48 protein-coding genes are annotated in these 57,671 nt (G+C 72.2%); 12 read left to right on the top strand and 36 right to left on the bottom strand.

What is annotated here, in order from left to right; genetic code table 11:
• The first annotated feature begins 54 nt into the window (after positions 1–54).
• A complete protein-coding gene (locus tag ABEB12_RS07765; RefSeq protein WP_185064241.1) occupies positions 55–1,281 on the top strand; it encodes a primosomal protein in 1,227 nt (408 codons plus the stop codon).
• Between the two features lie 92 nt (positions 1,282–1,373).
• On the opposite strand, the gene ABEB12_RS07760 is transcribed toward ABEB12_RS07765, so the two are convergent.
• Entirely contained in the window at positions 1,374–2,471 is a 1,098-nt protein-coding gene (locus ABEB12_RS07760) for an adenosine deaminase (protein WP_345702651.1), read from the bottom strand.
• A gap of 187 nt (positions 2,472–2,658) precedes the next feature.
• On the opposite strand from ABEB12_RS07760, the gene ABEB12_RS07755 reads away from it, so the two are divergent.
• The gene (locus ABEB12_RS07755) at positions 2,659–3,687 is read left to right on the top strand and encodes a PA containing protein (protein ID WP_345702649.1); all 1,029 of its coding nucleotides are present in this window, start codon (positions 2,659–2,661) and stop codon (positions 3,685–3,687) included.
• Positions 3,688–4,298: 611 nt separating this feature from the next.
• On the opposite strand, the gene ABEB12_RS07750 is transcribed toward ABEB12_RS07755, so the two are convergent.
• Genes ABEB12_RS07750 through ABEB12_RS07725 form a run of 6 tightly spaced genes read right to left on the bottom strand, consistent with a single transcriptional unit; the run spans position 4,299 to position 11,012 of the window.
• Complete coding sequence (locus tag ABEB12_RS07750) at positions 4,299–5,585, bottom strand: thymidine phosphorylase (RefSeq protein ID WP_185064696.1); 1,287 nt, start codon at positions 5,583–5,585, stop codon at positions 4,299–4,301.
• Positions 5,586–5,614: 29 nt separating this feature from the next.
• Entirely contained in the window at positions 5,615–6,007 is a 393-nt protein-coding gene (locus tag ABEB12_RS07745; protein WP_185064239.1) for a cytidine deaminase, read from the bottom strand.
• Entirely contained in the window at positions 6,000–7,259 is a 1,260-nt protein-coding gene (locus tag ABEB12_RS07740; RefSeq protein ID WP_185064238.1) for an ABC transporter permease subunit, read from the bottom strand. The genes ABEB12_RS07745 and ABEB12_RS07740 overlap by 8 nt, the downstream gene beginning before the upstream one ends.
• A complete protein-coding gene (locus ABEB12_RS07735) occupies positions 7,256–8,353 on the bottom strand; it encodes an ABC transporter permease (protein WP_345702648.1) in 1,098 nt (365 codons plus the stop codon). Before ABEB12_RS07735 ends, ABEB12_RS07740 begins: the two co-directional genes overlap by 4 nt.
• An 8-nt stretch (positions 8,354–8,361) precedes the next feature.
• On the bottom strand, positions 8,362–9,843 hold the full coding sequence (locus ABEB12_RS07730; RefSeq protein ID WP_345702647.1) for an ABC transporter ATP-binding protein: 1,482 nt from the start codon (positions 9,841–9,843) through the stop codon (positions 8,362–8,364).
• Positions 9,844–9,866: 23 nt separating this feature from the next.
• Complete coding sequence (locus tag ABEB12_RS07725; protein ID WP_185064235.1) at positions 9,867–11,012, bottom strand: BMP family ABC transporter substrate-binding protein; 1,146 nt, start codon at positions 11,010–11,012, stop codon at positions 9,867–9,869.
• Between the two features lie 201 nt (positions 11,013–11,213).
• Here ABEB12_RS07725 and ABEB12_RS07720 point away from each other — a divergent pair, with 201 nt between their 5' ends.
• Both ABEB12_RS07720 and ABEB12_RS07715 read left to right on the top strand, forming a co-directional pair.
• Positions 11,214–11,681, top strand: a complete 468-nt coding sequence (locus ABEB12_RS07720) for an SRPBCC family protein (protein ID WP_185064234.1) — start codon at positions 11,214–11,216, stop codon at positions 11,679–11,681.
• Positions 11,682–11,733: 52 nt separating this feature from the next.
• Positions 11,734–13,119 (top strand): D-alanyl-D-alanine carboxypeptidase family protein, encoded by a 1,386-nt coding sequence (locus ABEB12_RS07715; RefSeq protein ID WP_345702646.1) that lies wholly within the window; start codon positions 11,734–11,736, stop codon positions 13,117–13,119.
• A gap of 392 nt (positions 13,120–13,511) precedes the next feature.
• Here the strand turns inward: ABEB12_RS07715 and yhjD are convergent, their stop codons facing one another.
• The 3 genes from yhjD to hppD form a co-directional block, all read right to left on the bottom strand.
• Positions 13,512–14,528, bottom strand: coding sequence for an inner membrane protein YhjD (yhjD, locus tag ABEB12_RS07710; RefSeq protein ID WP_185064233.1), 1,017 nt, complete (start codon positions 14,526–14,528; stop codon positions 13,512–13,514).
• Between the two features lie 36 nt (positions 14,529–14,564).
• Positions 14,565–15,587, bottom strand: coding sequence for a tryptophan--tRNA ligase (trpS, locus tag ABEB12_RS07705; protein WP_185064232.1), 1,023 nt, complete (start codon positions 15,585–15,587; stop codon positions 14,565–14,567).
• A gap of 98 nt (positions 15,588–15,685) precedes the next feature.
• Positions 15,686–16,855, bottom strand: coding sequence for a 4-hydroxyphenylpyruvate dioxygenase (gene hppD / locus ABEB12_RS07700; RefSeq protein ID WP_185064231.1), 1,170 nt, complete (start codon positions 16,853–16,855; stop codon positions 15,686–15,688).
• 96 nt (positions 16,856–16,951) lie between these two features.
• Between hppD and ABEB12_RS07695 the strand changes: the two genes are divergently transcribed.
• Positions 16,952–17,446 carry an Lrp/AsnC ligand binding domain-containing protein gene (locus ABEB12_RS07695; protein WP_185064230.1) on the top strand — a complete coding sequence of 165 codons (495 nt, stop codon included), beginning with the start codon at positions 16,952–16,954 and terminating at the stop codon, positions 17,444–17,446.
• Between the two features lie 130 nt (positions 17,447–17,576).
• Here ABEB12_RS07695 and ABEB12_RS07690 read toward each other — a convergent pair whose 3' ends face one another.
• The 6 genes from ABEB12_RS07690 to ABEB12_RS07665 all read right to left on the bottom strand — a co-directional run bounded on the left by ABEB12_RS07690 (position 17,577) and on the right by ABEB12_RS07665 (position 23,185).
• On the bottom strand, positions 17,577–17,774 hold the full coding sequence (locus ABEB12_RS07690; protein ID WP_185064229.1) for a hypothetical protein: 198 nt from the start codon (positions 17,772–17,774) through the stop codon (positions 17,577–17,579).
• A gap of 164 nt (positions 17,775–17,938) precedes the next feature.
• On the bottom strand, positions 17,939–20,506 hold the full coding sequence (locus ABEB12_RS07685; protein WP_221498678.1) for a bifunctional FO biosynthesis protein CofGH: 2,568 nt from the start codon (positions 20,504–20,506) through the stop codon (positions 17,939–17,941).
• Positions 20,507–20,584: 78 nt separating this feature from the next.
• On the bottom strand, positions 20,585–21,553 hold the full coding sequence (locus ABEB12_RS07680; RefSeq protein ID WP_185064227.1) for a pyridoxal-phosphate dependent enzyme: 969 nt from the start codon (positions 21,551–21,553) through the stop codon (positions 20,585–20,587).
• Positions 21,554–21,574: 21 nt separating this feature from the next.
• Entirely contained in the window at positions 21,575–21,979 is a 405-nt protein-coding gene (locus tag ABEB12_RS07675) for a DoxX family membrane protein (protein ID WP_185064226.1), read from the bottom strand.
• Between the two features lie 79 nt (positions 21,980–22,058).
• On the bottom strand, positions 22,059–22,856 hold the full coding sequence (locus tag ABEB12_RS07670) for an exodeoxyribonuclease III (RefSeq protein WP_185064225.1): 798 nt from the start codon (positions 22,854–22,856) through the stop codon (positions 22,059–22,061).
• On the bottom strand, positions 22,853–23,185 hold the full coding sequence (locus tag ABEB12_RS07665; RefSeq protein ID WP_345702645.1) for an SH3 domain-containing protein: 333 nt from the start codon (positions 23,183–23,185) through the stop codon (positions 22,853–22,855). The genes ABEB12_RS07670 and ABEB12_RS07665 overlap by 4 nt, the downstream gene beginning before the upstream one ends.
• Before the next feature lie 163 nt (positions 23,186–23,348).
• On the opposite strand from ABEB12_RS07665, the gene ABEB12_RS07660 reads away from it, so the two are divergent.
• From ABEB12_RS07660 to ABEB12_RS07650, 3 genes are all read left to right on the top strand, one after another.
• Positions 23,349–25,562 (top strand): NADP-dependent isocitrate dehydrogenase, encoded by a 2,214-nt coding sequence (locus tag ABEB12_RS07660; RefSeq protein WP_185064224.1) that lies wholly within the window; start codon positions 23,349–23,351, stop codon positions 25,560–25,562.
• Between the two features lie 235 nt (positions 25,563–25,797).
• Complete coding sequence (locus ABEB12_RS07655; RefSeq protein ID WP_221498504.1) at positions 25,798–26,919, top strand: DUF3500 domain-containing protein; 1,122 nt, start codon at positions 25,798–25,800, stop codon at positions 26,917–26,919.
• Entirely contained in the window at positions 26,912–27,556 is a 645-nt protein-coding gene (locus ABEB12_RS07650) for a DsbA family protein (protein ID WP_185064223.1), read from the top strand. Before ABEB12_RS07655 ends, ABEB12_RS07650 begins: the two co-directional genes overlap by 8 nt.
• Here the strand turns inward: ABEB12_RS07650 and ABEB12_RS07645 are convergent.
• Positions 27,549–27,869, bottom strand: a complete 321-nt coding sequence (locus ABEB12_RS07645) for a DUF3017 domain-containing protein (protein ID WP_185064222.1) — start codon at positions 27,867–27,869, stop codon at positions 27,549–27,551. The genes ABEB12_RS07650 and ABEB12_RS07645 overlap by 8 nt on opposite strands.
• A complete protein-coding gene (locus tag ABEB12_RS07640) occupies positions 27,866–28,855 on the bottom strand; it encodes a DMT family transporter (RefSeq protein WP_345702644.1) in 990 nt (329 codons plus the stop codon). The genes ABEB12_RS07645 and ABEB12_RS07640 overlap by 4 nt, the downstream gene beginning before the upstream one ends.
• A 57-nt stretch (positions 28,856–28,912) precedes the next feature.
• On the opposite strand from ABEB12_RS07640, the gene ABEB12_RS07635 reads away from it, so the two are divergent.
• Complete coding sequence (locus ABEB12_RS07635) at positions 28,913–29,833, top strand: nucleoside phosphorylase-I family protein (RefSeq protein ID WP_185064220.1); 921 nt, start codon at positions 28,913–28,915, stop codon at positions 29,831–29,833.
• A gap of 1 nt (position 29,834) precedes the next feature.
• Here ABEB12_RS07635 and ABEB12_RS07630 read toward each other — a convergent pair whose 3' ends face one another.
• From ABEB12_RS07630 to ABEB12_RS07610, 5 genes are all read right to left on the bottom strand, one after another.
• Positions 29,835–31,571 (bottom strand): EAL domain-containing protein, encoded by a 1,737-nt coding sequence (locus tag ABEB12_RS07630; protein ID WP_185064219.1) that lies wholly within the window; start codon positions 31,569–31,571, stop codon positions 29,835–29,837.
• 76 nt (positions 31,572–31,647) lie between these two features.
• Positions 31,648–32,337 carry a pentapeptide repeat-containing protein gene (locus tag ABEB12_RS07625; RefSeq protein ID WP_185064218.1) on the bottom strand — a complete coding sequence of 230 codons (690 nt, stop codon included), beginning with the start codon at positions 32,335–32,337 and terminating at the stop codon, positions 31,648–31,650.
• Positions 32,338–32,363: 26 nt separating this feature from the next.
• Positions 32,364–35,801 carry an error-prone DNA polymerase gene (locus tag ABEB12_RS07620; protein ID WP_185064217.1) on the bottom strand — a complete coding sequence of 1,146 codons (3,438 nt, stop codon included), beginning with the start codon at positions 35,799–35,801 and terminating at the stop codon, positions 32,364–32,366.
• A 56-nt stretch (positions 35,802–35,857) separates the two neighbouring features.
• Positions 35,858–37,495 (bottom strand): DNA polymerase Y family protein, encoded by a 1,638-nt coding sequence (locus ABEB12_RS07615; protein ID WP_345702643.1) that lies wholly within the window; start codon positions 37,493–37,495, stop codon positions 35,858–35,860.
• Positions 37,492–38,202, bottom strand: coding sequence for a hypothetical protein (locus tag ABEB12_RS07610; RefSeq protein ID WP_345702642.1), 711 nt, complete (start codon positions 38,200–38,202; stop codon positions 37,492–37,494). Before ABEB12_RS07610 ends, ABEB12_RS07615 begins: the two co-directional genes overlap by 4 nt.
• Positions 38,203–38,317: 115 nt before the next feature.
• Between ABEB12_RS07610 and ABEB12_RS07605 the strand changes: the two genes are divergently transcribed.
• Complete coding sequence (locus ABEB12_RS07605) at positions 38,318–39,931, top strand: BACON domain-containing protein (protein WP_185064216.1); 1,614 nt, start codon at positions 38,318–38,320, stop codon at positions 39,929–39,931.
• A gap of 312 nt (positions 39,932–40,243) precedes the next feature.
• Here the strand turns inward: ABEB12_RS07605 and ABEB12_RS07600 are convergent, their stop codons facing one another.
• The 11 genes from ABEB12_RS07600 to ABEB12_RS07550 form a co-directional block, all read right to left on the bottom strand.
• Positions 40,244–40,549 (bottom strand): antibiotic biosynthesis monooxygenase, encoded by a 306-nt coding sequence (locus ABEB12_RS07600; protein WP_185064215.1) that lies wholly within the window; start codon positions 40,547–40,549, stop codon positions 40,244–40,246.
• Positions 40,550–40,625: 76 nt separating this feature from the next.
• Positions 40,626–41,417, bottom strand: coding sequence for a helix-turn-helix domain-containing protein (locus ABEB12_RS07595; RefSeq protein WP_185064214.1), 792 nt, complete (start codon positions 41,415–41,417; stop codon positions 40,626–40,628).
• A gap of 1 nt (position 41,418) precedes the next feature.
• Positions 41,419–42,984, bottom strand: coding sequence for a bifunctional phosphoribosylaminoimidazolecarboxamide formyltransferase/IMP cyclohydrolase (gene purH / locus ABEB12_RS07590; protein ID WP_185064213.1), 1,566 nt, complete (start codon positions 42,982–42,984; stop codon positions 41,419–41,421).
• Complete coding sequence (gene purN, locus ABEB12_RS07585) at positions 42,981–43,616, bottom strand: phosphoribosylglycinamide formyltransferase (RefSeq protein WP_425572224.1); 636 nt, start codon at positions 43,614–43,616, stop codon at positions 42,981–42,983. The genes purH and purN overlap by 4 nt, the downstream gene beginning before the upstream one ends.
• A 328-nt stretch (positions 43,617–43,944) precedes the next feature.
• Complete coding sequence (locus ABEB12_RS07580) at positions 43,945–45,750, bottom strand: cell division protein PerM (protein ID WP_185064212.1); 1,806 nt, start codon at positions 45,748–45,750, stop codon at positions 43,945–43,947.
• 2 nt (positions 45,751–45,752) lie between these two features.
• Entirely contained in the window at positions 45,753–46,712 is a 960-nt protein-coding gene (locus ABEB12_RS07575; RefSeq protein ID WP_185064211.1) for a DUF5336 domain-containing protein, read from the bottom strand.
• Positions 46,713–46,904: 192 nt separating this feature from the next.
• Positions 46,905–47,786 carry a succinate--CoA ligase subunit alpha gene (gene sucD / locus ABEB12_RS07570; RefSeq protein ID WP_185064210.1) on the bottom strand — a complete coding sequence of 294 codons (882 nt, stop codon included), beginning with the start codon at positions 47,784–47,786 and terminating at the stop codon, positions 46,905–46,907.
• A gap of 5 nt (positions 47,787–47,791) precedes the next feature.
• Complete coding sequence (gene sucC / locus ABEB12_RS07565; RefSeq protein ID WP_185064209.1) at positions 47,792–48,961, bottom strand: ADP-forming succinate--CoA ligase subunit beta; 1,170 nt, start codon at positions 48,959–48,961, stop codon at positions 47,792–47,794.
• A 302-nt stretch (positions 48,962–49,263) separates the two neighbouring features.
• The gene (locus ABEB12_RS07560; protein ID WP_185064208.1) at positions 49,264–50,019 is read right to left on the bottom strand and encodes an SCO6745 family protein; all 756 of its coding nucleotides are present in this window, start codon (positions 50,017–50,019) and stop codon (positions 49,264–49,266) included.
• 97 nt (positions 50,020–50,116) lie between these two features.
• Entirely contained in the window at positions 50,117–51,004 is an 888-nt protein-coding gene (locus ABEB12_RS07555) for a GDSL-type esterase/lipase family protein (RefSeq protein WP_185064207.1), read from the bottom strand.
• A gap of 71 nt (positions 51,005–51,075) precedes the next feature.
• Positions 51,076–53,001 (bottom strand): protein kinase domain-containing protein, encoded by a 1,926-nt coding sequence (locus tag ABEB12_RS07550; RefSeq protein ID WP_221498501.1) that lies wholly within the window; start codon positions 52,999–53,001, stop codon positions 51,076–51,078.
• A 318-nt stretch (positions 53,002–53,319) separates the two neighbouring features.
• Between ABEB12_RS07550 and ABEB12_RS07545 the strand changes: the two genes are divergently transcribed.
• Positions 53,320–53,589, top strand: coding sequence for a hypothetical protein (locus tag ABEB12_RS07545; RefSeq protein ID WP_185064206.1), 270 nt, complete (start codon positions 53,320–53,322; stop codon positions 53,587–53,589).
• A gap of 101 nt (positions 53,590–53,690) precedes the next feature.
• On the opposite strand, the gene ABEB12_RS07540 is transcribed toward ABEB12_RS07545, so the two are convergent.
• Entirely contained in the window at positions 53,691–54,416 is a 726-nt protein-coding gene (locus ABEB12_RS07540; RefSeq protein ID WP_221498500.1) for an acyl-CoA synthetase family protein, read from the bottom strand.
• A 79-nt stretch (positions 54,417–54,495) separates the two neighbouring features.
• Positions 54,496–55,959, bottom strand: a complete 1,464-nt coding sequence (locus tag ABEB12_RS07535) for an FAD-dependent monooxygenase (RefSeq protein WP_185064205.1) — start codon at positions 55,957–55,959, stop codon at positions 54,496–54,498.
• Between the two features lie 152 nt (positions 55,960–56,111).
• Between ABEB12_RS07535 and ABEB12_RS07530 the strand changes: the two genes are divergently transcribed.
• Positions 56,112–57,548: a S41 family peptidase gene (locus ABEB12_RS07530; protein WP_185064204.1), complete on the top strand. Its 1,437-nt coding sequence runs from the start codon at positions 56,112–56,114 to the stop codon at positions 57,546–57,548.
• Positions 57,549–57,671: the final 123 nt, after the last annotated feature.

Genomic DNA, 57,671 nt, shown 5'->3' with positions numbered 1-57,671 from the left:
CCCACCCCTTCGGGCCGGCCCGGTGTCATGTCCACGGCCCGATACGCTGCCCTCGTGGCGATGGACATCGTGCCGATCCAGCTGTCGTTGACCGCCGGCGACCTGATCACCCTGTGGGCGCCCCGGTGGCGCGCGGAGGGCGAGGAGTGGGAGGGCTTCCTCGGCAACGAGGAGTCCCTGCACGCATTCCCCGACGCGGCAACCCTGGCCGCCTATGTGCGCACCGTCCCGTCGCACGACCTGGCCGACCACCCGGCATGGCCGCTGATGGCCCAGCTGGGGCCGGCCGAGCTGGTGCCCGAGGAGAACCAGTGTTACGACCTGGTCGGCGTGCCGGAGATCGTCGCCCAGGAGCCGGACACCTGGACCATCGGCGAGCTGTCCGCGATCACCACCGTGGTCCGCTCGCTGGCCGACACCTGCGGCCTGGACAAGGTGCACGACGTGCTCAACTCGGCCGAGGCGTTCGCCCTGCTGGAACGGGACTCCTGGGTGTTCAGCAGCCGCGACTCCAAGCGGCTGTGGACCGAGCTGGCCGACGCCGTGGTCAACCGGTGGGACGAGGTGATCGACGAGCTGGACGGCATCGTCACCGTCCCCGAGGTGGACAAGGTGGCGCTGGCCGCCGCCCAGCGGGAGGTCGACGAGGCCGACGAGGCCGGCGAGGCCGAGACCGAGGAGGAGCCCGGCAAGGCCGTGGCCCCGGCCGGCGACGCCACCGAGGCGATCGCGTTCTGGGAGCGGGTGGGCATCGACCCCATCCTGATCAGCACCGACGACACCGACCACTACACGCTGCGCTGCTACGTGGACGACAAGCCGGTGTTCCTGGGTTCCGGCGGCCGGATCGACACCTGCGGCTCGGCCCGCGCGCTGGTGCGCTTCCTGGCCGACGACGGCGCCACCGGGCACGACCTGACCAAGGCCTCCACGTGGTCGGAGGTGGCCGAGAAGGCCACCGCCGGGGAGCTGGCCGTGGTGGTCGACCCGCAGAACACCTACCAGCTGATCGGGCTCACCGACGACCTGCTGGACGGCCCCACCGAGGTCGACCCCAACCAGCTGGACCTGGCCGTCGAACTGCTCCTGGACGTCGGCCGGTGGGGCGGCGACGAAGGCCCTGAGATCGCGCTGGCGCCGTCGGCGAGCCTCGGCTGGCTCACCTCCTTCGTACTGCGCCCCGATCCCAGCAGGCTCGCTCCCAGCCCCCCTTTCGACGCCGAAGCCGCAAGGTGGAGCGCACTGGTGGACGACCTGAACAAACGCCTCCGCCCCCGCTAGCGGTAGTCGCCGGGGGACTGCCGCGGAACAGGCGGGCGGCACCAGAGCCCCGGCAGATCAACCCGAACCGCGCCGTCCGGGGGACGGCGTGCCTATCCGATCAACTGGGCGTACGCCGGCTTGATCACGTCGTTGATCAGCGCCAGCCGCTCGTCGAAGCCGATGAACGCGCTCTTCATCGCGTTGACCGTGAACCACCGCAGGTCGGCCCAGCCGTAGCCGAAGGTGTGCGCCAGGTCGGTGAGCTCGCTGGTCAGCGAGCAGCCGGACATCAGGCGGTTGTCCGTGTTCACGGTGACCCGGAAGCGCAGCCGGGTGAGCAGCCCCACCGGGTGCTCGGCCAGTGACTTGGCCGCACCGGTCTGGATGTTGGAGGACGGGCACATCTCCAGCGGGATGCGCTTGTCCCGCACGTACGCGGCCAGCCGGCCCATCCTCACCTGACCGTCGTCGCCCACCTCCAGGTCGTCGACGATGCGCACGCCGTGGCCCAGCCGGTCGGTGCCGCACCACTGCAGCGCCTCCCAGATGGACGGCAGGCCGAACGCCTCGCCGGCGTGGATGGTGAAGTGCGCGTTCTGCTGGCGCAGGTACTCGAAGGCGTCCAGGTGCCGGGTGGGCGGGAACCCGGCCTCGGCGCCGGCGATGTCGAACCCGACCACGCCCTCGTCCCGGTAGCGCACCGCCAGCTCGGCGATCTCCCGGGACCGCGCGGCGTGCCGCATCGCGGTGAGCAGGCAGTAGACCTGGACCCGCCGGCCGTCCCCGGCGGCCCGCCGGGCGCCCACCCGGAAGCCCTCCAGCACCGCCTCCACCACGTCCTCCAGCGCAAGCCCCCGGGTCACGTGCTGCTCCGGGGCGAACCGCACCTCGGCGTAGACCACCCCGTCGGCGGCGAGGTCCTCGGCGCACTCGGCGGCCACCCGCACCAGCGCCGCCCGGTCCTGCATCACGCCGACGGTGTGCGAGAAGGTCTCCAGGTACCGCTCCAGCGAGCCGGAGTCGGCCGCCGAGGCGAACCACTCGCCGAGTTCCTCGGCATCCGTGCTGGGTAGGGAGGGGTATCCGAACTCCTCGGCGAGCTCGATGATCGTGCCCGGGCGCAAGCCGCCGTCCAGGTGGTCGTGCAGTAGCACCTTTGGGGCGTTCCGGACGTGTTCGACACTCAGGGGCACAGGAAGTTGATGCACGGCTGTGACTCTAATCCCTCATATTGTTAACCCACATGGCTGACAGGACTTGATAGGTGCACCCATGCGGGTGACGCTGTGCGACTCGATAAGCTCCAGACGCTCCGCTCCCTAACCGTTCGACGAAAGCGTCAGCGCCTTGAGTGATCAACAGAGTATGTCGTTCGACCGGATGCGCAGCATGCTCATGCGTGCTGCGGAAATCCGCGAGAGCGAACAGCAGCAAATCTTCGACTCACTTGACGAGATCCACGCGCGCCTGGCCACCCTCGACGCCCTGGGTTCCATGCGCAAGCGCCTCGCCGAGCTCCCCGACCGGACCGAGGTCAGCGTGCTGGCCGAGCGGCTGGACGAGACCGTGGCCAAGCTGGACGCCCAGGACGCTTCCGTCGCCTCGGTCGGCCGAGCGGTGGATGCCCTGGTCGACCGCCTGGCCAAACCGTTCGCCCAGCTGGACGGCCGGCTGGACGGGGTGGCGGGCCGGATGGAGGGCGTCGTCGGCCGGATGGACGGCCTGGACGACAAGCTCGGCGGCCTGCACAAGCGGTTCGACGACCTGGACAACCGGCTGGACCGGCACGAGCTGCGCCTGGACGGCATGCCCGGCGCGATCACCGGACCGGTCAAGGAGCGGGTCGGCACCGCCGAGACCGCGCTGCGCGGCCGGCTGGACGAGATCGACGAGAGCGTCCGCCAGCAGCTGGACGGCGCCCGCGACCACCTGCGCAAGTCGGTCGAGGAGACCGGCGCCGGTGTCCGGGACCGGCTGGACCGCACCGACGAGGGCGTGCGCCAGCTAGTGAGCGAGACCGGCACCGGCCTGACCGGCAAGCTGGACGCGCTCGCCGAGCGGCCCGCCGTCGACCCGACCGACCAGCTCAACACGCTGGCCACCCGCCTGGACAACCTGGCCAACCAGCTGGAAGCCGTCACCAAGCGGCTGGACGGCCTGGACAGCTCGGTCGGCAACCGTCCGGACAAGGACTCCCTGGTCACGCTGGTTCAGCAGGCCAACCAGGAGTCCGAGCGGCGCAACGCCGGCCAGCTGGACGAGGCAATGGCCACCTTCGCGGAGCTCATCCTGGGCCGCGGGCCCGGTGGCCACCCCGGCCAGATGCCCATGCCGGCCCCCCGCCCCGCCCAGCGCCGCTCCCGCGCCAAGACCTCCGTCAAGGCGCGCAACGGCACCACCCCCGACACCGACGACGAAGACTAACCCCCACGCCACCCACCCCCGCTGATTCAGTCACTTCAGCACGGTGATTCAGTCACTTCAGCAGGTATGACCGAGAGCCCCGATTCGCCGGAGCCCCCGAACTCCCGCGAGCCGGGGCTTTCGCGCCCGTTGGGTGGCGGGTTCAAGAACGGCCTGGACGGGATGGGTTTGGGGCGACCCTGGGCCTGCGAGCCCGGCCGGCGGTTGGGTGCCTGCGCCCCGCGCGGCTGGTCGCCGGCGGTAGCCGTGCGCGGAGGTTGGGAGGGGTCCGCTCGCCGAGCGCAAGCTGAGTCCGCCGTCCGGCGCGACGAAACCGGACTCATCTTGCTCTCGACGAAACCGGTCCGCGCACACCCCCAAACTTCGCGACGCACCGTAGCCACTGACGGCGGGCGAAGTCGCGCCGGCTCACCGAGTGGCAGCGGAGTCGCCCGCACATCGAGATCAACAGCCACTGAGCTGCCACTCGGCGAAGCAGGGCCGCGCCGCGCCCGGATCGGTAACTACGCACGGTGAAGCTGGCACCCGAACCCAACGCAACGGCCGCCCCCAACCCACGGGCGGCCGTCCAGGCAATCTTGAAAACCCAACCCCACCGCGAAACGGATAGGTCAGCGCAGCACTTCCAGCACCAGCGGCCCCCCACGCGGCGCCTCGTCCGCGATCGGCAGCGCACCGGTCAACGCCGCGCGCGCGGACTCCAAAGTGTCCGGACGATCGGTGTGCAGCTCCAGCAACGGCTGGCCGGCGGCCACCGCGTCCCCGGGCCGGGCCAGCAGGCGGACGCCGGCGGCGGCGTCCACCGGGTCCTCCTTGCGCGCCCGGCCGGCGCCCAGCCGCCAGGCGGCCACGCCGACCGCGAACGCGTCGCAACCGGCCAGCACACCGTCCCGCGAAGCCAGCACCGGCTCCACCCGGCGGGCCACCGGCAGCGGCGCGTCCGGGTCGCCGCCCTGCGCGGCGATCATCGCCCGCCACACGTCGTAGGCCTTGCCGGAGGCCAGAACGGAGGCCGGGTCGGGGCCGCCGTTCACACCCCCCAGCGCGAGCATCTCCCGGGCCAGGCGGACGGTCAGCTCGACCACATCCGGCGGCCCACCACCCTGGAGCACCGAGACCGACTCCGCGACCTCCAGCGCGTTCCCCGCCGTGAGCCCCAGCGGCACCGACATGTCGGTGATCAGTGCGCTCGCCCGCAACCCGTGCGCCCCGGCGATCTCGATCATCGTGCGGGCCAGCTCACGGGCCCGTTCCGGCGTCTTCATGAACGCCCCGCTGCCCGCCTTCACGTCCAGCACCAGCGCGTCCGTGCCTTCGGCGATCTTCTTGCTCATGATCGAGCTGGCGATCAGCGGCACCGACTCCACCGTGCCGGTGACGTCGCGCAATGCGTACAGCTTGCGGTCGGCCGGCGCGAGGGTCGGCGTGGTCGCGCAGATCACCGCGCCGACCTCGGCCAGCTGCGCGCGGATCTCCTCCTCGGTGAGCGCCGCCCGCCAGCCGGGGATCGACTCCAGCTTGTCCAGCGTGCCGCCGGTGTGGCCCAGCCCGCGCCCGGACAGCTGCGGCACCGCCGCGCCGCAGGCCGCGACCAGCGGCGCCAGCGGCAACGTGATCTTGTCGCCGACCCCGCCGGTGGAGTGCTTGTCCACCAGCGGCCGCCCCGGCTCGCCGCGCAGGTCCAGGCGGTCCCCCGAGTCGATCATCGCCCGGGTCCAGCGGGCGGTCTCGGCGGCGGTCATGCCGCGCAGCAGGATCGCCATGGCCAGCGCCGCCATCTGCTCCTCGGCCACGACACCCGCCGTATACGCGCCCACCACCCAGTCGATCTGCTCGCCGCTGAGCACCCCCCCATCCCGCTTCACGGCGATCACCTCAACCGCACTGGTCACGCCAATCCCTCCCCCTCCGATCGCTCACAGACTTCTCATCCCAAGCGCGGTAGGTCGGCGGGGCCGAAGGCGTCGGGGAGAAGGTCGGCCAATGCCCGGGGACCGGTGGCGGTGTCGACCAGGCACGTGCCGCCGCCCAGTTCGTAGAGCACCTGGCGGCAGCGGCCGCACGGCGTCAGCAGCTCACCGGACGACGACCGGCAGGCCACCGCGACGAACCGGCCGCCCCCGGTGAGGCGCAGCTGCCCGGCCATGGTCACCTCGGCGCACACGCCGAGCCCGTAGGACGCGTTCTCCACGTTGCACCCGGTGACCGTCCGGCCGTCGGAACACTCCGCCGCCGCGCCGACGCACAGCCCGGAGTACGGCGCGTAGGCCTGCGAAGCCGCCTGCACGGCGGCCGCCCGCAGAACGGCCCAGTCAGTCACCCGACCCCCGCCGGTACTCCAGGCCGTCGGCCGCCGGCGGCCGCAGTCGTTGCGCGGCCACCGCCAGCACCACCAGCGTGACCAGCTGCGGCGCGTAGGTGGCGAACTCGCGCGGCACGGTGTCGCTCAGGTAGTAGACCGCGTACGCCACCGCGCCGGCCGCCGCGGCCAGCCCGGCGGCCAACCAGTGCCGCCGGTACAGCCACCACACCGCCACCGCGACGGCCAGCAGCGAGGCGCCGTAGAGCAGCGCGTGCACCGCCGCGCCGCCGGCCCGCAGCTGCAGACCGTCCACGTAGCCGAACAGCGCCGAGCCGGCCAGCAGACCGGCCGGCCGCCAGTTGCCGAAGATCATCGCGGCCAGGCCGATGTAGCCCCGCCCGCCGGTCTGGTTCTCCAGGTAGCCGAGCTGGCCGGGGTTCAGCACCAGCGCGGCACCGCCCAGGCCGGCCAGCGCGCCGGAGATGACCACGGCCGCGTACTTGTGCGCGTACACCGAGACACCGAGCGACTCGGCGGCGTACGGGTTCTCCCCGCAGGAACGCAGCCGCAGCCCGAACCGGGTCCGCCACAGGATCCAGTAGCTCAGCGGCACCAGCGCGAACCCGAGCAGCACCAGCGGCGTGAACCCGGTGAGTACTCCGCGCAGCAGCCCGGCCAGGTCGGCCAGCACGGGCAGCCGGGCGTCCTCGACCGCGCCCAGCCAGTCCCCCAGCGGCTGCACCGAGTACGTGTCCACTCCGGGCAGCTGCGGCGACTGCCTCGGGTTCCGGGACACCGGCTCGAAGATCAGCGTGGACAGGTACTTGGTCAGCCCGGCGCCGAGCAGGGTGATCGCCACCCCGGACACGATGTGGTTCACCCCGAAGGTCACCGTGGCCAGCGCGTGCAGCAGCCCGCCGAGCGCGCCGAACACCGCGCCGCCCAGGATCGCCGCCCACAGCCCCCAGTGCAGCCCGCAGAACGCGGCCCCCCAAGTACCCATGATCATCATGCCCTCGAGGCCGAGGTTGATCACGCCCGCGCGCTCCGCCCACAGCCCGCCCAGGCCGGCCAGCAGGATCGGCATGAGCAGCCGGACCGCCGACTGGATGGTGCCGGACGAGGTCAGCTGGTGCTCGCCGGTCAGCTCCGAGGTGACCACCAGTACGGCCACCGCCGCGGCCGCCGCCAGCGCCCCGCGCGCCCAGCCGGGCATCCGCCGGCGCGGCGGCGCGGCCGGTACCTCGACCGACTCGCTCAGCGCGGTCATGACGCCGCCCCGGCCGGAGCCGCCGCCGGTGACGCGCCGGTCACCCGGCGGCGTTGCGCGGTCAGCTCGTACCGGCGGACGATCTCGTAGGCGATCACCACCGCGATCACCGAAACCCCCTGCATGATCACCGCGATCTCCCGGGGCACCCCGACGTTGTCCAGCGCCAGCGCCGCCTTGTCCAGGAACGCCCAGAGCAGCGACCCCAGCGCGACGCCGACCGGGTGGTTGCGGCCGAGCAGCGCGATGGCGATGCCGGTGAAGCCGTAGCCCTGCGGGGCGTTGAGCGTGTAGGCGAAGTCCCGGCCGAGCAGCTCGGGCAGCCCGACCAGGCCGGCCATCGCGCCGGAGAGCAGCAGCGCAACCAGCGTCATCCGGCGCGCGTTCACCCCGCCGGCGGCGGCCGCCGTCGGCGATTCCCCGGACGCCCGCAGCTCGAAGCCGAACCGGGTCCGGCCCAGCAGGAACCAGTACCCGAAGCCCAGCGCGGCGGCCACGAACACCATGCCCAGCACGGTGCCCGACTCGCCGAACGAGATGCCCGGGAACCGGCCGCTGGGCGTGATCGGCTGGGTGGAGATGTTGTTGCCCTGCAGCACGCCGAAGGTGTCCGGCCGGATCAGGTAGGCGATCAGGCCGGTGGCGATGGCGTTCAGCATGATCGTGGAGATGACCTCGCTGACCCCCCGGTAGGCCCGCAGCACCGCGGCGATCCCGGCCCACGCCGCGCCCACCAGCACGGCCACCAGGATGATCACCAGCGTGTGCAGCACCGGGGGCAGCACCAGCGCGCCGCCCACGATCGCGGCCACGCAGGCGGCCAGCCGGAACTGGCCCTCCACGCCGATGTTGAACAGCTTCATCTGGAAGCCCAGCGCGACGGCCAGCCCGGACACGTAGTACACGGCGGCGCTGTTCAGGATGTCCACCGCCGTGGTGCCCTGGGTGACCTGGCCGACCATGGTGGACAGGGCCAGCCACGGCGAGTCGCCGCTGATCAGCAGCGCGATCCCGCACAGCAGCGCGGCGAACAGCAGGGCCAGCGCCGGCGCCAGGAACCGGCCTTTCACCCCTCCGGTCAGCGCTGTGGCCACCGCCGCCGTCATGCCGCGGCCCCGGTCATAGCCGCGCCGAGCTGCTCCGGGGTGACCGTGGCCGGGTCCGCGTCGGCGACCAGCCGGCCGCGCAGCATGACCTTGATCGAGTCGGACAGGCCGATCAGCTCGTCCAGGTCGGCGGACACCAGCAGCACCGCCAGCCCGTCGTGCCGGGCCTTGCGGATCTCCTCCCAGATCAGCGCCTGCGCGCCCACGTCCACGCCGCGCGTCGGGTGCGAAGCGATCAACAACAGCGGCGAGCCGGAAAGCTCCCGCCCCACGACGAGTTTTTGCTGGTTGCCGCCGGACAGCGCGGCGGCGGCCACCTCCACGCCCGGGGTGCGCACGTCGAAGTCGCGGACGATCCGCTCGGTGTCCGTTCTCGTGGCCGGCAGGTCCAGCAGTGCGCCCCGGGCCACCGGCGGGCGGCTCTGGTGGCCGAGGATGCGGTTGGCCCACAGCGGCTGGCTGGGCAGCAGCCCGTGACGGGTGCGGTCCTCCGGTACGTAACCGATGCCGGCCTCGCGCCGGGCCAGCGTGCCGGCGGTACTGAGGTCTTGCTCCCCCAGGTGTACCCGGCCCGTTTGAGCGCCCCGCATACCCATGATCGTTTCGACCAGCTCGGTCTGCCCGTTGCCCTCGACCCCGGCAATGCCCAGTACCTCGCCGGCGTGCACGGTGAGGTCGATGCCGTCCAGGACCCGGCGCGCGCCGTCGGCGGCCAGCAGGGTGAGGCCTTCGACCCGCAGCACCGCGCGGTCGGTGACGGTGGCCTCCCGGGTCTCCGGGGTCGGCAGCTCGCTGCCGACCATCATCTCGGCCAGCCGGCGGCTGGTCACCGCCTTCGGGTCGGCCGTGCCGACGCTGCGCCCCCTGCGGATCACCGTGATCGTGTCGGCGATGGCCCGCACCTCGTCCAGCTTGTGCGAGATGAACAGGAAGGTGTAGCCGTCCGCGCGCATGCCGCGCACGGTGGCGAACAGCTCGTCCACCTCCTGCGGGACCAGCACCGCCGTCGGCTCGTCCAGGATCACCACCCGGGCGCCCCGGTAGAGCACCTTCAGGATCTCCACCCGCTGCCGGTCGGCCACGCCCAGCTGGGCCAGCTCGGTCTCCGGGTCCACCCGCAGGCCGGTGGTGCCGGCCAGCTCCGCGATCTTCTTCCGGGCTCGCGCCCCGATCCCGTGCAGCGACTCGGCGCCGAGCAGCACGTTCTCCGCCACGGTAAGGTTGTCGGCCAGCATGAAGTGCTGGTGCACCATGCCGATGCCGGCCCGGATCGCCTCGGACGGCGACCGGAAGCGCACGGGTGAACCGTTCACCTCGATCCGCCCCTCGTCCGGCTGCTGCATGCCGTAGAGGATCTTCATCAGGGTGGACTTGCCGGCGCCGTTCTCCCCGCACAGCGCGTGCACCTCGCCGGTGGCGACGTCCAGGTTGATGTCGCTGTTCGCCACCACCCCGGGAAAGCGCTTGGTGATGCCCACCAGCCTTACCGCGAGATCTGGGCTCACGGTTTCGGCGAGACGGTGATGGCGCCGCCGATGATCTGCGACTTGTACGCATCCAGCTGCGGCTTGATGTCGTCCACGTTGCCGCCGGAGGTGGCGTAGCCGACGCCGTCCACCTTCAGGTCGAACACCTTGGGCAGGTTGTCCAGCCGGTTGGTGGCCACCGCGCCGATGTAGCTGTACACCGCCACGTCCACCCGCTTGAGCATGGAGGTGAGGATGATGTCCCGCACGTCGGCCAGGTTCTTGTCCTGGTACTGGTCGGAGTCAACGCCGATGCCCCACTTCGGGCTCTGCGGGGTGCTCGCCGCCTTGATCGCGCGGAACGCGCCGCTGCCCGAGGCGCCGGCCGCCGCGTAGATCACGTCGGCCCCGGAGTCCAGCTGCCCCTTGGCCGCCTCGCCGCCCTTGGCCGGGTCGTTGAACCCGCTCAGGTCGCCGGCCGGGGAGATGTACTTTGTGTCGATCTTGATGTTCGGCGCGACCGCCTTGGCGCCCTGCTTGAAGCCGGCCTCGAACTTCTGGATCAGCGGGGTCTCCACGCCGCCGACGAAGCCGACGTGGCAGGTCTTGGTCTTCAGTGCGGCCGCCACGCCGACCAGGAAGGAGCCCTGCTCCTCGGCGAACAACAGCGGCGTCACGTTGGGCACGCCCTCGGCGGTGCTGTCGACCAGCCCGAACTTGGTGTTCGGCGCGGCCGGGGCCACCTTCACCACGGCGGGCTCGTACTTGAAGCCGACCGCGATCACCGGGCTGTACCCGCCGTCCACCAGCTGGCGCAGCCGGGTCGCGCTGGCGTCCTCGCTCTCCCCGACGGCGGCGGTCAGCTCCTTGATGTCGGTCACCCCGAGGCGGGACTTGGCCCGGTCCAGCCCGGCCGCCGCCGCGTCGTTGAACGAGGCGTCGCCCCGGCCACCGACGTCGTAGGAAAGACCCACCTTCAGGTTGGACGCGTTCAGGTCCGGCGGCACCTCGGGCGGCTCGGCCACGGCGGCGGGCCCGGCCGGCGCGGGATTGCGCTGACAGCCGGCGGCCGATGAACCCGATCCACCCCCGCCACCGGTGTCCTTGGCGCAACCGGCCACGCTCAGCGCGGCCACCAGCAGCGCCGCGACCACCGCTGTTCTCCGGACTCGTCCACCCATGCCGCTGCCCCCTCGGCGTGCCTCATCTGTGGGAAATCGATGCCCCGCACAACCCGATCGGGTGCGACGGCGCATCCGGGCACGCTACAAGCGCGGGCCAGGGGATGACCAGGGCTTCCCGCGGTAAGTTACCGCCCAGTTGCACGGAGTTGATCAGGACTTGAGCTAGCAGGGCACTGCTGGCGGATCGGGGAGGCGGCCATGGACGAGGCGAGCGTGACCATCGCGGCGGCACCGGACAAGGTGTGGGCGACGGTGACCGACATCACCAACATGGGCAAGTGGAGTCCCAGCAACACCGGCGGAAAGTGGACCAAGGGCGCCAGCGGGCCGGCCCCGGGCGCGCACTTCGCCGCGTGGAACAAGAAGGGCGTGGCGCGCTGGGTGACGCACTGCGAGGTCATCGAGTGCGAGGAGCCGAGCAAGTTCGCCTTCCAGGTCGCGGAGAACCACATGCAGTGGGGCTGGAAGATCGCGGCCACCGACGACGGCGGCACCGAGCTGACCCAGTGGCGCCACCGCACCGCCATGCCCGCGCTGCCCATCCGGATGTTCGTCAAAATGCTGTGGGGGGGCATCGACCAGTTGGACGCCAACATGGTCGACGGCATGCGCGACACCCTCAACGCCATCAAACGCGACCTGGAAGCCACCCCCGCCTCCGCCTGAGGACCTCCGGGTAGGTGGTGGGCGCCCGGTTGCCGATGGCTAGGGTGCCGGTGTGGTTGGCGCACGGGTCGGCGGGTTGTTGTGTGCGGTATTTGTGCTGGTGACCGGGCCGGTGATGACCGGCGTGGCACTGGCTCAGCCGCCCGTGACGCCGACCCCGAACCCCTCTCCCAACGGGCACGCGACGCCGGCTCACCCGGGGCACGGGCAACCCAAACCGGGACAGCCGCTGGCCGGGCAACCGGCGGCCGGGCAACCCAAACCGGGACAGCCGGCGCCGAAGTGCACCGTGCCGGTGGCCCCGCCGCCGCCGGTGGACGCCTCGGAACGCCCGCACCCCGGTGAGCCGCCCCCCACCCCGCTGCCGGTGCCGGCCCGGCCGGTCGGCGGCGCCCGGATGGGCGAGTGCGGGTTCGTCATGCCGGCCGGCGTGCCGCTGCTGCCGCCCGGGATCGGCGCCGCGTCCTGGGTGCTGGCCGACCTGGACAGCGGGGCGGTACTGGCCGCCCGCAACCCGCACGCCCGGGAGCGGCCGGCGTCCACGTTGAAGGTCCTGACCGCACTGGTCGTGATGCGCAAGCTGGACCTGAGCACCGTGGTGGAGGGCACCGCCCAGGACGCGAACATCGACGGCAGCCGGGTCGGGGTCGGCCCCGGCGGCCGCTACACGGTGCGCCAACTGCTCACCGGCCTGATCATGAACTCCGGCAACGACGCGGCGAACGCCCTGGCCAGAGAGCTGGGCGGCGTTCCGACCACGCTACGCCTGATGTCCGAAACCGCCGGCGACCTCGGCGCACTGGACACCCGGCCGGCCACCCCGTCCGGCCTGGACGGCCCCGGCATGTCCACCTCCGCCTACGACCTGGCGCTGATCTACCGGCTGGCCATGCGCGAGCGGGTCTTCCAGGAGATCAGCCGCACCCGGCTCACCGACTGGCCCGGCCGGGGCGACCTGCCCGGCTTCAAGATCAGCAACGACAACCCCCTGCTGATCGGCTACAAGGGCACGATCGGCGGCAAGACCGGGTTCACCGACGACGCCCGGCACACGCTGATCGTGGCCGCCGAGCGCGGTGGCCGGCGCCTGGCCGTGGTGATGATGCGCGCGGAGAACCGCCCGGTCCTGGTGGCCCAGCAGGCCGCGCGGCTGCTCGACTACGGCTTTGCCCTGCCCCGAGGGGTGAAACCCGTGGGCACCCTGGTCGAGTCGCGGCCCGCCGAGCCGGAGGCCGCCGCCGCCTACGAGGCGCCCGCTTCCGCGCCGCCCCCGGCCCCGGTGGAGTCGCACGAGGACCGCATCAAGTCGCTCGGCGTGATCGGCGGCGGCGCCCTGCTCGGCGCCCTGCTCTCCTACCTGATCGCCCGCCGCCGCCCCGACGAGCCGGGCGACCCCGACCTCCCCGACCCTTCCCCGACCCCGCACGCCGAGAACTAGGACGTTCGGTACTGGCGTCCGGCCTCCGGTCGGCGGTGTAAAGATCGGCTTGGACGGCCCGCCGTGGGTTGTCTCCCGCGGCTTGGCTCCCGGCCGTTGCGTTCGCCCACCCGGAAACGCCGCCTCCCGGAGCGCTGCCGCCCGGATTCGCCACCTCCCGAAGCGCTGCCGCCGATTTGGTGGTCATCAGGACATGAGGGCCGCTTTGAGCGCCCAGAAGCGACCACCATGCCCTGATGATCATGTGACAGAGCCTGGCGGGGAGTCGCCCCGGTCGCCAAACCCAACGGCCCGCGGCCGAGCCACGGGAGGTCGCCCAACTCAGGCCGTCCAAACCGATCTTTAAACCGCCGCCCAAGTACCGAACGCCGGCGAACTCCAACCCCAGAACGCTAGCGGCGGCGGGCGAGAAGCGCGCCGAGCAGGCCGGCGACGGCGCCTACGCCGAGCAGGTCGGCCGCGCCCGCCCCGTTGCGCACGGTGACCTCGGGCCGGATCACCACCGGCGGCGGCGGGGGTGGCGGCGGCAGGACCTCGTTCTCCCGGCTGGTGGCCGCCCACGCGGTGAGGAACAGGATGAACCGGGACACGGTGAAGATGAAGACCATGAGACCGAGGATCGGGCCGAACAGCGCCCCGGTCGGCGAGTTCGTCACGCCGGCCAGGTAGTACACCATCACCTGCTTGATCACCTCGAAGCCGATGGCCCCGGCCAGCGCCGCCTTGGCCGCGCTCCGCCAGGTCACCGGCTCGCGCGGCAACCGCGCGAGCACCCACAGGAACACCAGCGCATTCGCCAGCAGACCCACGACCACGGCGCTGAGCTTGATCAGCGGCGCCAGCCAGGAGATGCCGCCCAGCCCCAGCCAGTCGACGATCTGGCCGGCCAACCCGCCGGTGGCGGTCACCGCCGCCGCGATCACCAACGCCAGGCCCAGGCCAACCAGGGCGAGCAGGTCGGAGATCGTCTTGCGGATCACCGTCGGCGGCGGGATGCGCTGGCCCCACTGCTCGGACAGCGCCTCCCGCAGGTTGGTCATCCAGCCGAGACCGGAGTACAGCGCGACCAGCAGACCGATCACCCCGACCGTGCCGGCGGACTGCAGCGCCGAGTCGATCACCTGGGCCAGGGTGTCCCCGATCCCCGGGGCGTTGGCCTTGATCGCGTCCTTGATCTGTTCCACCAGCTCCGGGTTGCGCCGCAGGAACAGCGCCCCGGCCGCGAACGCCACCATCAGCAGCGGGAACAGCGCGAGCACGCTGAAGTAGGTGATCGCGGCCGCGTAGTGGTCGCCGTGGCTGTCGGTGTATCGGGCGCCGGCCCGGACCAGGTGGTCCAGCCACTCGTACCGCGTGCGCGGCTGGGCGAACTTGGACGGCTTCTCCGGCTTGTCGGCCCCGGTCGCCAAGGCGGTCCCCCTTCCGCTTTCGGCGCCGGCGCGTCGTCAGCTCGCCGGCGGCAGGAACCCGATCCTGTCGTACACCCGGCGCAATGTCGCGCCGGCAACGCCGCGCGCCCGCTCCGCGCCCTGCGCCAGTACCCGGTCGAGTTCCGCCCGGTCGGCGAGGTAACCGTCCACCTTCTCCTTCAAGGGGGTCACGAATTCGGCCACCACCTCGGCCAGGTCCTTCTTCAGGTCGCCGTAGCCCTTGCCCGCGTAGTCCGCCTCCAACTCGGCGATCTTCCGGTTGGCCAGCGCCGAGTAGATGGTGAGCAGGTTGGAGACGCCGGGCTTGTGCTCCGGGTCGTAGCGGATGTCCCGGTCCGCGTCGGTGACCGCCGAACGGATCTTCTTCGCGGACACCTTCGGGTCGTCCAGCAGCTCGATGATGCCGCCCGGGCTGGACGACGACTTGCTCATCTTGGCCGTCGGGTCCTGCAGGTCGTAGATCTTCGCCACGTCTTCCGGGATGAACGGCTCGGGCACGGTCAGCGCCTTGCCGAACTGGGTGTTGAACCGCTGCGCCAGGTCCCGGGTCAGCTCCAGGTGCTGCCGCTGGTCCTCGCCGACCGGCACCGCGTCGGCCTGGTAGAGCAGGATGTCGGCGGCCATCAGCACCGGGTAGGTGAACAGGCCGACCGTGGTCCGGTCGTTGCCCTGCTTGGCCGACTTGTCCTTGAACTGGGTCATCCGGCTGGCCTCGCCGAACCCGGTCAGGCAGCCGAGCACCCAGGTCAGCTCGGCGTGCTGGGGCACGTGGGACTGCACGAACAGCGTGCACCTGGCCGGGTCCAGGCCGAGCGCGAGCAGCTGGGCCGCCGCGCGCCGAGTCCGCTCGCGCAGCACCTTCGGGTCGTGCGCGACGGTGATGGCGTGCAGGTCGGGGATGAAGTAGAACGCGTCGCTCTCGTCCTGCAGCGCCACCCACTGCCGCAGCGCACCGAGGTAGTTGCCCAGGTGGAAGGAGTCGGCGGTCGGCTGGATCCCGGACAGGATCCGGGGCCGGCGTTGGGACGAGTCGCTCATGCTCTCATTGTTCCAGCGCCGTCGACCGCGTTCTCCAGTGCCTAGCGCCGCCGCGCGCCAAACTGGGCCCGCGGCTCGGTGAGCGCGCCGAGGCGCGCTCAGAGGTTCCCGCGCGCCGCCTGCTCCCGCTCGATCGCCTCGAACAGCGCCCGGAAGTTGCCCTTCCCGAAGCCGGCCGAGCCGTGCCGTTCGATCAGCTCGAAGAACACCGTCGGCCGGTCCCCGAACGGCTTGGTGAAGATCTGCAACAGGTAGCCGTCCTCGTCCCGGTCGACCAGGATGCCGCGCTTCTTCAGCTCCTCCACCGGCACCCGCACCCGCCCGATCCGCGCGCGCAGCTCCGGGTCGTCGTAGTACGAGTCCGGGGTGGCCAGGAACTCCACGCCGGCGGCACGCAGCCGATCAACGGCGGCGAGGATGTCCGTCGTGGCCAGCGCCAGGTGTTGCGCCCCCGGCCCCTGGTAGAAGCGCAGGAACTCGTCGATCTGGGACTTGCGCTTGCCGGCGGCCGGCTCGTTCAGCGGGAACTTGACCATGTGGTTGCCGCTGGCCACCACCTTGCTCATCAGCGCGGAGTAGTCGGTGGCGATGTCCGCGCCGATGAACTCCGCCATGTTGGTGAACCCCATGACCCGGTGGTAGAAGTCCACCCACCGGTCCATCGCGCCCAGCTCCACGTTGCCGACCACGTGGTCCAGCGCCTGGAAGACCTGCTCACCGCTCCCCGGCTGGTGGCGCGCCTGATAGCCGGGCAGGTACGGGCCGTGGTAGCGGGACCGGTCGACCAGGGTGTGCCGGGTGTCCCCGTAGGCGGCGATCGCGGCGATGCGCACCGTGCCGTGCTCGTCGCTGACGTCGTGGGGCTCGTCCAGGATGCGCGCGCCGGCCCGGCGGGCGTGTTCGATGCAGCGGTCCACGTCCGGCACCCGCAGGGCGATGTCACCGACCCCGTCGCCGTGCCGGCGGTGGTGCTCGGCCAGCGGGCTGTCCGGATCCACCGCGCCGGTGACCACGAACCGCACCGCCGCGTCGCCCTCGCCACTGGTGAGCAGGTAACCGTGGTGATCACGGTTGCCGGTCTCCGGGCCGGAGTAGGCGACCAGGTCCATGCCGTAGACGGTGCGGAAGTAGTGCGCGGTCAGCGTGGCGTTGCCCACCACCCAGACCACCGCGTCCCATCCGGTCACCGGGAATTCGTCCGCGCTGGGGTCGTGCGCGACCAGTCCGACCAGCTCGCGGAGATCGTCCTTCGAAAACGACACAGTCATGCCAGATATTGGACTCTCAGGTCCTCGAGATGTGCAATCGGTATATTTGAAACTGGCCAGAGTGGCTAGTCTGCCGGCGCCTGACGGGAAAGAGCTATGCAACTTGACGAGCTCGATCTGGGCCTGATCCGGACCCTGCACGAGCGGCCCCGGGCCGGTGCGCTGGAGTTGTCGCGGCTGCTGCGGGTGGCGCGGGCGACCGTGTCCGCCCGGTTGCGCCGGCTGGAGGAGTCCGGAGTGATCACGGGTTACGGGCCGGACGTGGACCTCGCGGCGGCCGGCTACCCGGTGCGCGCGTTCGTCACCCTGGAGATCGCGCAGGGCGCGCTGGAGCAGATCGCACACGAGCTGGAGGCGATTCCCGGCGTGATCGAGGCGCACGCCACGACCGGCTCCGGCGACGTGCTGTGCCTGATCGCGGCGGCGTCACACCAGGACCTGCAGGACACCCTGGTGCGGCTCAACCACTCGTCGGCGATCGACCGGTCCACCAGCGTGATCACCCTGAGCACCGTGGTTGCGCACCGAGTACTGCCGCTCCTCGCACAGCGCCCCTCAACCCGCGCCCCCCGCTCCCCCGAGTACCGCTAACCCCTCCCCGTCCGCGAGTCGGGATTCTGGGTACGGCGAGTCGGGATTCTGGGCACACCGAGTCGGCGGTTTCGGCACACCGAGTTGACAGTCCCAGCACACCGAGTTGGCGTTTGACGGGCGCGGCGACCTAGTCCGTGGAGCCGTCTTCCACCTGATCGGTGTCCTGGCCGGCCGGTTCGGCGGCCGCCGACGGCCGCGGGCCCAGCCGGACGACACCGCCGTCCAGGTCGATGTCGAACCGAGGCTGGTGCTGCTTGCCGTCCGAGTTGCCACCGGCCTCGTCGTTGATCTTCTGACCCTCGAAGAGCTTGCCCAGTTGACCCATACCGCCACGGTAGCCCCACCACGACCCCCCGCGGCACGGCCCTCCACCGACGGTGACCCGCCGTACCCAGATCCCCGACTCGCCGTACCCAGAATCCCGACTCGCCGTACCCAGAATCCCGACTCGCCGTACCCAGAATCCCGACTCGCCGACGGACGGGGAGGTTACGCGGGGGCTAGGGGGAGGGGGCGGGGACGGGTGGGAGTGAGGGGGGCGGGGGTGCCGGTGTAGGTGGTGGTCCGTTGGAGGACGGGGCGGCCGGCGGCCTGCGCGATGGCGGTCAGTTCGGCCACGGAGCGGGCGGAGCCGTTTTCCGAGCCGGCCATACGGCTGATGGTCTCCTCCATCAGGGTGCCGCCCATGTCGTCCGCGCCGCCGCGCAGGATGTCCGCCGCCAGCTCGTCGCCCAGCTTCACCCAGGAGCACTGGATGTGCGGGATGCGGCCGTGCAGGGCCAGCCGGGCGAACGCGTGCACCGCCCGGTTGTCCCGCTCGGTGGGTCCCGGCCGGGCCAGCCCGGCCAGGTAGATCGGCGCGTTGTGGTGCACGAACGGCAGCGGCACGAACTCGGTGAACCCGCCGGTGCGGTCCTGGATGGACGCCAGCGTGCGCAGGTGGCCCAGCCAGTGCCGGGGCTCGTCCACGTGGCCGTACATCATGGTCGACGAGGAACGGATGCCCAGCTCGTGCGCGGTGCTCACCACCTCGATCCACTGCGCGGCCGGCAGCTTGCCCTTGGTCAGGATCCACCGGATCTCGTCGTCCAGGATCTCCGCCGCCGTACCGGGAATGGAGCCGAGGCCGGCGTCGCGCAGCTCGGTCAGCCACTCCCGGATCGAGACGCCGGCCTTGGCCGACGCCGACACGATCTCCATCGGGGAGAACGCGTGCACGTGCATTCCGGGCACCGCCTTGTGCACCGCGCGCACCAGGTCGGCGTAGAAGGTCACCGGTAGGGCGGGGTCGATCCCGCCCTGCATGCACACCTCACTCGCGCCGTCCCAGGCCGCCTCGGCGGCCCGGTCCCCGACCTCGTCCAGGGACAGCCGGAACGCGTCGGCGTCCCGCTCGCGCTGCGCGAACGCGCAGAACCGGCAGCCCACGTAGCACACGTTGGAGAAGTTGATGTTCCGGTTGACCACGTAGCTGACCGGCTCGCCGACCACGTCGGCCCGCACCGCATCGGCCAGCCGGCACAGTTCGGCCAGGGCGACGCCGTCGCTGGTGAGCACGGCCATCGCGGCCGCCTCGTGGGCCGGGTCGAGCAGTGCGGCCGGGTCGGAGGCGGCCAGGGTCAGGCCGGCCCGCACGTCCGCGTCCAGCCGCTCGGGTGCTGAAAGCGCCGACTCGGTGTGCTCAGAACGCCGACTCGCGGGAGAGCGGACCGCGGCTAGCTCTTCGCGCAGGGCGTCCCAGTCGCCGTAGACCGAGTCGAAGTCGGTGCGGCGGTCGTCGGTGCGGCCCTCGGTGTCGATTTCCGTGTGCAGGTCGACGCGGCCGGTGGAGGCGAAGCCGCCGTCGGGCTCCTGCCAGGGGCGGCCGACAACGGCAGCCTCCGGGTTCGCCAACCCCGTTGAAGGGTCGGCCAGGGCGGCCACGTGGGCGTGCAGCCGGGTGTCGATCCACGGCGAGCCGGCGCGCACGAAACGCGGGTAGGCGGTGAGTCGTTCGCGCAGCTGGAAACCGGCGGCCTCGGTGTGTGAAGCCAACGACTCCAGGGCCGGCCAGGGCATCTCCGGGCTGACGTGGTCGAGGGTCACCGGGGAGACCCCGCCCCAGTCGTCGATGCCCGCGCGCAGCATCAGGGCGTACTCCTCGCCGACCAGGTTGGGCGGCGCCTGCAGGCGCATCTTCGGACCCAGCACCAGCCGGGACACCGCGATGGTGGCGGCCAGGTCCTCCAGCTCGGCGTCCGGCATCCGGGCCATCGCGGTATCCGGCTTGGCCCGGAAGTTCTGCACGATCACTTCCTGGATGTGGTTATGCGCCCGTGCGGCGGCCCGGATGGCGAACAGCGAGTCCGCCCGCTCGGCCCGGTTCTCGCCGATGCCGATCAGGATGCCGGTGGTGTACGGCACGCCGACCCGGCCGGCGTCGGTGATCGCGCGCAGCCGGACCGCGGGCTCCTTGTCCGGGCTGCCGTAGTGCGGCCCGCCCTTCTCCGACCAGAGCCGCTCGGCGGTGGTTTCCAGCATCATCCCCATGCTGGCGGCCACCGGCTTCAGCCGGGTGAGCTCCTCCCAGGACAGCACACCCGGGTTCAGGTGTGGCAGCAGCCCGGTCTCCTCGAGCACCGCGATCGCGCAGGCCCGCACGTAGTCCAGGGTGGAGTCGTAGCCGCGCGCGTCCAGCCACTCCTTGGCCGCCGGCCAGCGGTCCTCCGGGCGGTCGCCCAGGGTGAACAGCGCCTCCTTGCAGCCGGCCGCCGCGCCGGCGCGGGCGATCTCCAGCACCTCGTCCCGTTCCAGGAACGCGGCCGGCAGCCGGTGCGGCACGGTGGCGAACGTGCAGTAGTGACACCGGTCCCGGCACAGCCGGGTCAACGGGATGAACACGTTGCGGCTGTAGGTGACCACGCCCGGCCGGCCCGCGTCGGCCAATCCGGCGTCGCGCACCCGGCCGGCGACGGTCAGCAGCTCGTCCAGCGCCTCGCCCCGGGCGGCCAGCAGCACGGCCGCTTCGGCCACGTCCAGCGTCGCGCCGTCCCGCGCCCGGCGCAACGCCCGCCGCATCGCGCTCGCCGACGGTGCTTGTTCGGTCAAATCAGCCACCTCCGCACAGTAGGTCGGTTTCCACCGACCGGCAGCGGATCAGCTGTGCGTCCGCTCACGAAGAATGTCGACAAATAGAGCGGGGTCGATGTTCCCGCCGGACACCACGGCGACGCACGGGCCGGGCGGCAGGACGTCGGTTCGGTGCAGGTAGGCGGCCGGGGCGACCGCCCCGGACGGCTCGGCGACGATCCGCGACCGGGCGGCCAGCTCGCCCACGGTGCTCCGGATCTCCGCCTCGCTCACCGTGAGCACGTCGTCCAGCAGCGCGGTCAGGTGGGCGAAGGTCAGCTCGGAAGGTTCCGCGCGCAGGCCGTCGGCGCTGGTGCGCACCCGGTCCTCCGACGGCCATCGGACCAGCTCACCGGCCTTGAAGCTGTCCCGGGTGTCGGCGGCCAGCTCGGGTTCCACGCCGAACACCGCCGCCTTCGGGCAGAGCGCCTTGACCGCCACCGCGATCCCCGAGGCCAGCCCGCCGCCACTGATCGGCACCAGCACCGAAGCCACGTCCGGCCGGTCCTCGGCGATTTCCAGGCCGGCCGTGCCCTGCCCGGCGATCACGTTCGGGTGGTCGTAGGGCGGGATCAGCGTGGCCCCCCGCTCGGCGGCCAGCGCCCGGGCCACGGCGGCCCGCTCGGCCGGTGGCGCGAGCACCACCTCGGCGCCCAGCTCCTTGGTCGCCGCGATCTTCAACGCGGGTGCCGTGTCGTCGATCACAATCACCGCCGGCACCCCGCCGGCCCGGGCCGCGTAGGCCACCGCCTGCGCATGGTTGCCGCTGGAGAACGCCACCACGCCGGCGGCGCGCTCCGACTCGGGCAGCACGGCCAGCGCGTTCCACGCCCCGCGCACCTTGAACGCGCCGATCGGCTGCAGGTTCTCCGGCTTCAGCCAGAGCGTCCGCTCCGGCCGTTCCGCCCACGGACAGGCCAGCAGCGGCGTGCGCACCGCCACCCCCCGGATCCGTTCCGCCGCCGCCCGAACCTCGTCAACCGAAACCAGCCGCATGGCACCGATAGTGCCAGCGGGTCAGAGCAGCGGGCCGGTGAGTGTCCAGCCGATGGCGCCCGTGGCGAACCCGGTGAAGAACACCAGCGAGGCGCCGGCCAGCGCGATGTTCTTGCTGAACATCACCTGCTCGATCTGCTTGGTGGCCGGGTCGGTCTGCTTCCAGAAGTCGTGGAACAGCACGGCGGCCGGCACCAGGAACACGAACAACAGCAGCGAGCCGAGGTCGGCCCAGACACCGAGCAGCACGGACAGCCCGCCGAGCACCAGCAGCACGCCGGAACCCAACACCGACGGCCCGGCCAGCGGCACGTTCTTGGCCTTGGCGTACTCGGTCATCGCGGCGCTGTCCTTGAAGTGGCCGAACGCGGCCCCCAGGAACAGCAGGCTGAACAGCACCCGGCCGACAAACGCTACGAGATCCATGACACTTCCCTTCCGCCCGGAGAGAGTGTCGTTATTCTCCCGCCGCGCAGCCGGTTCAGCGTTCAACCAATGGCGGAACTTATTCGTAACGCACGGTCACCGGGGCGTGGTCCGACCAGCGCAACGCGTGCTCGGCGGCCCGGTCGACCCGCGCGCTCACCGCCCGCGCCGCCAGGCCGGGAGTGGTCAGGTGGTAGTCGATGCGCCAGCCGGTGTCGTTGTCGAACGCCCGGCCCCGGTAGGACCACCAGGAGTACGGCCCTTCGACGTCGGGGTGCAGGTCGCGCACCACGTCGGCGTATCCGGATGCCAGCACGGCGGCGACCCAGTCCCGCTCGTGCGGCAGGAAACCCGAGTTGCGCCGGTTGCCCCGCCAGTTGCGGATGTCCCGTTCGGTGTGCGCGATGTTCCAGTCGCCGCAGACCAGCACCTGGCGGTCCTCGGCGGCGGCCTTTTCGGCCCGTTCGACCAGGTAGGGTGCGAACAGCGCGAGGAAGCGGTCCTTCTCCTCCTGCTTGGGCGTCTCGGCCACCCCGTTGGGCAGGTACAGCGAGCCGATGGTCACCCCGGGCAGGTCCACCTCCAGGTAGCGGCCGGTGGCGTCGAACTCCTCGGCGCCGAACCCGACCCGAACCGATTCGGCGGCCACCTCGGGGCGCACCAGCACACCGACGCCGTTGCGGCCGAGCGCGCGTTCGTTCGGCGCGTAGTGCAGCCGCCATCCCGGCAGCTCGGGGAACTCCTCCGGCCGCGCGCGGCACTCCTGCACACAGACCACGTCCGCGTCGGTGTCGCGCAGCCAGTCCAGCATGCCCTTGCGCACGGCGGCCCGGATGCCGTTGACGTTGACCGTGCTGACGGTGAGCGGACCGGTCACTGGGTGCAGGTGCTGCCGGGCAGCGGGCGCAGGAACTGGTCGAGCGCCCACTCGCCGTTGCCGAGGTCGCGGTAGCCGTTGCGCACGGTGGGCTGGGTGCCGCGCACGTCGCCCCGGTGCAGCGTGCCGATGTTCCGCCCGCTCGCCTCCGGGGAGTCCCGGATGTTGACCTCGGCGGTGACCTCCACCCGGCACGGCGCGGACAGCCCGGACGTCGAGCTGACCGCACCCTTGTCGATGAGCACCATGACGCCGAGGATCAGCGACACCCCCGCGGCGAAGGGCCAGCTCTTCGCCTTCGGCATCTTCGGCAAATTGATCTTGACCACGTCGGTACACCGCCCGAAAAATTACGCCGCCCAGGAAACGCCAGTCCGGTCGAGGACGCTACCCGCCTCTGGCGCGCCGTCCCAGCGTGGCGCGCACACCCGGCCTCGACGGGTATACGGTACGGACGTACTGGACACCGGCGCGGAGAGACGGACAACAACGATGAAGGTCATTTACACCTACACCGACGAAGCCCCGGCGCTGGCCACACACTCGTTCCTGCCGATCATCGAGGCATTCGCCGGCAAGGCCGGAGTGGCCGTGGAAACCCGGGACATCTCCCTGGCCGGCCGGATCCTGGCGCACTTCCCGGACCGGCTGACCGCCGAGCAGCGGGTACCGGACGCGCTGGCGGAACTGGGCGAGCTGGCCAAGACCCCGGAAGCCAACATCATCAAGCTGCCCAACATCAGCGCCTCGATCCCGCAGCTCAAGGCCGCGATCAAGGAGCTGCAGACCGCCGGCTACGACGTCCCGGACTACCCGGAGAACCCCAGCACCGACAAGGAACGCGCCGCGCGCGCCGCGTATGACGCGGTGAAGGGCAGCGCGGTGAACCCGGTGCTGCGCGAGGGCAACTCGGACCGCCGCGCCCCCGCCTCGGTGAAGAACTTCGCCCGCAAGCACCCGCACTCCATGGGCGCCTGGTCGGCCGACTCGGCCTCCCACGTGTCCACCATGAGCGACGGCGACTTCCGGCACTCGGAGACCTCGGTGACCGTGGACGCGGCCGACGAGCTGCGCATCGAGCACCTGGCCGCCGACGGCACGGTAACCGTGCTCAAGTCCGGGCTGAAGGTGCAGGCCGGAGAGATCGTGGACGCCGCCGTGATGCGCCGCGCCGCGCTGGCCGAGTTCCTGGCCACCCAGGTCGCCGAGGCCAAGGCCCAGGGCGTGCTGTTCTCCGTGCACCTGAAGGCCACCATGATGAAGGTGTCCGACCCGATCATCTTCGGGCACGCGGTGAAGCAGTACTTCGCCGACGTCTTCACCACCTACGGCGACGACCTCGCCTCGGTCGGCGCGGACCCCAACGACGGCCTGGCCAGTATTTTGACCGCGCTCGCTGGGCTTTCTTCGGACAAGCGCACCGCGATCGAGAAGGCCATCACGGCGGCCTACGACACCGGTCCCGCGCTGGCCATGGTCGACTCCGACCGGGGCATCACCAACCTGCACGTGCCCAGCGACGTGATCATCGACGCGTCCATGCCGGCGGCGATCCGGTCGTCCGGGCAGATGTGGAACGCGGCCGGTGCGCTGCAGGACACCAAGTACGTCATCCCGGACTCCTCGTACGCGGCGCTGTACGCGGAGGCGGTCGCGCACTGCCGCGAGCACGGCGCCTTCGACCCGGCCACCATGGGAACCACACCCAACGTCGGCCTGATGGCACAGAAGGCCGAGGAGTACGGCAGCCACGACAAGACCTTCGAGATCTCCGAGCCCGGCGTGGTGCGGGTGGTCTCCTCCTCGGGCGAGACTCTGCTGTCGCACGACGTGGAGCCCGGGGACATCTGGCGGGCCTGCCAGACCAAGGACGCGCCGGTCCGGGACTGGGTGGCGCTGGCCGTGCGCCGGGCCCGCGCCACCGGCGCGCCGGCCGTCTTCTGGCTGGACGAGACCCGGGGCCACGACGCCCAGGTGCTGCGCAAGGTCCGCGCCTACCTGGCCGAGGAGGACACCGACGGGCTGACCATCGAGATGCTCCCGGTGGCCGAGGCGGCCCGCTACACGCTGAACCGGGCCCGCGCCGGTGAGGACACCATCGCGGTGACCGGCAACGTGCTGCGTGACTACCTCACCGACCTGTTCCCCATCCTGGAGCTGGGCACCAGCGCCAAGATGCTGTCCATCGTGCCGCTGATGAACGGCGGCGGGCTGTTCGAGACCGGCGCCGGCGGGTCGGCGCCGAAGCACGTGCAGCAGCTGGTCAAGGAGAACCACCTCCGTTGGGACTCGCTCGGTGAGTTCCTGGCTCTCGCCGAGTCACTGGAGATGTTGGCGGAGAAGACCGACAATTCGCGGGCGGCGCTGCTCGGCAAGGCGCTGGACGACGCCACCGGCAAGCTGCTGGAGACCGGCAAGTCGCCGTCCCGCAAGGTCAACGAGCTGGACAACCGGGGCAGCCACTTCTACCTGGCGCTGTACTGGGCGCAGGCCCTGGCCGGGCAGACCGGGGACGCCGAGCTGGCGGCCGTCTTCGCCCCCCTGGCCGAGCGCCTGGCCGCCGCCGAGGACACCATCGTCGGCGAGCTGAACGCCGTCCAAGGAGAGCCCGCCGACCTAGGCGGCTACTACTACGTCAACCGCGCCAAGGCCGACCAGGTAATGCGCCCCAGTGACACCCTGAACGAGGCGATCACCGAGTTCTAGCCCCCACATCCTGATTCAGTCACTTCAGCACGGCGATTCAGTCACTTTGGGCGCGTAGGGTCGGGCAATCCGCCCACCCGGCCTGCTCGACCGACTGAATCAGCGTGCTGAAGTGACTGAATCAGGATTGGGGTGGCGCGGCAGACCCGGCTGCGTGACGTGGCGATCACCGAACCGTCCCCGTCCGTCGAAGATCTGGTCCGCACGCTATACGCCCAGGCCTAGGCTGGCTTTCATGGAGAAGATGGCGGAGGCGGCCGAGGGGATGCTGGCCTCGGTGGACGGGGCCGCGCACCGGCTGCTGGCCTGGCCGTTCGGCCCGGCCGAGTCGTCCGACCCGGAGGTGGAGCGGCGGCGCTGGTTCTACACGCCGACCGACCACGGCGGGCTGCCGGTGGGCGAGATGACGCCGGTCCAGTACCAGCGGGCGATGGCGCTGTTGGCCACCGGTCTTTCCGAGGCCGGCTACGGCACCGTGTCCACGATCATGGGCCTGGAGAACGTGCTGGACCGCACCGAGGGCTTCGCCGGCACGTTCGCCGGGCGGGACCGGGGCCGCGACCCCGGCCGTTACTACCTGCGGATATTCGGCCGGCCCGGTGACCGGACGTGGGGCTGGCGGTTCGGCGGGCACCACGTGTCGGTGAACAGCCTGGTGGTGGACGGCGAGCTGGTGGCCGCCACGCCGTGCTTCCTCGGCGCCGACCCGGCCTGCTCACCACTGCTCGGGCGGGCCGAGCTGCGCCCGCTCGGCGGCGTGGAAGGGCTGGCCCGGGAGCTGGCCCGGTCACTGGGGCCGGAAGCGTTCGGCACGGCGTTGCTCTCCGCCAACCCGCCGATCGACATCAGCGGCGGCAACCGGTCCAGGGTGTCGCCCGGGGACCGGTCCATACCACTGCCCCACCTGTTCCGCGGCCGGCTGGCCGAACCGCACCACAGCCGGATGGCCGGCGCGCACGACGCCGGCGAACGGGCCTACGGGTTGACCGAGGGACACCGGGACGAGCTGGCCCTGCCGGCCACCCCGCGCGGGCTGCCGGCGTCCGCGATGTCCGCCGGCCAGCGGGAGCTGCTGCGCACGCTGCTGGACTGCTACCTGGGGCGCGCGCCCTCCGCACTGGCCGAGCGGCTGGGCGCGCGGTACGCCGACGCCGGCCTGGACGGAGTGCACTTCGCCTGGGCGGGCTCGGTGGAACCCGGCGAGGGCTGCTACTACCGGCTGCACGGCCCCCGGCTGCTGGTCGAGTACGACAACACCCAGCGCGCGGCCAACCACGCGCACTCCGTGTGGCGCGACCCGGAGGGCGACTTCGGCGCCGACGTGCTCGCCGACCATCTAGGGTTCGGACGTGGCTAGCTCGACGGTGACCGTCTGGTCCGACATTCACTGCCCGTGGGCGTTCGTCGCCGTGCACCGGCTGCGCGTGGCGCGGGCCGAGGCCGGCCTGGACGTGGTCTTCGACCAGCGGCCGTGGCCGTTGGAGCTGGTCAACGGCCGGGGCACGCCGAAGCACATCGTGCCGGTGGAGACCGCCGTGCTGGCCAACCACGAGCCGGAGATCTTCAACACCTACGACAACCCGGAGTGGCCGTCCACCTTCCTGCCGGCCTTCGAGCTGGTCGCCGCCGCGCGCCGGGTGCACGACGTGCGCGCCGCCGAGGAGGTGGACTACGCGCTGCGGCTGGCCTTCTTCTGGGACGCCATCGACGTGAGCATCCGGGCCGGCCTGGAGCGGGCGCTGGAGAAGGTCGACGTGGACCGGGCGGCGGTGCTCGCCGAATGGGACGCCGGCTCGGTCCGGGCCGACGTGCTCGCCGACTACGAGCGCAGCAAGTCGCTCCCCATCCAGGGCAGCCCGCAGGTGTTCTGGCCGGACGGCTCGACCACCCACAACCCCGGCATGACCGACCACGAGTGGGTCGGCGGCATCCCGCGCATCCGGTCGGCCGACCCCGGCGAACCGGCCCGCCTGCTGCGCGCGCTGGCTAGCTGACCAGGAAGGGGGCGCGCTGGATGGTGACGGCCAGCACCACCATCAGCACGCCGAACCCGCCGTAGCAGAGCACGTCCATCAGCTGGCTGCGCACCGCGAGCAGGCCGGCCCGGTCCTCCGGGAGCAGTACCCGGGCCAGGCCGGCCACCAGCAGGGCGCCGCCGAGCAGGCCGGTGCCCTCCCGCCAGTGCTCGGCCAGCACCCGGACGAACCCGGCCACCGCGATCACCAGCACGATGCTGATCGGGCCGTGCAGCGGGATGCGTTCGGCCAGCCTCCGCCGAAAGCCGTCGTCGCCGCGCGCCCGGGTCATGGGGCCATCCTCCCAGAACGGGCCGGCCAGGCGGCAACCACCGCCGCGACCAGGGTGAGCGCGCAGCCGGCCACGGTGACCGCGGTCAGCGGGTGCGGCGCGGTCGGGGCCAACGCGTCGAACAGCAGCGAGCAGAGCAGCTGCCCGGCGACCATGCCCAGGCCGAGCAGCAGGATCCCGATCACCCGCACCACCAGCACGCCGGCCGCGATGAACACCACGCCGACCGGTCCGCCCAGGTACAACCAGAGTTCCGGCGGCGGCGGGCCGACCGGGTGCTCCCCCAGCCCGACCACCGGCCCGAGTCCCCACACCAGCAGCAGCCCGGCCGTGCCCACCACGAAGTTGACCGAGGTCGCCGGCCACATCGCGGCGCCCAGCGCGTCCGGCCGGGCCTGCCGGGCCACGGCGCCGACCCGCCCGTTCACCCCCTGCTGCCAGGCCACCGCGACCCCGGCGACCAGCGGCAACAACGTCAGCACCAACCCGCTGGGACGGCCGAACCGGTCGCTCACCGACAGCAGCACGGCCAGCACCGCGAGCCCCGCCCCGGCCAGCCGCCGGGCACTCACCGGCCGCCGGCCGGCCGGCCCGATACCCAGCCGGTCCATCAGGAGCGCACTGCTCACCTGGCCGGCCACCATCGCCACGCTGAACACCGCGATGCCCAGCGCCGGCGAGGCCAGCCCCTGCGAGGCCACCAGGAACGCGCCGGCCAGGCCACCACCCAGCTGCCAGAACCGCAGGCGCCGGTCGCGCAGGGCGCGGCACACCTCCCCCACGCCCGCCCGGGCCGCCGGCGCCACCGCGACCAGCACGGCGACCAGCAGTAACCCGGTGCCGAAGGAGATCAGTGCGGCGGCCAGCCCGTCGTGCAGCCGGGCCGCCAGCGCGCCGTTCAACCGCGTCTGCCCGGCGATCCCGGCCCCGGCCAGCACCGCCACGAACAGGCCCAGGGCAACCTGCGCGCGCGGACTCGGGCTCACCCCCGCATCCTGCTCCGACCCGGCGCGCACCGCAGTGGATGTCCTACGATTCGGATCATGCGCGGCGTTCTCGCCCTGGTACTGGTCGCGGTGCTGGCCGGCTGCGGTTCGCCCGCGCCCGAACCGTTCCCGGTGCGGGTGTTGGTGATCACGATGTTCCCGGTGGAGACGGAGCCGTGGCTGGCCCGGGAGCCACTGTCGGTGACCGTCCCGGTGGCGCACGTGAAGGATCCACTGCGCTGCGCGCCGAACGGGCTGTGCGTCGCGGTGATCGGGCAGGGCAAGGCCAACGCGGCGACCAGCATGACGGAGATCCTGAACAGCCCGGCGGTGGACCTGACCAAGGCGTACTTCCTGACCGCCGGAATCGCCGGGGTGGCACCGAGGTCGGGCACGCTGGGCTTCGCCGCCTGGGCGCGCTGGGTGGTCGACTGGGACCTCGGCCACCACGTGACCGAACAGAGCGCACCGGACGTGCCGCACGGCTACCTGCCCTACGACGACCAGGGCAGCAACGTGTTCCGGCTGAACCAGGACCTGGTGAACCGGGCCTACCAGCTGACCAGGGCACTGCCGCTGCTGGACACCCCGGAGGCCGAGGAGAACCGCACGCACTACCCGGGCCAGGCCGGCCAGAAGCCGTACACCGCGCTGTGCGACACGATGACCGGCGACGACTACTGGGCCGGCGCCGACCTGTCCGCGAAGGCGGACTACATCACCGCCATCTGGACCAGGAACGACGGCCGGTACTGCACGTCGCAGATGGAGGACAGCGCGGTGGCAACCGCACTGTCCCGGCACGGGTACCTGGACCGCTATCTCAGCCTGCGCACCGCCAGCGACTTCGACCAGCCCTACGCCGGGCAGAGCGTGCGGGACGTGCTGGCCAAGTTCCCCGGCGCGAGCGCCGCGGTGGAGAACGCCTACCGGGTCGGCTCGGCGGTCGCCCACAACCTCGTGGACCAGCCCCGTTAGCTCAGGCCGGGTTCTCCCGGATCGCGGACAGCGGGCGCAGTTGGTGCGGCTGGTTCAGGGTGTCCGGGGTGGCGGCGAGTGCGGTGCCGCTGCCCAGTGCCCGGGCCCGCTCGATCAGCCGGCCGAGCAGCTCGCCCACCTGGTCGGGCCGGTCGAGCTGGGACGGGTGGCAGGTGAGCCAGGCCGAGTACAGTTCCGGCCCGTCCTGGTCGCACATCGCCTGGCGGACCGCCCGGTCCACGACCATCGCGTCCTCGGGGCGGGCGAGCACCACCAACCCGCTGGCCACGTGCCACAGCTCGGCCCCGGGTAGCTCGTTGACCTGGGCGGACAGCACCCGCCCCAGCCGGCGCAGCGTCGCGTCCGCACCGGCGAACCCGTTCCGGGCGACCAGCGGACCCATTTCCGGCACCAGCCAACCGGCGCAGAACCGCTCCGGCCAGGCACACCGCCGCAACAGCGCGCGCTCCAGCTCCCGGCGCCCGCCCAGCCCGGTGCTCGGGTGCAGCGCCCTAGCCCGCTCGGACTCCAGCTCGGCCACCCCGCGCAGCAGGTCGGTGATGTGCGCGACGCCGATGCAGCGCTCGTCGTCGTCCACGACGACGATGTCGTCGTTGCGCCGCCGCGGGTCGCCGTGGGAGAGCAGGCGCAGCGCCTCGCGCGGCTCGGCGGACGCGGCCAGCGTCCTCGGCGTGTCGGCCATCGAACGCACCGGCCGGCGGGCGTGCAGCGCGTGGCCGTACATCCCGGACACGGCGAGCATGAACCGGTTCCGGTCCAGGGTGCCCACCGGCCGCCGGGCCGAGTCGACCAGGACCACGCCGGTGACGGTCGGGCCGTCCCGGAAGATGTCCCGGACCTCCTCGCCGGTGGCCTCCGGGCCCACCATGGTCGCCGGGCCGGCGAACCCCTCGATCGTGCCCGGCGCGGTGACCTCGCCGGCCTGCGCCAGGTCGGCCCCCTCGGCGTCCCCGCCGGCAATCGGCACCGGGGCGAGCACCACCGGCACCTGGATGAACGGCCGCCGGCGCGGCGCGGCGAGCAGCGGGCCCTGGCCCCGGCGCACCCCGCGGCGGCGCAGCAGCTCCAGCTGTACCGGCGTCTCGATGCCCTCGGCGATCACCTCGGCCCCGGCGTCCGCGCAGCGGTCCAGCACCTCGTCCAACACCCGGCGGCCCGGTCCCAGCTCGATCTTGGTGACCAGCTCGCTGTGCAGTTTGACCTGGTCCGGGGCCAACCGGCTGATCATCGACAGGGGTGGCCGGTACGGCCCGACGCCGTCGATGAGCAGCTTGTAGCCGTGCTCACGCAGCCGGCGCGCGCCGGCCAGCACGGCGGCCGACTCCTCCACGGTGGAGACCCGTTCAGCGGCGAGCGCCCGGGGGGCGCCGATCTCGATGACCACCTCGGCCGGGTTGACACCCAGGTCGGTCACCGCCGCGTGCAGCTCGGCCAGCCCTTCCAGGCCGGTGCTGGCCACCGTGTCGGCGAACAGGTTGAGGTGCACCGGCAGCCGCACGCCCATGTCCGCGCACCAACGCAGCGCGGCGACGGCCATCGCGATGTCCAGCGTGGTACGGCCCGGACCCCGCAGCACGCCCTCGAGCACCTCGCCGTACTCGGGTGAACGCGGGCGGGGAAGCATCTCCACCCCCGCCACGACGCCGGTGGTCAGGTTCGCGATTGAGCCGAAGAGGAACCCGATGCCCTCCAGCCGGCCGTACGAGTTGCTGCCCACAGCGGAAACATAAGCACGTAGGCAACGCTCTGTTATAACCGCGACCAAAAATTTAGTGAACTATTAGTGTTGCCGCTCAGTCGGCCTCGACAAGTAGGCCGTGGGCCCGGGCGAACCCGATCGCGGTGGGCAGGTCCACCCTTGCACCGGTGATCCGCGCGCTGAGCAGCGAGCCCGGCTCGAGCACGGCCTCACGGAGGTCGGCCTTCTCCAACCGGGCCCCGGACAGCCGGGCGCCGGACAGGTCGCTGCCCCGCAGCCCGGACCCGCGCAGGTCCGCCGAGACCAGGTTGGCCTCCCGCATGCGCAGCCCGGCCAGCTCGGTGTTCCGCAGGTCGATGCCGCCGAGGGAGACCAGGCTGAGGTCGCAGTCCACGATCGTGCACGGGCGCATCCGGCAGTCGGTGAACCGGGAGCCGAGCAGCGAGCAGCCGCGCAGCTCGACCCGCACCAGCGTGGTCCGCTCGAAGGCGCACGCGCGCAGCGCCGTCCCCCGGTGCCGCGACTCGCCCAGGTCGGCCCCGGAGAAGTCGCACTCGGTGAACTCGCACCGGTCGGTGACCAGTTCGCGCAGGTCGGCGTCGTTGAACCGGCAGGCGACGAACCGGCGCTCGCGCCATCGTTGGCCGGCGAACACCACGTCCGAGAAGTCCTCGCCGGTGATCGGCTCGCCGTCCGCCGCCAGGTGGCCGTGCTGGAAGTCGTCCTCGGTCTCGTCTTCGGTGATGTTCTCGGTGATGTCCCGCACCCGGCCATCCGACCACATGGGTCCGACAGTCCTCGCGGCCGTGGTCAGCGGAAGTCACGGGAGGGGATCTCCACCTGGAGGGTGAGCCGGTCCAGCCGGTCGGCCAGGAGGTTGATCACCGAGGGGGTGTCGGGGGTGCGCTCCAGGCGGCCCCGGATCAGCAGGGCCGAGCCGCCCATCGCCACCGACCGGTAGCGCGCCCACAGCCCGGGCGAGCAGACCACGTTGAGCATGCCGGTCTCGTCCTCCAGGTTGAGGAAGGTGACCCCGCCGGCGGTGGCCGGGCGCTGCCGGTGGGTGACCAGCCCGCCCACCCGCACCCGGGCGCCGTCATCGATCCGGGAAAGCTCGGCGACCGGCACCGCGCCCTCGCCGTCCAGCCGTTCCCGCAGGTGCTCGATGGGGTGGCTGTCCGGGCTGACCCCGGTGGCCCACACGTCCGCGACGGTCAGCTCGGCGGCGGTCATGCCGGGCAGCGGTGGCGCTTCCAGGCCGACCTCGGTGCCCGGCAACTGGGTCGGCCGCCGCCCGGCCAGCACCCCGGCCGCCCACAGCGCCGCCCTTCGGTCCACCCCGAAGCAACCGAACGCCCCGGCGGTGGCCAGCGCCTCGGCCGCCGCACCGGTCAACAGCGGCTCCCCCCGCCGCCTGCCGGCGCGGCGCAGGCCTTGCCCACCGCCGTCCGGCGGGCGTTCGTCCTCCTCGGGGTCGTCCCGTTCCCGGGCCTGGATCCGGTCGGCGAAATCGGCCAGGTCCCGGTAGGGGCCGTGCTCGCGGCGCTCCTTCTCGATCGTCTTGGCCAGGGGCTCGCCGACCGCGCGCACGCTGGACAGGCTCAGGCGGACCGCCTGTCCGCCCATGCTGTCCGGGTGCGGCTCCAGGGTGGCGTCCGCGCCCGAGGCGTTGATGTCCAGGCCGAGCACCACCACGCCGTGCCGGCGCGCGTCGGCGATCAGCGACCGGGGCGAGTAGAAGCCCATCGGCTGGGAGTTCAGCAGCGCCGCGCAGAACGCCGCCGGGTGGTACAGCTTGAACCAGGCGCTCTGGTAGACCAGGAAGGCGAAGCTGATCGCGTGGCTTTCCGGGAAGCCGAAGTTGGCGAACGCCACCATCTTCTGGAAGATCTTCTTCGCTACCTCGCCGGTGACCCCGTTGGCCGCCATGCCGGCGAAGAACCGCTCCTCCAGCTGCCTCATCTTCTCCACCGACCGCTTGGCCCCCATCGCCCGGCGCAGCTCGTCGGCCTCGGCCGGGGAGAACCCGGCCACGTCCACCGCGATCTGCATCAGCTGCTCCTGGAACAGCGGCACGCCCAGCGTCTTGTGCAGCGCCGAGGCCAGCAGCGGGTGGTCGTAGTCCCACTCCTCCTGCCCGTTGCGGCGGCGGATGTAGGGGTGCACCGAGCCGCCCTGGATCGGCCCCGGCCGGATCAGCGCGACCTCCACCACCAGGTCGTAGAACTTGGTCGGCCGCAGCCGGGGCAGGGTGGCGATCTGCGCGCGGGACTCCACCTGGAACACCCCGACCGAGTCGGCGGCGCACAGCATCTCGTACACGGCGGGGTCGATGGGCTGCAGCTCGTGCCGCTCTATGCGCCTGTCCTGATACTCAGCCACCAGGTCGACCATCTTGTGCAGCGCGGTGAGCATGCCCAGCCCGAGCAGGTCGAACTTGACCAGGCCGGCCGCCGCGCAGTCGTCCTTGTCCCACTGCACCACCGTGCGGTTCTCCATCCGCGCCCACTCCACCGGCACCACCTCGGACACCGGCCGGTCGCAGATCACCATGCCGCCGGAGTGGATGCCCAGGTGGCGGGGGGAGCCGAGCAGCTGGTCGGCCAGGGCGAGCACGTTCGCCGGGATGCCGTCCGGATCATCGGTGCTGGCCCCCACGCTCGGTCCCCAGCGGTCGATGCGCTTGCTCCAGGCGTCCTGCTGGCCGGGGGAGAAACCGAGCGCCTTGGCCATGTCCCGCACCGCCGAACGGGGCCGGTAGGAGATCACGTTCGCCACCTGGGCGGTGTGCGTGCGCTGGTACCGCTCGTAGACGTACTGGATGACCTCCTCCCGGCGGTCGGACTGGATGTCCAGGTCGATGTCCGGGTAGCCGTCCCGGGCCGGGGAGAGGAACCGCTCGAACAGCAGGCCGTGCTTGACCGCGTCCACCGCGGTGATGCCCAGCGCGAAGCAGACCGCCGAGTTGGCCGCCGAACCCCGGCCCTGGCAGTAGATGTCACGGCGGCGGCAGAACTCCACGATGTCGTGCACGATCAGGAAGTAGCCGGGGAAGCCCAGCTTCTTGATGATCTCCAGCTCGTGCCGGACGATGCGGGCGGCCAGCGGGTTCTCCGCCTCACTGCCGTACCGCACGATCCTCCCCTGCTCGGTCAGCACCTCCAGCCAGCTGGCCTCGGTGTGGCCGTCCGGCACCGGGAACGGGGGCAGGTCCGGGGCCACCAGGCGCAGCTCGAAGGCCAGCTCGCGGCCCAGCCCGGCCGCCCGGGCCACGGCGCCCGGGTAGCGCGCGTCGAACCGGGCGGCCATCTCCGCGCCGCTGCGCAGGTGCGCGGTGGCGGAGGCGGGCAGCCAGCCGTCCGCGTCGTCGAGGCCGCGCCGGGCGCGGACCGCCGCCATCGCGGTGGCCAGCGGGTACCGGGCCGGCTCGGCGTAGTGCACGGCGTTGGTGGCCACCGTCGGCAAGCCGGCTTCGGCGGCCATCTCGGCCAGCGCGTCGTTGCGCTCGGTGTCGGTGGGCAGGCCGTGGTCGGTCAGCTCGACGTACACGTTCTCGGCGCCGAACAGCTCGACCAACCGGCGCAGCTCGGCGGCGGCCGCCTCCGGCCCGTGCCGCTCCAGCGCCCGCCGGACGGCCCCCTTGCGGCAGCCGGTGAGCACCACGACCTTGCCGGCCACCTCCTTGGCAACCTGCTCCAGCCGGTAGACCGGCCGGCCCTTCTCCTTGCCGTCCAGCTGTGCGACGCTGATCACCCGGCACAGCGCCGCGTACCCTTCCGGCCCCCGGGCCAGCAACAACAGGTGGACTCCCACCGGGTCCGGCACCCCGTTCTGCGGCGCCGGAAGGTCCAGGCTGAGCTCCGCGCCGTACACCGTGCGCATCTTGTGCGCGGCGGCCGCCTCGGCGAACCGGACCACCCCGTACATGCCGTCGTGGTCGGTGAGCGCGATCGCCTCCAGCCCCAGCCGGGCGGCCTGCGCGACCAGCTCCTCCGGGTGGCTGGCACCGTCCAGGAAGCTGAAGTTGGAGTGGCAGTGCAGCTCGGCGTACGGCACCGGCGGCTCCGAGGGCTCCCCGGGCGGTGACTCGAGCGGCGGCTCGGGCGGCTGGTACGGCTCGCGCTTGCGGGACCAGCCGGGGCTGTCCCCGCCGTCCGCCTCCGGACCGCCGGACAGGCTGGCGCCGTTCCGCCCGGACAGCACCTGTTCCAGCTGTGACCAACTGACCTCGGGATTGTTGAACCCCATGCGCCGGCCTACCCGCTCAACTCGTCGACAAGATCGAACATAAGTTCGATTATACCTCAGTCGTAGCGGCCGGTGACCGCCCAGCGGCCGTCCCGGAAGAGCAGCAGCAGGGCCACCTCCCCCGACTCCTCCCCTCCGTCCAGCAGCACCTGAATGCGGCTGCCCCGCCACCCGGAAACCGGGTCCCACCAGCGCTGATCCACCGCCCACGGCCCGGCCCAGTGCAGCATCGAGACCGGCCGGCCACCGTTGACCACCACCTTGGCCGGGACCGAGGTGAGCTCGAACCGGTCGGTCACCCGGACCGGCTGGCCCGCCGCGTCCAGCACCTCGGCCGGGACCGGCCGGGCCGGCACCGAGGTCGGCGACGGCGCGGGCAGCCGCCCCGGCCACGGTTTAATCCCACCCTCCCTACCCTGCCCACCCTCCCCACCCTTCTCGTCCTCCCGGGCCGGCATCCCGGCGGCCCCCCGGTCCTCGCCCCAGGGCACCAGGCGGACCCGCTCACCGGGTTCCCGCCCGCCGCCGAGCACGGCGGTGCACACCCCTTCCGGACCGAGCATCGCCTGCACCCGGACCAGCGCCCGCCCGGCCCGTTCGCCGGCCTCCCCGATGTCGCCCCACAACCCCAGCCGCAGCTCGCCGGCGGTGACCACCTCCTCGCCGGACAACCCCAGCCAGCGGATGCCCTCCCCCACCCGCCCGCCCTCACGAAGGCGCTCCCGAGTGAGCCAGGCGTCCAGCTGCCAGCGCACCCGGTCCTGCGTCCCGGACGGGGTGAGCGGCTCCGCGCAGCGCCACACCCTGGTCAGCTCCGCGCCGTCCGGCGTGCGCGCCCGGATGCCCAGCCGGGTACAGGCGAGGCCGTGCCCGGCCAGCAGCGCGTGCAGCCGCTCGGCCAGCCCCCTGGACGCGAACGCGGCCGCGTCCACCCGGACCACCGGCGGGTCCAGCTCGACCGCGACGGCCAGGTCCTCCGGCGGGCGGCGGCGCGCCGGAGGACGGGGGTCCAGCCCCCGGGCCAGCCGGTGCGCGAGCACCGCGTCCGCGCCGAACCGGGAGGCCACGTCGCTCACCGGCACTCCCGCGAAGGCGCCGAGGCTGCGCAGCCCCAGCCGGCCGAGCAGGCCGAGCAGCTCCGACCGGTCCAACCCGGGCTCCCGGTCCAGCTCCTCGACCGGGAGCGGGGCCAGGAACTCGTCGGACCGCCCCGGCTCGACCAGCAGCCCCCGGTGCGCGGCCAGCGTGGCGGCGAACAACCCGTCCGCGATGCCGATCTGGCACTCCACCCCGGTGCGCGCGGCCACCCGGTCGATCAACCGCTCGGCGGCCGTCCCGGTGTCGCCGAAGTACCCGACCGGCCCCTGGGCCAGCAGCGCGACCAGCCCCGGGCGCACCACCTCGACCCCCGGCGCCAGCTCCTCCACCGCCTGCGCCACCCGTTCGAACAGCCGGGCGTCCCGTTCCTCGTCGGCGGCGAGCACGGCCAGCTCCGGACACCGGGCCTGCGCCTCCCGCCGGCGCAGCCCCCGGCGCACCCCGGCCGCCCTGGCCACCGCCGAGCAGGCCAGCACCCGGTTCGCCGAAACCACCGCCGCCGGGCGGTGCTTCGGCACGCCCTCCGCCTGACAGGCCGCCACCACCGGCCAGTCCGGGCACCACAGCGCGAGCACCCGGGGCGGACTGTCGGTCACCCCGCTTCCCGGACCAGCTCGGGCTTCGGCGGGGCGGCAATCTCCCTGGCGGCGGCGATCGCCCCGTCCGGCCCGGGCAGCAGCACGGAGACCGCCCGCCCCCGGTGTGCCGCGCCCCGGCCGCCCACCCGCACCCGGACCCGCCGGGAACGCAGCCGGCCCCGCCCGCCGCCCACCAGCCCCTGCCAGCCCTCCCCGGCCGCACTGACCTCCAGGTCCGCCCCCGGCCACGGGCCGACCGGGCACAACACCGCGCCCCGCTGGCGCGCCCTCGCCGCCAGCCGCTGCCGGTCGCCGGCCCGCAGCCGCCGGGTGCCGGCCACCGCGACCAGATCCATCCCGTCCAGCAGCGCGGCGGTGACCGCGATCAGGTCGGAACCGGGATCGGGAACCAGGGCGACCCTGGACAGCACCAGCCCGGCCTCCTCGGCGGCCACCAGGCCCAGCTCGGGGAACCCGACCAGCGCACACCAGGAACCCCCGGCGGACGCCTCGGCCAGCAACGCCAGCAGCAGCGAACCGGAGGACGCGACCGCCACCGTGCTGCCCCGCCGCAGCCCCCCGCCCGGGAACGCCGGCCGCAGCGCCCCGGTGACCTCCAACACCTTCGCATCCCCGGCCGGCTCACCGGTGACACTGCTCAGCACCCCGCGGGCCAACCGCAGCCGCGCGGCCCGATCCCCCGCCCCCTCTGTCCGAGATGACACCGCCGCCCCGACCATGACATCCTCCTGCAGACAACAACCCGGTATCGAACGCCTGTTCGAACACCATACTCGTCATGCAGCCGCGCACAGTCAAGGGTCTCGGAGGGGGAACTCGGTGGCCACGGGCAGCAGCACGCTGGTCGAGGTGGACAGCGACGGTGGTCTCGTCCTGGCCACCCTGGCCGGCGACCACGCGGCGTTCACCCGCCTGTACGACCGGTTCGCCGCACCGGTCTACGACCTGCACCTGGCGCTGCTGCGGGACCCCGAACAGGCCGCGAAGGCCACGTACACCACCTTCCAACGCGCCGTCGCCGAGCTGAACGACCTCGGCGACCCGGGCCAGCTGCGCCCCTGGCTGTATGCGCTGGTCTACCGGAACGCCAAGCCGCCGAAGTCCGCCGAGGAGCTGGCCTTTCGCGGCGGGGACCGACGCTTCCCCCTCGGCGGGGACCCGCAGGCGCCGCTGTGGCGTTCGCTGCCGGACAACCTCACCCGGCTGGACCGCGCGCTGATCACCCTGCACCTGCGGCACGGGCTGGACTACGCCGGCCTGGCCACGGCGGTCGGCACGTCCAAGCGGCGCGCCCAGGCCCGGGTGGACGAGCTGCGCGTGCGCCTCGACCCGAACATCCTGCCGTTGCTGCGGGGCGGTCCCCGGCCGGCGCCGGACCAGCCGCCGCTGGCCGCCGCGGTCCCACTGGTGCCGCCGCCGCCCGCGATGCGCCAGCAGGTGCTCGCGGAGACCGCACTGATCACCGCGCACCAGCGGCGGCCCGGCCCGAAGACCCCGCGCGCCTGGGTCACCACGCTGCTCACGGTGATCCTCCTGCTCGCCGGCACGGTGCTGTTCGTGCAGCGCAGCCTGGAGCGCACCCCGCCGATCGCGGTCCGGTTCGGGCCGGCGGCCGAGTTCGCGCTGTCCAGCACCGTGGTGGACCTCGGCGCGGCCAACTCCGCCGCCAAGATCACCCTGTCCAACAGCGGCGGTAACCAGTTGGCCTGGAAGGCCGCGCCGGACGCCCCGTGGCTGAAGGTCGACCCGCCCTCCGGCACGCTGGCCGGCGGAAAGAGCCAGGAGCTGACCCTCGCGGTGAACCGGGACGCGCTGCCCGAGGGCGACGGCCGCACCCAGCTGAGGGTCAGCTCGGCCGACAACCTGGGCGAGGCGGAGGTCGCGGTCGCGCTGCGCGAGGAACGCCCGCCGGCGATCATCAACGCCCGGGCCAGCGCCACCCGGATCGGCGGCTACGGCTGCCCGACCGTGTCCACGATCAGCGCCACCGTGCGCGACGAGTCGGGGCCGGTGAAGGTGATCCTGCTCGGCCCGGGGTCCCAGTCGCAGACCATGCAGGCCAACGGGGAGGCCTACACCGGCCGGCTGGGCTCCGGCAGCGGGGCGAACTTCAACTGGCGGATCCAAGCCACCGACGCCCGGGGCAACACGGTGACCAGCCCGGCGCAGGTCATCGTGAACGCGGACTGCGCCGCCCGCCCCACGCCGAAGACCTCGGCGTCGGTCCCGCCGTCCGTACCGGCCAGCGCCTCCCGCAAGCCCAGCAGCTCGGCCACCCCGGACGACGACGAGGACCGGCCCAGCAGCGGCAACTCGCCGGGTGACGACTCGGCGAACAACGACGACGAACCGGGCAGCGACTCCGGCCGCCGCGGCGGAAGCGGCGGCGGCAGCACCGACGACCCCAACAGCCCCGGCTCGTTCGGCTGGTAGCCACCCCACGTGGGGTGATCGCTGTTCGTGGCGCCTGAGCCTCGAAAATCGCGGTTGATTCGCCGGAAACGGCGATCGTCCTCCGGCGCGGCGCAACCAATGCCGCGAGTCAGACCTTTGCATGATCAACAGGGCATGGTGGCCGTTCCCCGACACCCCAGGCAACCGTCATGTCCTGTTGACCATGACATCGGGAGAACGCGGCGACCACGCCCCCCACCGAGAACGCAACGGCCGCGGCCGAGCCCCGACAACCCCGCCCACCCTCGGCCGTCCAAGCGAATCTTTGAACCGCCGCCCCCCGCACAACGCCTAGATCAGCGGCGAAAGCACCACGGTGAAGTGGCGGGCCCGTTCGTCCACTTCGGAGAGCATCGCGCGGGCCGGACCGGTCACGTTCGCCTGGGCGGGGTCGTCGCCGGCGAAGTCGCGCACCGCGTCCATCGACTCGAACAGCGTCATGGTGACGAACTCACCGTGCTCCCCCCGGAGCAGGAAGGCGCCCTCGAACCCGGGGATCTTGCCCAGCTGGTCGAGCACCTCGCCGGCGAAATGGTCCTGGTAGGCGTCGGCGTCCTCGGTGCTGGCGGCGCGGGCGCTCCACAGGCGAGCGATCATCGCGGATCTCCTTTCCTGGCGCGGGTTCGGCCCTATCATTCGCCGAACGGGCGCCGGAAAGCTTGAACGTTTGTGCTCAGCCGAGCAGCGCGCGCAACCGGGCCGGCGGGCGGCCCAGCTCGGCCCGCACCGTGCGGGTCAGGTGGGCGTGGTCGGCGAACCCCAGCTCGGCGGCCAGCCGGGCCAGATTGGTCTCCCCGTCCTCAATCCGGTCCAGCACGGCCCGCACCCGCAGCCGGGCGCGGTACCGGGTGAGGCTCTCCCCCACCTCGGCCCGGAACACCCGGCTCAGGTGCGCGCGGGAAACGCCCAGCTCACCGGCCAGCGCCGTGAAGCTGGGCCACGCCGGGTCGGTGGCCAACGCCTCGCGGGCCGACTCGGCCAGCCGCCGGTGCGAGGGTTTCCCGCCACCCGCTTCGCGTTCGTCCAGCCGGGAGACCTGGCGCACCAGCCACACCACCCGCTCGGCCAGCCCGAACCCGTCGTCGCCGCGCCGGGCGCCGGCCAGCACCGCGCGCTGGGCGAGGTCGATCGGCGGGTCGGTGCGCAGCGGGCCGCGCGGCATCCGGTCGGCGCCGAGCTCGGCGGCCAGTTCGCCGTCCAGGGTCAGGACGGTGCACGTGTCCTCGGCGCCCGGCCGGTGGGCGATCCGCTGCTCGTCCTCCGGGCGCCGCAGGTAGGCCACCAGCGGGTCGACCAGGCCGGACCACCCCGGCACCCGCAGCCCGAACAGCCCGCGCCGCACGAAGACCAGCCGATACCCCGCACCGGCCTCCGGCCGGGTCCAGGACCGGGCGCGTTCGACCACCCGCAGGTCGTCGACCGCGAACCCGTCCCCGGTGGCCAGCCGGATCGTCGTGCTGGCCACGTCAGTGCGCGAAGTGGCGGGTCCCGGTGTGGTAGAGCGATACGCCGGCGGCGGCCGCGGCCGCGACCACGTCGGCGTCCCGGATGGAGCCGCCGGGCTGCACCACCGCGCGCACCCCGGCGCGCAGCAGGATCTCCAGGCCGTCCGGGAACGGGAAGAAGGCGTCCGAGGCGGCCACCGCGCCGTTCGCCCGGTCCCCGGCCCGGCGCACCGCCAGGTCGGCCGCGTCGACCCGGTTCACCTGGCCCATGCCCACGCCGACCGTGGCCAGGCCCCGGGCCAGCAGGATCGCGTTGGACTTCACCGCGCGGCAGGCCCGCCAGGCGAAGGCCAGGTCGGCCAGGGTGTCCGGGTCCACGGGGTCGCCGGTGACCAGTTCCCACTTCGCCGGGTCGTCCCCGGCCGCGTCCACCAGGTCCCGGCCCTGCACCAGCAGCCCACCGCTGATCGGGCGCGGCTCGACTCCCGCACGCGGGGCGCCGGCCACCCGCAGCAGCCGGATGTTCTTCTTGCGGGCGAGGATCTCCACCGCGCCCTCGGCGAACGACGGCGCGGCGAACACCTCGGTGAACACCTCCGCGACCTGCGCGGCCGTGGCCTCGTCCACCTCGCGGTTGGCCGCGATCACTCCGCCGAAGGCGCTCAGCGGGTCGCAGTCGTTGGCCTTGCGGTGGGCGTCGGCGATCTCCGAAGCCACCGCGATGCCGCACGGGTTGGCGTGCTTGATGATCGCCACGCAAGGCGCGTCGTGGTCGTGCGCGGCCCGCCAGGCCGCGTCCGCGTCCACGTAGTTGTTGTAGGACATCTCCTTGCCGTGCAGCTGCACCGCGCCGGCCAGGCCCAGGCCCTCGGCCGAACCGTCGGTGTACAGCGCGGCGCCCTGGTGCGGGTTCTCCCCGTAGCGCAGCCCGGTGCGCCGCTGCCAGGTGGCGCCCCGCCAGGCCGGGAAGTCGGTGTCCTCCTCGGCGGCCAGCGTCTCGCCCATCCAGCTGGCCACGGCCACGTCGTAGGCGGCGGTGTGCCGGTACGCCTCGGCGGCCAGCCGCTGCCGGTCCGCCAGGGTGAAGCCGCCCGACGCGATCTGCTCCAGCGCCCACCCGTAGCGGGCCGGGTCGACCAGCACGGCGACGCTGGCGTGGTTCTTCGCCGCCGCCCGGACCATCGCCGGCCCGCCGATGTCGATCTGCTCGACGCACTCGTCCGGGGTCGCCCCGGACGCCACCGTCTCGGTGAACGGGTAGAGATTGCCGACCAGCAGGTCGAACGGCGCCACCTCGAGCTGCTCCAGCTGCGTGAGGTGCTCCGGTTTGCGGGTGTCCGCGAGCAGCCCGGCGTGGATGCGCGGGTGCAGCGTCTTGACCCGGCCGTCCAGGCACTCCGGGAACGAGGTGACCTCCTCCACCCGGGTCACCGGCACGCCCGCGTCGGCGATCCGCTGCGCGGTGGAACCGGTGGACACGATCTGCACGCCGGCCGCATGCAACCCGGTGGCCAGGTCCAACAGCCCGGACTTGTCGTACACGCTGACCAGTGCGCGCCGCACCGGCCGCCGCTCGGTTGTGCTCACGGAATGCTCACCTCTCGTCCACTCACGGTGGCGCCATGCCGGGCCAGCTGGGCCACGGTGTCCACGAGCAGCCGCCGTTCTTCGGTCTTGATCCGCTCGTGCAGGGTGTCCTCGGTGTCCCCGGCATGCACCGGCACCGCCCGCTGCGCGACCACCGGGCCGGTGTCCACGCCCGCGTCGACCAGGTGCACGGTGCAACCGGTCACCTTCACGCCGTGGCCGAGCGCGTCCCGCACCGCGTGCGCCCCGGGAAACGCCGGCAGCAGCGCGGGGTGGGTGTTCAGCACCGGCACGCCGACCCCGGACAGGAAGTCCGGGGCGAGCAGCTTCATGAAGCCCGCGCTCACCACCAGGTCGGGCCGGTGCGCGCGGACCGCCTTGGCCAGCGCGTTGTTCCACGCCGTCCGGTCCGGGTGCTCGGCCAGCCGTTCGGCGAAGGTCGGCCGCCCGGCGCGCTCGGCGCGGGCCAGCCCCTCGATGCCGACCCGGTCCGCGCCGACGGCCACCACCGTGGCCGGGAAGTCCGCGCCCTCCGCGTCGAGCAGCGCCTGCAACAACGTGCCGGAGCCGGACACCAGCACCACGGTGCGGGCGGGTACCGGCAGCTCCAACCGGTACGGGCTATGCGACACGCTCAGCTCGGCTCCTCCGTACTCACCTGATGGGCGCCACCAGCCTAATCTCCGCGCGCCGACCGCCCACCGTGGGCCTTCCACCCGCGTGTGGTTTCTCGAGCCGCGGCGCACCGGCTTGATCGCCGGTAGTGGCGGTTGAGCACCGAATATGGGGCTGTTGCCTAATGGCGCGCCATCTCGTTACCCGAGCCCACTGGCGTCGCCTCACCGTGTCAGGCCGGGGGTGATCGTGGTTTGTGGCGGTTCAGCGTCGAAAATCGAGGCTGAACCACCAGAGACGACGATCACCTCGAACGGCCCGCGGTTTAGCCACCACGGACGGCGATCAGCGACCCTCGCCGCGCGGCGTCGGCCGGTAGATCTCCTCGGTGAACTCGTCGTACGGCGTGTCATCGGCGAACTCGACGTCGTCGGCGTGACGCGGTTCGCGGGCGGGCGCGGCGTGGTCGTCCAGGTCGAAGTCCAGCTCGTCGACGTAGTCCGGGTCCGAAGGATCCAGCTCGCCCTCGTACCGGATCTCCTCGCGACCCACTACGTCCTCGCCGTACCCGGCACCCCCGCGGTTGCCGCCGTCCTCGCCGTCATCGCGGTAGCCGGCGCCGTACCCGGCGTCCTCGCGGTCCGCGGCGTCCTCGCGGTAGCCGGCGTCCTCGTCGTACCCGGTCTCCTGGCCGTCTTCGGCGTCCTCCCGGTCACCGGCATCCTGGCCGTACTCGACGTCCTCGCCCTCGTCGAGGTCGTCGTCGAAGTCATCGTCGGAAGCCTCACCGTCCGCGACATCCGCAGCCCCGGCGCCGACCAAACCGGCTCCCGCCCCACCACCAGCGACCCCACCACCGGCGACCGCACCACCGGCGACCGCACTCACTCCGCCGAGCGCGACGGCTTCACCGACCGTCATGCGCGACCGCTTGGTCCGCCACAACCCCTTCGACCGCCCCGGCCCTCGATAACCGGGCAACAGCGCGACGGCCAGCGCCGGCACCCCGACCCAGCCGAGCAACGCGGCCGCCAGCCCGATCGGCGGCAACACCACCGGGTCGAACGGCCCGCCGGCCAACGAGCCGCTGACCACCGCGGCCAGCAGTGCGGCGCCTACCGCGACCACCCCGGCGGCCACCCCGACGGCGGGCAACCGGCGCAACGGCTCGGCCGGGTCCGCATCCCGGCAACGCCGCCCGACCAGCGCGCCGACCAGCACCGGCAACAGGAAGACCAACGCCGTCCAGCCCGGCGGCCGCTCCAGCGGCATCGCCGCCATCAGCGGCACGGCGGGCAGCGGGCCGGCGGAGGTGAACAGCGGGGAGGCGGTGGCCGCGCCGATGGACACCCCCGGCCCGGCCAGCCAGCTCACCGAGGCGACCAGCGCGTTCGGCAGGTAGCACAGCGAAAGCACGATCAGCCCGAGCCCGGCGCCCAACTCCGGCGGGCCGGCCACCAGCCGGGCGTGCATCTCACTGATCGACCCCAGCAGCGCGGCGAACAGCAGCAACGCGCCCGCACTCGCCAGAGCGCAGGCCCCCTGCCGCGCGGCGACCAGCCCGGTTCGCAGCCAGAGCGGCAGGCCGGGCCACCACGCCGGCACCCCGGTGGCGCGCAGCGTGCCGAGGCCGGCGGCCACCGCGGCGACGATGCCGGCGCCCAGCAGCGCACCCCACGGCGAGGCCGGCGCCGGGTCCGCCGGCAGCGCGGTGGCCAGCACCGCGACCGAGGCGTGCGTTCCGCCGAGGGTAGCGATCACCGCCGAGCCGTCCTCCCGGGCGCGACCGCCGAGACGCCTGGTCAGCCGGGTGGCCAGTGCGCCGATCACCACACCCAGCCCGAGGGTGGGCAGCAGCGGCAGGACGCCCAGCGGCACGCCGTCCACCACCAGCGGCACCTGGTGCGCCGCCAGCCACAACGGCACAGCCGCCCGGATCAGCCCGGCGGGATGCCACGGCGCGCCGGCGGTCAGCCCGGCCAGCCCGGCGACCACGGCGGACGCCAGCAGGCTGAGCAGCACGCTGGCCAGGGCGGTGGTGCCGAGCAGGCGGAACCGGTCACCCGGGCCGAGCACCGGCTCCGCGGGGGGAGCGTCCGCGCCGGTCGGCGGGTCGGCGAGGGTCCGGTCGGTGGGCGGTGCGCTGGACACGGTCAGCTACGTGGGTCCTCGTCGGGCTTTTCCGGGCCGCTGGTGGGCCGGATGAAGGTGGTCCGCTCGTCCGAGTCGCCGTTGGTGTCGGCGTCGCTCGAGCCGGGCTTGGCCTCCGCGCCCTTCGCCGGCTCGGGCTTGTTCGCCGTGGAGTCACCCGGCGCGGCCGGGCCGCTCGGCGGGTAACCGGAGTACCTCGGGTCGTACCCGGAAGGCTGCGCCGACTGGCCCGGCGCCGGGGACGCCCCCGGCGCGGCCTGGCCGTAACCGCCCGGCGAGTATCCACCGGCCGGGTAACCCGGCTGCGGATACGTGCCCGGCCCCGCCTGGTACACACCCTGCTGAGGCTGCTGAGCGGCCGTCGGGTAGCCCGGGTACTGCTGCGCGGGCGCCGCGGGATAGCCGCCGGACGCGGAGGCGCCGTAGCCCTGCGCGCCGTACTGCCCCGGGTACTGCCCGTACTGGCCGTACCCCGGCTGTCCGTAACCGGGCTGCCCGTAGGCCGGCCCGCGCGGCCGCTCGGAAAGGCTCACCACGCCCTGGTCCACCAGCAGCGCACCAATCGCCGCAACCAGCTGCAGCGCCCCCAGCAAGATCGAAACCACGCCCAGCGCACCGAGTTCCGCGCCGGGCAGCGGAGTGTCCAACCGCGATCCCGCGGTCGCCTGCTGGGCCAGCGACAACGCGCCGACCACGCTGCTCACCACCGCCGGGACCATCAGCCGGCGCAGCTTGGGCAGCACCACCAGGCCCGCCAGCACCCCGCCGATGAGCAGGAGAAGGCCCCCGAAGTTGCCGACGAAGGAGGCCAGCCCGGACTGGAACCAGCCAAGCAGGTAGTTGAGCAGCGCAAGGCCAGCCATGATCAGTCCCAGCACCTTGAGCGGCACGGGTGCCGGAGCCGGCTCGGCCGCTGCCTTGCTGGACGGATCGCCCGTCGCGCCGCCGCTCGTCACGCTCATCGTGCCCTCCCGCTGAGATGAATGCGTGACACCACCGTACCGACCGCCACCAGCCGGCATCGTTCATCTGAGCAAGCGTCAGAGTGTCGCGCCCGCCCCCGCACGGAGTGATCGCCGTTTCCGGTGGTCGGGCACCAAAAAGGCGGGCGGGCCCGTTGCCGAGCCCGCCCGCCGGTTGTTCGCGTGCGTCGGTTACTTCATCAGTTGCTTCATCAGGGCGGCGGTCTCGCTGGGGGTCTTGCCGACCTTCACCCCGGCGGCCTCCAGGGCCTCCTTCTTGGCCTGCGCGGTGCCGGCGGAGCCGGAGACGATGGCGCCGGCGTGGCCCATCGTCTTGCCCTCCGGGGCGGTGAAGCCGGCGACGTAGCCGACCACCGGCTTGGTCACGTTGGCCTTGATGAAGTCGGCGGCGCGCTCCTCGGCGTCACCGCCGATCTCGCCGATCATCACGATGGCGTCGGTGTCCGGGTCGGCCTGGAAGGCCTCCAGCGCGTCGATGTGCGTGGTGCCGATCACCGGGTCACCGCCGATGCCGATGGCGGTGGAGAAGCCGATGTCACGCAGCTCGTACATCATCTGGTAGGTCAGCGTGCCGGACTTGGACACCAGGCCGATCCGGCCGGGGCCGGTGATGTTGGCCGGGATGATGCCCGCGTTGGACTTGCCGGGGCTGATGATGCCCGGACAGTTCGGGCCGATGATCCGGGTGGCGTTGCCCTTGGCGCAGGCGTGCGCCCAGAAGTAGGCGCTGTCGTGCACCGGGATGCCCTCGGTGATCACCACGGCCAGCGGGATCCCGGCGTCGATCGCCTCGATCGCCGCGTCCTTGGCGAACTTGGGCGGCACGAACAGCACGGACACGTCCGCGCCGGTCTCCTTCATGGCCTCTTCGACGGTGCCGAAGACGTTCAGGTCCTTGCCGCCGATGTTCACCGACGTGCCGGCCTTGCGGGCGTTCACGCCGCCGACGATGTTGGACCCGGCGGCCAGCATCTTGGTGGTGTGCTTGGTGCCCTCGGAGCCGGTCATGCCCTGGACAATGATCTTGCTGTTCTCGTTCAGGAAGATAGCCATGATCGTCAGACCCCCGCCGCTGCCAGCTCGGCGGCCTTGTCGGCCGCATCGTCCATGGTGCCCACCAGCGTGACCAGCGGGTGGTTCGCCTCTTCCAGGATCCGCCGGCCCTCTTCGACGGCGTTGCCGTCCAGCCGGACGACCAGTGGCTTGGTCGCCTGCTCGCCGAGGATCTTCAGCGCCTCCACGATGCCGGTGGCCACCGCGTCGCACGCGGTGATGCCGCCGAACACGTTGACGAACACGCTGCGCACGTCCGGGTCGCCCAGGATGACGTCCAGCCCGGCCGCCATCACCTCGGCGGACGCCCCGCCGCCGATGTCCAGGAAGTTGGCCGGCTTGACGCCCTTGTGCTTCTCGCCCGCGTAGGCCACCACGTCCAGGGTGGACATGACCAGGCCGGCGCCGTTGCCGATGATGCCGACCTCGCCGTCCAGCTTGACGTAGTTGAGGTCCTTGGCCTTGGCCTTGGCCTCCAGCGGGTCCTCGGCGCGCTTGTCCACCAGCGCGGCGTGGCCGGGGTGCCGGAAGCCGGCGTTCTCGTCCAGGGTGACCTTGCCGTCCAGCGCGATCACGTTGTCCTGCGGGTCACGGACCAGCGGGTTCACCTCGACCAGGGTGGCGTCCTCGCCGACGAAGGTGTCCCACAGCTTGACGATCACGTCGGCGGCCTTGTCCGCCACGGCGGCCGGGATCTTCCCGGCGTTGGCGATCTCCAGCGCCTTCGCCTTGTCCACCCCGTCGACCGGGTCGATCGGGATGCGGGCCAGCGCGTCCGGCCGCTCCACGGCCAGCTGCTCGATCTCCATGCCGCCCTCGGCGGAGCACATGGCCAGGAACTTGCGGTTGGCCCGGTCCAGCAGGAAGGAGAAGTAGTACTCCTCGGCGATGTCGCTGGCCACCGTGACCAGCACCTGGTGCACGATGTGACCCTTGATGTCCAGGCCCAGGATGGCCTCGGCCTTCTCCTTGGCCTCTTGTGGCGTGCTGGCCAGCTTGACGCCGCCGGCCTTACCCCGCCCACCGGTCTTGACCTGGGCCTTCACCACCACGGCCGCGCCGATCTCGGCTGCCGCGGCCTCTGCATCCTCAGGGGTGGTTACGTTGCTGCCGGGCAGCACCGGAACGCCGTGCGCGGCGAAGAGGTCCTTCGCCTGGTACTCGTAGAGGTCCACTCGTCTCTCCTGCCACGATTTTCGTCCTGGGCGCGCCGGGTGGCTACCAACGGCCCGTGCTGTGAGCTGCGCAGACCGCATAACTGATTACTGCTGCCACGGTCCTAGGCACCCTATCGGCGCGGCATTCGCCGAGCTGTGTCGCGGCTCGTGAACCCCCTCACTAGTGTGACCGCGGACACCACGAATGCATACAGTATGCACTTGTCTTGGGCGCAGCACCACCCTGAACGAGGGCTACGCGTCGGTAACCCGTTATTCACCCCGGACCGGCGTGGGCGATCTCACCCACGGCCGGGTGATCAGCTCGCGGACGCGTTGGCCACCTGGAGCGCCGCGGCGGACAGCCGGGCCAGCTCGGCGGCCTCCTCGCCGGAGAGCGCGGCGCCGACGATCTGGGTCATCCGCCGGTCGGTGGCGTCCTCGGCGGCCGCCTTGTCCGCGCGCTTGGCCTCGGCGTCCGGGTACGGCTTCGGCCAGCCGAACATCTCGCAGTACTGCTCGCCCTTGTTCAGCAGGTGGGCCTCCACCGGGGACAGCCCGGACATGGCCAGCGCGGCCATGTGCACCGAGCCGCGCAGCTCGCGCAGCACCACCAGCACGTGCATGGCGCGGCCCGGCGCGTCCTCGGGCAGCGGCATCCGCTTCCAGCCGGCGAACAGCGGCAGGCCCTGGGTCGGCGCGGCCGCGATGACCCGCTCGCCCAGTTCGGCGATCCGCTCCAGGCCCTCGGCCCCGGCCAGGTGCTTGCGGCCGAAGTCGGCGGCCTGCTCGGCGTAGCGCGCCGCGCCGCCGGCCGCGCCGTGCACCGCGATGCCCTCGGCCCACAGCGCGCCGGCCATGTTCGGCTCGAAGATGCCGAACACCGAGTTCACGGTGTCCGCGTCCGCATCCCCGAGCACCCCGCCGCGCCCGGCGAAATAGCCGGCGAACGGGTTCTGGTACCCGTTGGCGGCGCTGCCCGCGAACGTCTCCGGGTGCAGCATGAACAGCGCACCGATCGCCTCGATCGGCTGCGCGGCCGCGCGCACCGCGTCCAAGGTCTGCGCTTCGGTCATGTCAGTGCTCCTCGGCTGCTCCGCCGGTGGCCCCTTCGCCCCGGCTCGCGGTGATCGTAAGCCCGCGGCCGACGCCCCGCCCGGCACTCGGTGGCCGTCACAACTCGTCGTTGAGGTGTTCTTCCAGTATTCGCGCGAAGTTCCGCTCGCCCAACGCCGTCGGATGCAGCGGGACGAGGCCCAGGGTGGTGCCGGGGACGACCACGTTGGCCCAGTTGTCATTCAGCTGGCAGCCGTCGTGTCCCCGGCCCGGGCGGATGAAGTCCATGTACTCGGCGCCGTGCTGGTTGGCCACTCCGGCGGTCACCCGGCCCAGCCGGTTCACCAGGCCCTGCATGTAGTCGGCGTCCTGGGCCCACACCGGCTGCGCCGGGTAGCAGCCGCCGGGCCGGATGTAGTTGGCGTAGCTGGTGATCAGTACGCGGGCCTTGGGCGCGCGGTCGCGGATCGCGTCCAGGGTGTCGGCCAGCCTGCCGGCCACCGAGTCCACCAGCCGTGCGCCCCGGTCCACCCCGCCCTCGGTCTGGGTGGCCTTGCACGATCTCCCGGCCGGCGGGGGCAACGCGTTGAAACAGCTCAGCGCGAGCGTGGCCAGGCCGATGTCGTTGGCCCCGATGGACACGGTGACCAGGGTGGTGCGCCCGGTCAGCGCCTCGATCTGCGGCGGTCTGGCCGGCAGGCCGGGAGTGGTCGCGCGCTGCGGGGTGTGCAGCACGTTGGCCGTAGTGGCGCCGCTGCAGGTGACGTCCCGGAAGGTCTTCACGCGCAGCGACTCGGCCAGCACGTGCGGGTAGTCGACCGTGGACCGGTAGCACGGGTCCAGGCTCTCCTGCGGCGGGATGAGCGGGCCGGCGGCGAACGAGTCGCCCAGCGCGACGTACTCCTCGGCCAGATCCTCGGTCGCGCCCGCGCCGGCCGGCGCCAGCAGGCACCACCCCAGCGCCAGGGCCGCCCCGACCGCCCACCAGCGCCGTCGCACCCTCACGCCTGCTCAAACGAGCCACCCCCGCCCCCGGTGCGCTTGCCCCACCCACGTCGAGGTGGCGGGTCGGCGAGTCAGCGGCGGGAGAAGCTGGACATGATCAGTTTGCCGTCCGGGCCGGGGACGACGGTGAACTCGTAGCGTTCCTGGGTTTCGCGGCCGTTCTTGGGCACGAACCGGAGGGTGCCCCGGACCGTGCGGCCGTTCACCGCCGTCGGGCCCTCGACGAAGCCGACCGAGCTGAGCGACCGGTAGAAGCCCTGGTAGCCGGCAAAGTCGCCGGAAGCCCGGCGGGCGTTCTCACCAAGCATGGCCCAGGCGGCCGCCGGGTCACCGGGCAGCTGCCGGTAGTAGTCCTGGACGAAGGCGGTCAGCTCCGCGGCGGTCGGCGTGCCGTGCGGGCCGCCGGTGTAACCGCCCGGCGCCTCGGCGGTGGCCGAGCTGCCCGGGCCGCTGGAGCCCGGCGACCCGTCCGACGCGGCCAGCACCGCCCCCACCACCGCCGCCACGACGATCAGGCCCAACACACCCCACAGCGGCCACTTCGGCCGAGCGGGCACGGGCTGCTGAGGCGACCGCCCCGGCAGCGCGGGCGGGGTGGGCCACTGGGCCGGCGCGGCGGCCGGGACGCGCGGCCGGTCGGACCCGGCTTCCGGCGCCGGCGGCCGGTGCGGCCGACCGGGCGCCGACGAGCCAGGTGGCTGGCCGGACGCCACATCCCGTGGCGCGGACGGACCTTGCGGCTGAGCAGGCACCGAGCCTCGCCGCGCGGCGCTCCCCGACTCCCCGGCCGCGGCATCCCGCGGCCCGGCGCCCGACCGACCGGGTGCCTCGTCCCGGGGTGTCGGCGACGGCCGGGGTGGTGCCGCGTCGGACACGGGCGACGACGGGCGCGGTCGATCCGGCTGCGCGGGGGTTCCCGGCTGCGCGGATGCCGCTTCCGGGCGCCCGGGCGGCGGCGACTTGCGCGACCGGGAGGACGACCGGAAGGGCAGCTTGAACCGGGCCGCGCCGGGCTTCTTGGATGGTGGATCGGCCGGCAGGCCCAACGTGCCGGACGGCTTGCCACCGCCCGCCGAGGCCCCGGCACGCGGGGAGATCGGTTTGATGTCCACCTTGGTGTCCCCGCCGCGCGCTTCGGCCGCCCGGCCGGCGGCGACGGCGGACAGCTCCGCACGGGCCTGCTCGGCGGTCGGCCGCTCGGCCGGGTCCGGGTGCAGCATCCGCATCAACGGGTCGGTGAGCGTGCCGGCCCGTTCCGGCGCGGTGACCTTGCCGGCGGCGACCCGGTAGAGCAGCGCGTAGGCGTTGTCGTCCAGGCCGAACGGCGGCTCCCCCTGCACCGCTGTGTAGAGCGTCGCGCCCAGCGCGAACACGTCCGAGGCCGGCGTGGGCGGCTGGCCCCGGGCGATCTCGGGGGCCAGGTACGCGGGGGTGCCGGCGATCAGCCCGGTGCGGGTCAGCTGCACGTCGTCGGCGGCGCGGGAGACGCCGAAGTCGGTGATCTTCACGATGGCCGTCTCGTGGCCGATCAGCACGTTCGCCGGCTTGATGTCCCGGTGCACGATGCCGGCGGCGTGCGCGGCGGCCAGCCCGTCGGCGATCTGCGCGCCGATCCGGGCCACCTCCCGGGGGTCCACCGGCGCCTCGGCGATGAGCAGCTCGTTCAGCGTCCGCGAGGACAGGTACTCCATCACCAGCCACGGCGCCTCCTCGTGCAGCACCACGTCGTACACCGCGATGGTGTGCGGGTGCTGCAACCGGGCGGCCAGCCGGCCCTCGCGCAGGATCCGCTGCTTGGCCTCCTCGTACCCGGCGGCCGCGACGGTGTCGAAACCCGGCATTCCCGGGCGCAGCAGCAGCTGCTTCACCGCGACGGTCCGGTTCAGCCGTTCGTCGGTGGCGCGCCACACCGCGCCCATCGAACCGGCCCCGATCCGCTCCTCCAGTCGGTAGCGTTCGGCCAGTACGAGTGGGGCGGCGTCAGGGGTCGCGGTCATCGCCCAACAGGGTAGATCGGCCGGCACTCTCCGGATCCGCGAGCCGGCCCTTACCCGGTGCATCGCCTCAGCAAACCTCGCCGCTCGGGCGTGTCGGGCTCACACTTTTGATGCTTGCGTAAGCGAAGGAACCACCGATGCGCCCCGAGCAGCGATTATGCGCACGCACTGCTCCATTCAGGGGACGGGGTGACACACGAATTCCTTTTCACCGGTTTCATTAGTTCGGGCGAGACCCCGGCACCCCGATTCGACATAACGATCCGGTAACCACTAGCGTGTGCGCCGCTCCGCTCCCTAATTGAAAGGAACGTCTGCATGTCGCGCACTGCACGCACCATTCTCGCCGGAGTTGTCGCGGCTGGCGCCCTGTTTGCGGGCGCGGGCGCCGCGTTCGCCGATGACTCCGAAGACGGCGGCTCGGGCTCGAGCTCCAGCAGCAGCGAGTCCTCCGACTCCGAGGGCTCGGACAGCGGCTCCTCCGACGAGGTCAGCGCGGATGAGCTGCCGGCACCGACCGAGTCGGGCGCCAGCGACCCGGTCACCGGCCTGCTCGGCAGCCTCCCGGTGGTCGGCGGCCTTCTCTAGATTTCAATCCGACCCGAGGTCGGAACGCGCTGTCGCTCCGAGTCCCGCCTAACCCCGTGACGGGGCTCGGAGCGACGTTCCGCCGAATTACGCTCACGTATTTAGGTAAAGCGCACTGCCTCGGAATGGGCTGAGATCTCACGTTTCACTGCCGACACATCCTCGGCGATTTGCCTGGTCAGGTTCCGATGAACGACGAGCGTCATCGAAGCGACCCAGATACAGAAGCCGGTCAGCGGCACATAGAAACCGACCGCGCCGTTCCAGGCGAACGGGCCGCCCTTGAAGAACAGCACCAGGCCGGCCGGAATGATCAGCAGCGCGACCCACAGGTTCAGGTAGCCCAGCCAGCGCGGCAGGACCGGCCGCTCCCGGCGGTCGATCAGGATCGCCGCGCCGACCGCGACCAGCTGCACCCACAGCGACCAGATCACCGTCATGAACAGGATCCAGCCCAGGTCGTTCAGCGCCTGGGTCACCTCGGCCGAATGCGCGTCGAAGCGGAAGCTGGCCGCCATCCACACCCCGATGGGCGTGATGAACTCCAGCGAGAGCAGCGCGCAGGAGATCATCTGGATGTCCGCCAGGGCTCGCGCGCCGTCGATCCGCTTGAGCTGTCCGGAGATCGCCGCCGCCCACGGCACGAGCAGCGCCGACCCCATCATCGACACCACCATGCCGATCTTGATGGCGTCGGTGTGCGCAGCGTACAGCTCGACGATCCGCTCGGCGCTCCAGCCGGGGTCGTGCGGCGGAATGAACCCGGCGACCATCAGGAAGGCGCCCAACCAGAGCAGCACCATCGCCGGACCCGACCAGATGAGCACCCGCTGAACCCTGGCCTCCATCGGCGTCCCTCTTCCCGCTCGGCGGCCGACATGTAGTGAGTAGTCACTATAGGACCGCTCAGCGGGAAAGACCATGGTCGGCGGGCCGCAGGATGCGGCGCTTGACCTGCTCGGCGGCTTCGGGGCCGGGGCCTCGCCAGGCGACGAAACCGTCCGGGCGCACCAGCACCGCCTCCCCCGGCCGCAGGTCCTCGAACCCGTCGACCAGCACCGTCCAGCCCCGGTCGAGCAGGTCGTGGGTGGAGACGCCGGGCCGCAGCCAGCGGTGCGGCAGCCGGTAGCCGACCCGGACGCGGTCGGTCAGCACGTCCGGCTCCGGCACCTCGCCGAGCACGGCGGCCGACCGGTAGCCGTAGCCGATCATGGCGTGCAGGTAGTCCACCGCGATCTTCCGGTACAGGTCGGCCGGGTCGCCGGACAGGTCCCGGTAGCCGCGGTGCAGGCCGGCGGAGAGGGCCAGCGAGACGCGGGCGGCGGCCATGCGCTCGTCCTGGTAGGTGTCCAGCAGCGCGGGGTCGGCCCGGCCGGCCAGCACCTCGGCGAGCTTCCAGGCCAGGTTGTGGCCGTCCTGGATGCCGGTGTTCATGCCCAGCCCGCCGGCTGAGCTCTGCGTGTGCGCGGCGTCGCCGACCAGGAAGACCCGATCGGCGCGGAACCGCTCGGCCATGCCGGTCGCGGCCTCCCAGGCGTTCACCGCGTGCAGCGTGATCGGCACCTGGTCATCGCCGATGGCCGCGCGCAGCAGCTCCAGCGCCGACCGCTCGGACAGCTCGGTGAGCCGCTCGGGCCGGCCCGGGTAGTCCATGATGTGCGAGGACCACTTCTGCCGGCCGTTCTTGGAGAACAGCGTGGCGAACACCGAGTCGTTGCGCACGAAGCAGGCGTTCGTCCCCCAGTCCCGCACCACCGGCCCGAGATCGGCGTCGAAGTAGGCGGTGTTCAGCCAGGTGACCACCTCGCGGTCGGGCACCCCGATACCGGCCAGCCCCCGCACCGGGCTGCGCGCCCCGTCCGCGCCGATCAGGTAGTCGGCGGTGACCTCGGCCCGCCGCCCGGTGGCGGTGTCCCGCAGCTCGGCGCGCACCCGGTCCGACTCCTGGGTGAGTCCGGTCAGCTCGACCCCGAACCGCACCCGGTCGGCCAGCTCGCCCAGCGCGACCAGCTGCACCTCCACCTGCGTGAGGGCCAGTGTGGCGTCCACCGGGCTCATCGCCCGCACCCGCTCGGCGTACGGCGACGGCATCCGGGTCATGTGCCGCGTGGCGCCGAACGCACTGTCCTTGAAGATCGAACACATCGGCTCGGCGGCCAGCCAGCCGGCCCGGCGGACGGCCGGGCCGAGGCCGATGGACCGGAAGATCTCGCAGGTGCGCAGGCTGGTGCCGGCGCGGGGTGGCGCGCCGGTCGGGTCGCGTTTGTCCACCACCAGCGCCGGCACCCCGGCATGCCGCAGGAACAACGCGGTGGAAAGGCCAACCGGCCCGGCACCGACCACCAACACCGGCACATGCTGCTCATCCATGGCGCCGACATTGCCCGCTCAAGTGAACTTGAGTGCAAGCTTCCCGACTGGGCGGAAGCAGCGGTTAATGGAAAGAAATTGGCTCACCCGAATGCCGGAGTACGCTCGTCGCCGACGTCGCCTACCGGCCTTCTCATCGGCCTCGGGGAGTTATGAACCACAGCCGAAAGACAATATGTCGGGCCTGGATTGCCGCCTTTGCCGCGTTGCTCCCAATCTCGGGCTGCTCCTCGTCGCCGCCCGGCGGCGGCGGTGCCGCCGCCGGATCGCTCGACGGGGTCTGGCGGTCGGACGGCTACGGCCTGGTGTTCGACATCGGTGCGGGCCGGATGAAGATCTCCCAGGTGACCAAGATCAGCTGCGCGGTGGTCACCGAGGCGAACCAGTCGGCGGCCACTTCGGACGGAGCGGGAACGACCTTCCTGGTGGACAAGAAGAAGCGTTCCCAGCCGGTCCTCGACGTGGACTCCGGGCTCCTGACCGTCTCGGCCGGGCAGACCCCGGACACCAGGCGACTCCGGGTGGACGGGGCGATCTCCGACATCGTGCTCCAGCGCGTGGACCGGATGCCCGAGGTCTGCTCGGCGCCGCCGGCCAACACCCCGGTGCACAACTTTGACATCTTCTGGCAGGCCTTCCACGAGAACTATCCGTTCTTCGCCCTGCACAACGTGAACTGGGACGAGCAACGGGCGCGGTTCCGGCCCCGGGTCAACGACGCCACCACCCCGGCGCAGCTGCATGCCCTGTTCGTCGAGATGATCAAGCCGCTCGAGGACGCCCACACATCCGTCGCACTCGACGGCGAAGACGACGACCTGGAGTTCGACGGCAATCGCCCGGATCCGCAACCGTTGTCCGATGACGATTTGGATCTGGTCAACGAGACGGTTAACCAGAAACTCGTCGACAAACGCCAGCGCTTCGCGGAAAAGAAGATTTCCCTCGGTCACCTGCCGAACAATGTGGGCTACCTCAGGGTCTCCAGTTTCGAAGGCTACGCGGACACGGGCCGCTTCGAGGACGAGGTGGCCGAGCTGGGCCGCGCCCTCGACGCGGCCTTCGCGTCCCCGATGTCCGGCCTGGTGATCGATGTCCGGATGAATGACGGCGGGTCCGACGTGCTCGCCACGATGATTGCTTCGCGGCTCACCACGAAGCCCTATGTCGCCTACGCGAAAACGGCTCGCAACGATCCGGATGACGCCGGCCGCTTCACCGAGCCCCAGACAATCACCGTCCAACCCGGCCCCGGCAAGGCATTCACGGGCCAGGTCGCGCTGCTGATCAGTCGCTACAGCGTGAGCGCCGCCGAGACATTCGCCCAGTCGCTGATCGGCCGCCCCGGCGTCACCCGCATCGGCGAGAGCACCCAGGGCGTCTTCTCCGACGTCCTCAACTGGAAGCTCCCCAACGGCATCACCTTCGGCCTGCCGAACGAGGTCTACACCACGGACGGCAAGGCCTACGACAAGGTAGGCGTCCCGGCCGACATCAACACCGGCCTGGTGTTCCAGCGGGCCAACCTCCAGGCCCACCGCGACCCCGAACTGGAAGCCGCCCTAACCACCCTCTCCAACCACCGCTAACCCCGGGCGCGCCGGCTCGCACACACCGTTCACCGAAGGGTGTGCGCGAGCCGGACTCCCGGGACTGTTCCAAGATCGGTGTTTCCGGCCCGACGCGCCGGGCTGAGGTCCGGCGAGATGGGC

The organism is Actinospineispora eucalypti, assembly GCF_039543365.1.
In the GTDB taxonomy this organism is placed as follows: domain Bacteria; phylum Actinomycetota; class Actinomycetes; order Mycobacteriales; family Pseudonocardiaceae; genus Pseudonocardia; species Pseudonocardia eucalypti.
The sequence above is the reverse complement of the archived record's forward strand: the minus strand, read 5'-3'. Positions and strand labels throughout refer to the sequence as shown.

Excerpts from the sequence above, each read along its gene's own strand:
- ABEB12_RS07530 (WP_185064204.1), top strand. The coding sequence starts at position 56,112 with ATGAACCACAGCCGAAAGACAATATGTCGGGCCTGGATTGCCGCCTTT.
- ABEB12_RS07740 (WP_185064238.1), bottom strand. The coding sequence starts at position 7,259 with ATGACCGCGCTGAGCGAGTCGGTCGAGGTACCGGCCGCGCCGCCGCGC.
- hppD (WP_185064231.1), bottom strand. The coding sequence starts at position 16,855 with ATGACTGTGTCGTTTTCGAAGGACGATCTCCGCGAGCTGGTCGGACTG.
- ABEB12_RS07600 (WP_185064215.1), bottom strand. The coding sequence starts at position 40,549 with ATGATCGCTCGCCTGTGGAGCGCCCGCGCCGCCAGCACCGAGGACGCC.
- ABEB12_RS07660 (WP_185064224.1), top strand. The coding sequence starts at position 23,349 with ATGAAGGTCATTTACACCTACACCGACGAAGCCCCGGCGCTGGCCACA.
- ABEB12_RS07575 (WP_185064211.1), bottom strand. The coding sequence starts at position 46,712 with ATGAGCGTGACGAGCGGCGGCGCGACGGGCGATCCGTCCAGCAAGGCA.
- ABEB12_RS07560 (WP_185064208.1), bottom strand. The coding sequence starts at position 50,019 with ATGACCGAAGCGCAGACCTTGGACGCGGTGCGCGCGGCCGCGCAGCCG.
- ABEB12_RS07655 (WP_221498504.1), top strand. The coding sequence starts at position 25,798 with ATGGAGAAGATGGCGGAGGCGGCCGAGGGGATGCTGGCCTCGGTGGAC.
- ABEB12_RS07545 (WP_185064206.1), top strand. The coding sequence starts at position 53,320 with ATGTCGCGCACTGCACGCACCATTCTCGCCGGAGTTGTCGCGGCTGGC.
- trpS (WP_185064232.1), bottom strand. The coding sequence starts at position 15,587 with ATGAGCGACTCGTCCCAACGCCGGCCCCGGATCCTGTCCGGGATCCAG.
- sucD (WP_185064210.1), bottom strand. The coding sequence starts at position 47,786 with ATGGCTATCTTCCTGAACGAGAACAGCAAGATCATTGTCCAGGGCATG.
- ABEB12_RS07685 (WP_221498678.1), bottom strand. The coding sequence starts at position 20,506 with ATGCGGCGGGCGTTGCGCCGGGCGCGGGACGGCGCGACGCTGGACGTG.
- ABEB12_RS07645 (WP_185064222.1), bottom strand. The coding sequence starts at position 27,869 with ATGACCCGGGCGCGCGGCGACGACGGCTTTCGGCGGAGGCTGGCCGAA.
- ABEB12_RS07635 (WP_185064220.1), top strand. The coding sequence starts at position 28,913 with ATGCGCGGCGTTCTCGCCCTGGTACTGGTCGCGGTGCTGGCCGGCTGC.
- ABEB12_RS07625 (WP_185064218.1), bottom strand. The coding sequence starts at position 32,337 with ATGTGGTCGGATGGCCGGGTGCGGGACATCACCGAGAACATCACCGAA.
- ABEB12_RS07675 (WP_185064226.1), bottom strand. The coding sequence starts at position 21,979 with ATGGATCTCGTAGCGTTTGTCGGCCGGGTGCTGTTCAGCCTGCTGTTC.
- ABEB12_RS07550 (WP_221498501.1), bottom strand. The coding sequence starts at position 53,001 with ATGACCGCGACCCCTGACGCCGCCCCACTCGTACTGGCCGAACGCTAC.
- ABEB12_RS07720 (WP_185064234.1), top strand. The coding sequence starts at position 11,214 with ATGGACGAGGCGAGCGTGACCATCGCGGCGGCACCGGACAAGGTGTGG.
- ABEB12_RS07755 (WP_345702649.1), top strand. The coding sequence starts at position 2,659 with ATGCGTGCTGCGGAAATCCGCGAGAGCGAACAGCAGCAAATCTTCGAC.
- ABEB12_RS07690 (WP_185064229.1), bottom strand. The coding sequence starts at position 17,774 with ATGGGTCAACTGGGCAAGCTCTTCGAGGGTCAGAAGATCAACGACGAG.
- ABEB12_RS07535 (WP_185064205.1), bottom strand. The coding sequence starts at position 55,959 with ATGGATGAGCAGCATGTGCCGGTGTTGGTGGTCGGTGCCGGGCCGGTT.
- ABEB12_RS07725 (WP_185064235.1), bottom strand. The coding sequence starts at position 11,012 with ATGGGTGGACGAGTCCGGAGAACAGCGGTGGTCGCGGCGCTGCTGGTG.
- ABEB12_RS07620 (WP_185064217.1), bottom strand. The coding sequence starts at position 35,801 with ATGGGGTTCAACAATCCCGAGGTCAGTTGGTCACAGCTGGAACAGGTG.
- ABEB12_RS07695 (WP_185064230.1), top strand. The coding sequence starts at position 16,952 with ATGCAACTTGACGAGCTCGATCTGGGCCTGATCCGGACCCTGCACGAG.
- ABEB12_RS07680 (WP_185064227.1), bottom strand. The coding sequence starts at position 21,553 with ATGCGGCTGGTTTCGGTTGACGAGGTTCGGGCGGCGGCGGAACGGATC.